This is a genomic window from Marinilactibacillus piezotolerans (assembly GCF_900114235.1).
Lineage (GTDB): Bacteria > Bacillota > Bacilli > Lactobacillales > Carnobacteriaceae_A > Marinilactibacillus > Marinilactibacillus piezotolerans.
Window position 1 is genome coordinate 115,343 of sequence record NZ_FOSJ01000001.1, and the last position, 52,980, is coordinate 168,322.

At 34.6% G+C, this 52,980-nt stretch carries 51 protein-coding genes and 1 pseudogene (1 of these 52 running past the window's edge); 3 read left to right on the top strand and 49 right to left on the bottom strand.

The features are described 5' to 3' along the window. From nusA to rpsB, 11 genes are all read right to left on the bottom strand, one after another. A protein-coding gene (gene nusA, locus BM212_RS00580) for a transcription termination factor NusA (protein WP_083540525.1) crosses the window boundary here: on the bottom strand, nt 1-1,110 show its 5' portion. Its footprint begins 333 nt before the window's first position; the window shows 1,110 of its 1,443 coding nt (coding positions 1-1,110); it begins with the start codon at nt 1,108-1,110; its stop codon lies beyond the left edge, outside the window. A 46-nt stretch (nt 1,111-1,156) separates the two neighbouring features. Then, complete coding sequence (rimP, locus tag BM212_RS00585) at nt 1,157-1,627, bottom strand: ribosome maturation factor RimP (RefSeq protein WP_226910219.1); 471 nt, start codon at nt 1,625-1,627, stop codon at nt 1,157-1,159. 177 nt (nt 1,628-1,804) lie between these two features. Next, nucleotides 1,805-6,136 (bottom strand): PolC-type DNA polymerase III, encoded by a 4,332-nt coding sequence (locus tag BM212_RS00590; RefSeq protein ID WP_091895308.1) that lies wholly within the window; start codon nt 6,134-6,136, stop codon nt 1,805-1,807. A gap of 181 nt (nt 6,137-6,317) precedes the next feature. Beyond that, nucleotides 6,318-8,027 carry a proline--tRNA ligase gene (locus BM212_RS00595; protein ID WP_091895311.1) on the bottom strand — a complete coding sequence of 570 codons (1,710 nt, stop codon included), beginning with the start codon at nt 8,025-8,027 and terminating at the stop codon, nt 6,318-6,320. A gap of 23 nt (nt 8,028-8,050) precedes the next feature. Then, complete coding sequence (gene rseP / locus BM212_RS00600) at nt 8,051-9,322, bottom strand: RIP metalloprotease RseP (protein WP_072694746.1); 1,272 nt, start codon at nt 9,320-9,322, stop codon at nt 8,051-8,053. 26 nt (nt 9,323-9,348) lie between these two features. After that, nucleotides 9,349-10,131 (bottom strand): phosphatidate cytidylyltransferase, encoded by a 783-nt coding sequence (locus BM212_RS00605; RefSeq protein WP_072694745.1) that lies wholly within the window; start codon nt 10,129-10,131, stop codon nt 9,349-9,351. A gap of 25 nt (nt 10,132-10,156) precedes the next feature. Beyond that, nucleotides 10,157-10,897 (bottom strand): undecaprenyl pyrophosphate synthase, encoded by a 741-nt coding sequence (locus BM212_RS00610; protein WP_072694744.1) that lies wholly within the window; start codon nt 10,895-10,897, stop codon nt 10,157-10,159. A 433-nt stretch (nt 10,898-11,330) separates the two neighbouring features. Beyond that, nucleotides 11,331-11,888 carry a ribosome recycling factor gene (gene frr / locus BM212_RS00615; protein ID WP_072694743.1) on the bottom strand — a complete coding sequence of 186 codons (558 nt, stop codon included), beginning with the start codon at nt 11,886-11,888 and terminating at the stop codon, nt 11,331-11,333. Beyond that, entirely contained in the window at nt 11,881-12,612 is a 732-nt protein-coding gene (gene pyrH, locus BM212_RS00620) for a UMP kinase (RefSeq protein WP_091895314.1), read from the bottom strand. The genes frr and pyrH overlap by 8 nt, the downstream gene beginning before the upstream one ends. Before the next feature lie 146 nt (nt 12,613-12,758). After that, a complete protein-coding gene (gene tsf, locus BM212_RS00625) occupies nt 12,759-13,643 on the bottom strand; it encodes a translation elongation factor Ts (RefSeq protein WP_091895317.1) in 885 nt (294 codons plus the stop codon). A 51-nt stretch (nt 13,644-13,694) separates the two neighbouring features. Continuing rightward, nucleotides 13,695-14,453 carry a 30S ribosomal protein S2 gene (gene rpsB / locus BM212_RS00630; RefSeq protein ID WP_091895320.1) on the bottom strand — a complete coding sequence of 253 codons (759 nt, stop codon included), beginning with the start codon at nt 14,451-14,453 and terminating at the stop codon, nt 13,695-13,697. Between the two features lie 238 nt (nt 14,454-14,691). Here rpsB and BM212_RS00635 point away from each other — a divergent pair, with 238 nt between their 5' ends. Beyond that, nucleotides 14,692-15,282 carry a lysophospholipid acyltransferase family protein gene (locus tag BM212_RS00635; protein ID WP_091895323.1) on the top strand — a complete coding sequence of 197 codons (591 nt, stop codon included), beginning with the start codon at nt 14,692-14,694 and terminating at the stop codon, nt 15,280-15,282. 57 nt (nt 15,283-15,339) lie between these two features. Here the strand turns inward: BM212_RS00635 and BM212_RS00640 are convergent, their stop codons facing one another. From BM212_RS00640 to BM212_RS00660, 5 genes are all read right to left on the bottom strand, one after another. Continuing rightward, the gene (locus tag BM212_RS00640; RefSeq protein WP_091895326.1) at nt 15,340-17,130 is read right to left on the bottom strand and encodes an ABC transporter ATP-binding protein; all 1,791 of its coding nucleotides are present in this window, start codon (nt 17,128-17,130) and stop codon (nt 15,340-15,342) included. Further along, nucleotides 17,130-18,881 carry an ABC transporter ATP-binding protein gene (locus BM212_RS00645; protein ID WP_091895328.1) on the bottom strand — a complete coding sequence of 584 codons (1,752 nt, stop codon included), beginning with the start codon at nt 18,879-18,881 and terminating at the stop codon, nt 17,130-17,132. Before BM212_RS00645 ends, BM212_RS00640 begins: the two co-directional genes overlap by 1 nt. 162 nt (nt 18,882-19,043) lie before the next feature. Beyond that, on the bottom strand, nt 19,044-19,283 hold the full coding sequence (locus tag BM212_RS00650) for a YneF family protein (protein WP_072694736.1): 240 nt from the start codon (nt 19,281-19,283) through the stop codon (nt 19,044-19,046). 295 nt (nt 19,284-19,578) lie between these two features. Further along, the gene (tkt, locus tag BM212_RS00655) at nt 19,579-21,576 is read right to left on the bottom strand and encodes a transketolase (RefSeq protein WP_072694735.1); all 1,998 of its coding nucleotides are present in this window, start codon (nt 21,574-21,576) and stop codon (nt 19,579-19,581) included. 123 nt (nt 21,577-21,699) lie between these two features. After that, a complete protein-coding gene (locus BM212_RS00660; protein WP_091895331.1) occupies nt 21,700-21,942 on the bottom strand; it encodes a DUF896 family protein in 243 nt (80 codons plus the stop codon). A gap of 300 nt (nt 21,943-22,242) precedes the next feature. Here BM212_RS00660 and lexA point away from each other — a divergent pair, with 300 nt between their 5' ends. Continuing rightward, on the top strand, nt 22,243-22,878 hold the full coding sequence (gene lexA / locus BM212_RS00665) for a transcriptional repressor LexA (protein ID WP_072694733.1): 636 nt from the start codon (nt 22,243-22,245) through the stop codon (nt 22,876-22,878). A 78-nt stretch (nt 22,879-22,956) separates the two neighbouring features. Here the strand turns inward: lexA and BM212_RS00670 are convergent, their stop codons facing one another. After that, nucleotides 22,957-23,526, bottom strand: a complete 570-nt coding sequence (locus BM212_RS00670; protein WP_072694732.1) for an NADPH-dependent FMN reductase — start codon at nt 23,524-23,526, stop codon at nt 22,957-22,959. A 14-nt stretch (nt 23,527-23,540) separates the two neighbouring features. After that, nucleotides 23,541-24,614 (bottom strand): LLM class flavin-dependent oxidoreductase, encoded by a 1,074-nt coding sequence (locus BM212_RS00675; protein WP_091895335.1) that lies wholly within the window; start codon nt 24,612-24,614, stop codon nt 23,541-23,543. Between the two features lie 114 nt (nt 24,615-24,728). On the opposite strand from BM212_RS00675, the gene BM212_RS00680 reads away from it, so the two are divergent. Further along, complete coding sequence (locus BM212_RS00680; RefSeq protein ID WP_072694730.1) at nt 24,729-25,070, top strand: winged helix-turn-helix transcriptional regulator; 342 nt, start codon at nt 24,729-24,731, stop codon at nt 25,068-25,070. Nucleotides 25,071-25,164: 94 nt separating this feature from the next. Here the strand turns inward: BM212_RS00680 and BM212_RS00685 are convergent, their stop codons facing one another. From BM212_RS00685 to BM212_RS12550, 31 genes and pseudogenes are all read right to left on the bottom strand, one after another. After that, nucleotides 25,165-25,677, bottom strand: a complete 513-nt coding sequence (locus BM212_RS00685; RefSeq protein ID WP_072694729.1) for an adenine phosphoribosyltransferase — start codon at nt 25,675-25,677, stop codon at nt 25,165-25,167. Nucleotides 25,678-25,689: 12 nt separating this feature from the next. Next, nucleotides 25,690-28,023 (bottom strand): single-stranded-DNA-specific exonuclease RecJ, encoded by a 2,334-nt coding sequence (recJ, locus tag BM212_RS00690; protein ID WP_177206260.1) that lies wholly within the window; start codon nt 28,021-28,023, stop codon nt 25,690-25,692. 90 nt (nt 28,024-28,113) lie between these two features. After that, a complete protein-coding gene (locus BM212_RS00695) occupies nt 28,114-28,980 on the bottom strand; it encodes a DegV family protein (protein ID WP_072694727.1) in 867 nt (288 codons plus the stop codon). Continuing rightward, nucleotides 28,973-29,407, bottom strand: a complete 435-nt coding sequence (locus BM212_RS00700; RefSeq protein WP_072694726.1) for a LapA family protein — start codon at nt 29,405-29,407, stop codon at nt 28,973-28,975. The genes BM212_RS00695 and BM212_RS00700 overlap by 8 nt, the downstream gene beginning before the upstream one ends. Before the next feature lie 74 nt (nt 29,408-29,481). Beyond that, complete coding sequence (locus BM212_RS00705; protein ID WP_072694725.1) at nt 29,482-30,273, bottom strand: SDR family NAD(P)-dependent oxidoreductase; 792 nt, start codon at nt 30,271-30,273, stop codon at nt 29,482-29,484. Further along, nucleotides 30,274-31,218, bottom strand: a complete 945-nt coding sequence (gene rnz, locus BM212_RS00710; protein ID WP_072694724.1) for a ribonuclease Z — start codon at nt 31,216-31,218, stop codon at nt 30,274-30,276. 58 nt (nt 31,219-31,276) lie between these two features. Continuing rightward, nucleotides 31,277-32,578 carry a GTPase ObgE gene (obgE, locus tag BM212_RS00715; protein ID WP_072694723.1) on the bottom strand — a complete coding sequence of 434 codons (1,302 nt, stop codon included), beginning with the start codon at nt 32,576-32,578 and terminating at the stop codon, nt 31,277-31,279. 191 nt (nt 32,579-32,769) lie between these two features. Beyond that, complete coding sequence (locus BM212_RS00720) at nt 32,770-33,915, bottom strand: Rossmann-fold NAD(P)-binding domain-containing protein (protein WP_072694722.1); 1,146 nt, start codon at nt 33,913-33,915, stop codon at nt 32,770-32,772. Then, nucleotides 33,912-34,517: a ribosome biogenesis GTP-binding protein YihA/YsxC gene (gene yihA, locus BM212_RS00725; protein WP_072694721.1), complete on the bottom strand. Its 606-nt coding sequence runs from the start codon at nt 34,515-34,517 to the stop codon at nt 33,912-33,914. The genes BM212_RS00720 and yihA overlap by 4 nt, the downstream gene beginning before the upstream one ends. 231 nt (nt 34,518-34,748) lie before the next feature. Then, nucleotides 34,749-36,002, bottom strand: a complete 1,254-nt coding sequence (gene clpX / locus BM212_RS00730) for an ATP-dependent Clp protease ATP-binding subunit ClpX (protein ID WP_072694720.1) — start codon at nt 36,000-36,002, stop codon at nt 34,749-34,751. 163 nt (nt 36,003-36,165) lie between these two features. Further along, nucleotides 36,166-37,479 carry a trigger factor gene (gene tig, locus BM212_RS00735; RefSeq protein WP_091895342.1) on the bottom strand — a complete coding sequence of 438 codons (1,314 nt, stop codon included), beginning with the start codon at nt 37,477-37,479 and terminating at the stop codon, nt 36,166-36,168. 204 nt (nt 37,480-37,683) lie between these two features. Beyond that, nucleotides 37,684-38,631, bottom strand: a complete 948-nt coding sequence (locus tag BM212_RS00740; protein WP_072694718.1) for a hypothetical protein — start codon at nt 38,629-38,631, stop codon at nt 37,684-37,686. A gap of 117 nt (nt 38,632-38,748) precedes the next feature. Beyond that, nucleotides 38,749-39,519, bottom strand: a complete 771-nt coding sequence (locus BM212_RS00745; RefSeq protein ID WP_425434155.1) for an acetyl-CoA carboxylase carboxyltransferase subunit alpha — start codon at nt 39,517-39,519, stop codon at nt 38,749-38,751. A gap of 70 nt (nt 39,520-39,589) precedes the next feature. Further along, the gene (accD, locus tag BM212_RS00750; RefSeq protein WP_091895348.1) at nt 39,590-40,450 is read right to left on the bottom strand and encodes an acetyl-CoA carboxylase, carboxyltransferase subunit beta; all 861 of its coding nucleotides are present in this window, start codon (nt 40,448-40,450) and stop codon (nt 39,590-39,592) included. Nucleotides 40,451-40,453: 3 nt separating this feature from the next. After that, nucleotides 40,454-41,827 carry an acetyl-CoA carboxylase biotin carboxylase subunit gene (locus tag BM212_RS00755; RefSeq protein WP_091895351.1) on the bottom strand — a complete coding sequence of 458 codons (1,374 nt, stop codon included), beginning with the start codon at nt 41,825-41,827 and terminating at the stop codon, nt 40,454-40,456. 77 nt (nt 41,828-41,904) lie between these two features. Beyond that, nucleotides 41,905-42,336 carry a 3-hydroxyacyl-ACP dehydratase FabZ gene (gene fabZ, locus BM212_RS00760; protein ID WP_087057117.1) on the bottom strand — a complete coding sequence of 144 codons (432 nt, stop codon included), beginning with the start codon at nt 42,334-42,336 and terminating at the stop codon, nt 41,905-41,907. Between the two features lie 55 nt (nt 42,337-42,391). Next, entirely contained in the window at nt 42,392-42,883 is a 492-nt protein-coding gene (gene accB / locus BM212_RS00765) for an acetyl-CoA carboxylase biotin carboxyl carrier protein (protein WP_091895354.1), read from the bottom strand. A gap of 3 nt (nt 42,884-42,886) precedes the next feature. Next, nucleotides 42,887-44,128 (bottom strand): beta-ketoacyl-ACP synthase II, encoded by a 1,242-nt coding sequence (gene fabF, locus BM212_RS00770; protein WP_091895357.1) that lies wholly within the window; start codon nt 44,126-44,128, stop codon nt 42,887-42,889. 15 nt (nt 44,129-44,143) lie between these two features. Continuing rightward, nucleotides 44,144-44,881, bottom strand: coding sequence for a 3-oxoacyl-[acyl-carrier-protein] reductase (gene fabG, locus BM212_RS00775; protein ID WP_072694711.1), 738 nt, complete (start codon nt 44,879-44,881; stop codon nt 44,144-44,146). An 18-nt stretch (nt 44,882-44,899) separates the two neighbouring features. Next, a complete protein-coding gene (gene fabD, locus BM212_RS00780) occupies nt 44,900-45,835 on the bottom strand; it encodes an ACP S-malonyltransferase (RefSeq protein ID WP_072694710.1) in 936 nt (311 codons plus the stop codon). A gap of 173 nt (nt 45,836-46,008) precedes the next feature. Further along, nucleotides 46,009-46,959: an enoyl-[acyl-carrier-protein] reductase FabK gene (gene fabK / locus BM212_RS00785; protein ID WP_072694709.1), complete on the bottom strand. Its 951-nt coding sequence runs from the start codon at nt 46,957-46,959 to the stop codon at nt 46,009-46,011. Nucleotides 46,960-46,987: 28 nt separating this feature from the next. After that, complete coding sequence (locus BM212_RS00790; RefSeq protein WP_072694708.1) at nt 46,988-47,215, bottom strand: acyl carrier protein; 228 nt, start codon at nt 47,213-47,215, stop codon at nt 46,988-46,990. A gap of 21 nt (nt 47,216-47,236) precedes the next feature. Then, nucleotides 47,237-48,223, bottom strand: a complete 987-nt coding sequence (locus tag BM212_RS00795) for a beta-ketoacyl-ACP synthase III (RefSeq protein ID WP_072694707.1) — start codon at nt 48,221-48,223, stop codon at nt 47,237-47,239. Beyond that, entirely contained in the window at nt 48,220-48,675 is a 456-nt protein-coding gene (fabT, locus tag BM212_RS00800; protein ID WP_072694706.1) for a fatty acid biosynthesis transcriptional regulator FabT, read from the bottom strand. Before fabT ends, BM212_RS00795 begins: the two co-directional genes overlap by 4 nt. 289 nt (nt 48,676-48,964) lie before the next feature. After that, nucleotides 48,965-49,330 (bottom strand): DUF2187 family protein, encoded by a 366-nt coding sequence (locus BM212_RS00805; RefSeq protein WP_072694705.1) that lies wholly within the window; start codon nt 49,328-49,330, stop codon nt 48,965-48,967. A gap of 125 nt (nt 49,331-49,455) precedes the next feature. Next, nucleotides 49,456-50,073: an alpha/beta hydrolase gene (locus tag BM212_RS00810; RefSeq protein WP_232226869.1), complete on the bottom strand. Its 618-nt coding sequence runs from the start codon at nt 50,071-50,073 to the stop codon at nt 49,456-49,458. Nucleotides 50,074-50,089: 16 nt separating this feature from the next. Beyond that, entirely contained in the window at nt 50,090-50,530 is a 441-nt protein-coding gene (locus tag BM212_RS00815) for a MarR family winged helix-turn-helix transcriptional regulator (RefSeq protein ID WP_072694704.1), read from the bottom strand. A 115-nt stretch (nt 50,531-50,645) separates the two neighbouring features. After that, complete coding sequence (locus BM212_RS00820; RefSeq protein WP_072694703.1) at nt 50,646-51,230, bottom strand: NADPH-dependent FMN reductase; 585 nt, start codon at nt 51,228-51,230, stop codon at nt 50,646-50,648. A gap of 84 nt (nt 51,231-51,314) precedes the next feature. Continuing rightward, nucleotides 51,315-51,887 (bottom strand): CDP-alcohol phosphatidyltransferase family protein, encoded by a 573-nt coding sequence (locus tag BM212_RS00825; RefSeq protein WP_072694702.1) that lies wholly within the window; start codon nt 51,885-51,887, stop codon nt 51,315-51,317. A gap of 173 nt (nt 51,888-52,060) precedes the next feature. Further along, the gene (locus tag BM212_RS00830; RefSeq protein ID WP_072694701.1) at nt 52,061-52,549 is read right to left on the bottom strand and encodes a hypothetical protein; all 489 of its coding nucleotides are present in this window, start codon (nt 52,547-52,549) and stop codon (nt 52,061-52,063) included. Between the two features lie 208 nt (nt 52,550-52,757). Beyond that, nucleotides 52,758-52,980, bottom strand: a pseudogene (locus BM212_RS12550) (ISNCY family transposase); the annotation flags it as partial.

Sequence of the window (52,980 nt, forward strand, 5' to 3'; positions counted from 1 at the left end):
CTCTGCTACTTCTTCTCCATCATTCAACGCTTCAAAAAATGAGTCATTTGTTAGATCTTCAGCTTCTTCTTCCAAGTTACTCATATCGCTTTCTGATTTGATATCAATCTTAAAACCTGTTAATTTAGCAGCCAGACGAACATTTTGTCCTCTTTTACCAATTGCTAAAGAAAGCTGATAGTCTGGAACTACGATTACACAACTTTTATTTTCTTTATCAAACATTACTTCAAGCACTTGAGCAGGATTCAATGCATTTTTGATAAATATTGCTGGATCTTCATCCCATTCTACAATATCCATATTCTCACCATTCAACTCATTAACGATTGCTTGTACTCGAGTTCCTTTTGGTCCAACACAAGTTCCAACTGGGTCTACATTTTCGTCTCGAGACATAACAGCAATTTTAGAGCGATCTCCTGCTTCGCGAGCTATTGATACAACTTCCACTGTACCATCGAAAATTTCGGGTACTTCTTGTTCGAAAAGACGTTTAATCAAATTTGGATGGGTTCTACTGACAAATACTTGTGGTCCCTTAGTAGAGTTTTCAACATTACTTACATATACCTTGATGCGGTCATGTGTATGGTAACGTTCATTTTCTATCTGATCACGTTTTGATAAAACAGCTTCAACCTTACCTAAATTGATATATATAAAACGATTATCTTGTCTTTCAACCGTTCCAGTCATCAAATCATCAGCATACTCAATATACTCATTATATACTATTGAGCGTTCAGCTTCGCGCATTCTTTGCATAATCACTTGTTTAGCTGTTTGGGCAGCAATTCTACCAAAGTTTTTTGGTGTGACTTCGAATCTTATCTTATCACCGACTTCATAAGCTTTGTTGATTTCAAGCGCATCAGTCAAACTAATTTCTAATTGTGAATCATATACTTCTTCCGAAACTTCTCTGACTTGATATACTTTGATTTCTCCGTTGTCATCATCAAATTCAACTTCGACATTCTGAGCTGTTCCATAATTACGTTTATATGCAGAAACTAATGCAGCTTCTAATGCCTCAATAACGACCTCTTTGGAAATACCTTTTTCTTTTTCAAGTGTTTCAAGGGCTGCTACTAACTCTTTACTCATCATTTTACTCCCTTTATTAATTTTTTTCATCTAAGAACAAACAAAATCAGAATTTAATAGCTAATCTTGCTTTAGCAATATTGGATCTGTCAATTACTAACTCTTTCTCTCTAGTCTTGATTCTGATAACTAATGTGAGTGAGTCTTCGTTCAATTCTTTCAAAGTGCCTTCAAATGTATTTTCACTTTCAATCTGCTGGTACAAAGAAACATGTATATATTGACCTAGTGCTTCTTCAAAATCTTTTTCTTTTTTTAAAGGTCTTTCTGCACCAGGTGAGGATACTTCCAGATAATAAGGATGGGGAATTGGATCAACTTTCTGTGAATCCAATGTTTCTCCTATTTTCTCGCTGAAACGAGTACAATCGTCCAGATCAATGCCACCGTCTTTATCTATATATAAACGTAAGAACCAATTTTTACCTTCTTTAACATATTCAACATCAACCAGCTCATATCCTATTTGTTGTGCAATCGGATCCGCAATGGCTGTTACTTTATCTACTGTACTCAAAAAGCATCTCCTCTCAATCATTTTTATGGCTAATTTTCATTTTTTCATTAAAAAGAGTGAGCGGAATGCGCTCACTCTAAAAGAATATTACTTTACTCATAGACTATTTTACCATATATCCCCTATATACGCAACTTGCATGCTATTTCACAGTCTTTAGAAAAATCAAAATATATATTAAATATCAAATAAAGATAATTGGTTTTCGTCTGGGAGATGTTCTAATACACCATTTAAATCCATATACTCAATTACTGTTTTAGATACTTTTCCTCTTTTTGAAAGATCTTCCTTAGAAAGAAATGGACTTTCTTCTCTCGCTTCAACAATTGCATTTGCTACGCTTCCACCTAATGAAGGTACACATCGAAAAGGAGCTAGTAAAGAATCCCCTTCAATAATAAAATCTGAAGCATGTGATTTTTCAATATCTACCATTTTGAAGTTAAATCCTCTTTCAACCATTTCGTTCGCTAATTCAAGCACAGTTAGTAGATTTTTTTCTTTTGTCGAAGCATCTAACCCTTTATCTGTTATTTCTTTCATTTTTGCCTTTATTGAAGCTTTTCCTTGACTCATCGCTTTAAGATCAAAATCACTTGCACGAATAGAAAAGTAAGCAGCGTAATAATATAAAGGATGATGTACTTTAAAATAAGCTACTCGTAATGCCATTAAAACATATGCTGTAGCATGAGCCTTAGGAAACATATATTTAATTTTAAGGCATGAATCAATATACCATTTCGGTACATTATTCTCACGCATGATCTGCTGCCATTCTTCAGGTATTCCTTTCCCTTTACGAACATGTTCCATAATCTGAAAAGCAATACTATCATCGATTCCTTTGTGCTGCAGATAAACCATGATATCATCTCGACAGCCAATAACTTCTGATAGTGGTATATTCTGTTGGCGAATCAACTCTTCAGCATTTCCAAGCCATACATCTGTCCCATGAGATAAACCAGAGATCTGTAGTAACTCTGCAAAAGTTGTTGGATTCGTTTGCTCCAGCATTTGGCGAACAAATCGCGTTCCGAATTCAGGAACGCCAAGTGTGCCTGTTTTCGAATATATCTGACTTTCATCTACCCCTAATACTTCTGTACCGCTGAAAAGCTGCATTACACCCGGATCGTTAACTGGTATTGTTTTAGGGTCTATACCTGACAGATCCTGGAGCATTCGAATCATCGTAGGATCATCGTGTCCTAATATATCTAATTTTAAAACGTTATCATGGATTGAATGAAAGTCAAAGTGAGTTGTCTTCCAATCTGAATTCTGATCATCTGCTGGATATTGAATTGGTGTAAAGTCATATACATCCATATATTCAGGAATTACGATAATTCCTCCTGGATGTTGGCCTGTAGTTCTCTTGACTCCAGTTAATCCTTTAGCTAGTCTATCAATCTCAGCCGAACGAATTGTCATTTGATTATCTCTCTCATATCCTTTAACAAATCCAAAAGCCGTTCGATCTGCTATAGTGCCAATTGTTCCAGCCCGGTAGACATATTCTTCTCCAAATAACTCTTTTGTATAATGATGGGCTTTAGCTTGATATTCTCCTGAAAAATTCAAATCAATATCAGGAACTTTGTCTCCATTAAAGCCTAAGAAAGTTTCAAAAGGAATATCATGTCCGTCAGTTACCATCTGCTGATCACAATTTGGACAGGTCTTCGGTGGTAAGTCAAATCCTGATCCTACTTCGCCCTCAGTGAAGAATTCAGAAAATTTACACCCAGGACAGCGATAATGAGGTGGCATAGGATTTACTTCAGTTATTCCCGTCATAGTTGCTACAAAACTTGATCCAACTGACCCACGTGATCCAACAAGATATCCATCATTTACGCTTTTATGAACTAACTTTTGAGATATCAAGTAAATTACAGAAAATCCATTACCTATAATACTGTCCAGTTCTTTCTCTAATCGTTTTTCAATAATCTCAGGTAGTGGATCTCCGTATAACCGGTGTGCTTCGTTATAACTCATTTCACGGATTTCTTGCTCTGATCCTTCCATTTTGGGAGTAAACAGGTCGTGTTTAACCGGTGAAATGTTTTCATCAACACTAGCAGCAATATTTTGAGAATTCGTAACTACAACTTCTTTAGCTTTTAATTTACCTAAGAAAGATAGGTCTTCTAGCATTTCATCAGTCGTTCTAAAATGAACTTCAGGATTTTTAGACTTATTAAAGCCGCCTTTGTTTAAAGTTTCAAGTAGTATATCACGGTAAATTGCATCTTCAGGGTTTGCGTAATGTACATTACCAGTAGCAACTACAGGTATAGATAATTCTTCCCCAATTTTCACAATGTTTGATATGATATCTTCTAAATCTTTTTCAGAATTTATCATTTCACGATCTAATAGATGTTTGTAAGCACCTTTAGGCATAATTTCAAGATAATCATAATGTCTAGCTAATTTTTTTGCTTCATCAAATCCTTTTTGCATCATCGCTTCAAACACTTCACCTTGAGCACATCCAGAACCTACAATCAGACCTTCTCTATATTTCTCAAGTAGAGATCTTGGTACTCGAGGAACTCTATAGAAATATTCAGTTAAAGAAGTTGAAATTAATTTAAATAGATTTTTCAATCCAATTTGTGATTGTGCAAGTATTGTAATATGACTAGGTCGTGTTCTTTTGTAAGCATCACCTTGGCCCATGTAATCGTTTAGTTGACGATGGATTTCAATTGAGTACTCTTCCGAAGCTTCTTTAAGAAACGCCCAAAGTAAATGTGCGGTCGTTTCAGAATCGAAAATAGCCCTATGATGCTGTTCTAAAGCCACACCATAACGCTTCGCCAATGTATTCAGGCGGTGTGTTTTAAATGTCGGATGTAAAAATCTAGAAAGTTCTAGCGTGTCAATTACCGGAAGCTTGGAAACAGGCATTTCATTTTTCTGATAACCTGTATTCAAAAATCCTATATCAAAGCTGGCGTTATGAGCGACTAATATCGAACCCTCACTAAAAGCCTTGAACTCTTCTAGTACTTGTTTTTCCGTTTTAGAACCTTTAACCATATCATCTGTTATTCCAGTAAGATTGATTGTGGTATCAGATAAAGGATGACCTGGGTCAATAAACTCCTGAAATTCTTCTATAATATTGCCTTTATGCATTTTAACAGCTGCCAACTCTATTATATTATCATAGATAGCAGATAATCCTGTCGTTTCCACATCAAATACTACATATGTAGCTTCCGGAAGGTTATCATCTGAAACGTTATAAGCAATTGGAACTCCATCATCAACAAGGTTTGCTTCTAGCCCATAAATGATTTTAACATTGTGCTTCTTGCCTGTGGTATGAGCATCTGGATAAGATTGTGCGACACCGTGGTCGGTAATTGCAATAGCTTTATGTCCCCATTTAGCAGCTTGTTCAACTAAATTAGTTGCAGTGATCGTTGCATCCATTTGACTCATTGTTGTATGCGCATGTAATTCAACCCTTTTTTCATCAGCTGGTTGTGTATCTTCTCTTTCTACATGGCTGGTTTCCTGAACATCTTGAGCATTAACAACTAAATCTCTCATAAATGTATCTTCTTGAACGCTGCCTCGAACTTTCAACCACATACCTTTTTTGATGTTCTCAAATATTTCTTCATCTGAAGCATTATTGGAAAATTTCTTACAGGTAAAGGAAGAGGTATAGTCGGTAATTTTGAATATCAGTAATTTTCGTTTAGAACGCAGTTCTCTTACCTCGACATCAAAAACATAACCTTCAAGAGTAACGCTTCTTTCTTCTTCAACTATCGTACTCATTTGTCGAACCGGATCATTTTCTTGAATGTTTCTGCCTAGTTTAACTGGTCCTGATGGAGCTGCTTCTTTTCTTTTTTCTTTATTGATATTAGCTTGCTCAATATTTTTAGTTAATCGTTCAGCTAATAATAAATCTTCTTCTTCTTTTTGCTGTTTGAAAGCAGTTAACTTCTCATCACTAATTTTTTCATCAATTATTGCATCAATTTTGAATTGCTTCGGAAATCCCATTTTAATATATTGTTCTGCTATTTTCGGGAAAAAATCTTCTTGAAACTTGTTTTTTGTCAACTCATGTTCGATATAAAATAACACTTTCTGTCCCTTTAATTCAGGATAGCTATTTTCAAATATATCATTACATAATGGGGAATCAACTTGGCTTTTCTTACAGGCTATTCTCCAATAGTTGATTAATTTTTCGTTAGTCACAATCGGCTCACTCGTTAAAATAATTAATTCGATTTGAGCAATTTCTTTAAAGCCTCTTTGAAGTTGATCATGTAACAAAATATATGTCTCAAATGGTAAAATATCAGCAAATTTCAAAGTGATTTGCCAAGTTTTAGAGTGCTTGTGGACTATCACTGATTCCACTGAGCCGCCTTCTAATCCAATCCTCTGATCTGGGGTTGGATTTAAATTGATTTGCTGAAGAAGTGTTTGAAATAATTCTTGCTGATTTAGACTCAAAATAAGTGCCCTCTTTCTCGATCTTTGCTTACAAATAAAAGGAGAATCCATCAATAAGCCAGGCATAATAAATAGTCTATTCTATAGAAGAGAATCGTTTCTTCAAGGTTATGAATGTGACGATTCTTCTCTTCAAAATAGAAAACGATTATGAATTGCTTCGGTTTCTCCTCAACTACAATTATTCACTATGATTTAAAATGCTTAATGTATCAATCAAATCATCTTTTTTAATTTCAACCATTTCGCCGCTTTTTCTAAACGTCACTTCTACAATACCCTCTGAAGCTTTTTTACCAACGGTTATACGCACTGGAATACCGATGAGTTCAGCGTCCTTAAATTTTACCCCTGCACGTTCTTGTCTGTCATCAATCAATACAGAGAGTTCTTTAGCTTCAAGCACTTCATACAATTCATGTGCTAATTCTCTTTGTGCATCGTCTTTCATCTGAATCGGTATGATATGCACATCAAATGGTGCAATTGAATTTGGCCATATCAAACCTTTTTCGTCAGCGTTTTGTTCGGCTACCGCTGATAGCAAACGACTCACACCTATACCATAACTGCCCATGATTACTGGAGTTTGTCTTCCATTATTATCTAGAACAGTTGCATTCATTGACTCTGAGTATCTTGTACCAAGTTTAAATATGTGTCCAATTTCGATTCCTCTTGCAAATTTAAGTTTACCCCTGCCATCAGGAGACGGTTCATTTTCATTTACGACTCTCACATCTGCATATTGATTAGGTATGAAATCTTTGCCTGGGTTTACATTTATATAATGTTTGCCTTCCTGATTCGCTCCTGATACTGCATTTACTATATCTTGAACATATAAATCAGCTATAACAGTAACTGCTTCATTTAAATTAACGGGGCCAACATAACCTGCTACTGTTTGGAACAGTTCTTTTACTTGGTCATCTGTAGCTGGCTCAATATCTTGAGCACCTACGATAGTCCGTAATTTTACCTCATTCACTTCGTGATCCCCACGAACAATTGCGAGTACTGGTTTTTGCTCATCAGTAACATACAAAACAGATTTCAATACTTGATCAAGTTTTACATTTAAATAATCTGCCACTTCTTTAACAGTTTTAGTATCTGGTGTGTCTTTTAGTTCGATATCATTTTGAACTTTTATTTTTGGTTGAGACTTGTAAAGACTCGTCGCCATTTCTAAATTAGCAGCATATTCGCTTGAATCAGAGTAGACGACTACATCTTCTCCAGCTTCTGCCAATGCCATAAATTCAATGGAGTCTTTTCCACCCATTGCACCGGCATCTCCGATAATTGATCGGAAATTCAACCCAACACGGCTAAATGCATTGGTATACGCTTCAGCAATTTGATTGTACGATTCATCTAGACTCTCGTAACTGTCATGGAACGTATAAGCATCTTTCATAATAAATTCTCGACCACGCATTAAACCAAATCTAGGTCTTTTTTCGTCTCTAAATTTTGTCTGAAACTGATAAAGCATTAATGGTAATTTTTTGTATGATTTCACTTCATCTTTAATTAAACTTGTAAATGTTTCTTCATGTGTTGGACCCAAGATAAAATCACGTTCATGTCGATCTTGTAATTTAATCAAATCTTCGCCATAAGTTTCATATCTACCGGATTCTTTCCATAAATCAGCAGGCAATAAAGTTGGCAGAAGCATTTCTGAACCATCAATCTTATCCATTTCTTCTCTAATAATTGCTTTAATCTTTTCAAGTACTCTATGAGCTAATGGAAGATACGTATAAATTCCTGAGGATAATTGTCTTATATATCCTGCCCTTAGTAAGAGCTGATGGCTAATTACATCAGCATCATTTGGCGTGTCCCTTAAAGTTGGAACAAATAGTCTTGATTGTTTCATGAATTAAATCTCCTTTAAAATTACTAATTTAAGAAAAATGTTTGAATATCATTCCATGTTACAGCTAGCATTAAAACGAGTAGAAATCCCACCCCTATCAGTGTAATGATACCCTCTTTTTCTTCACTGATTGGTTTCCTGCGAATGCCTTCAACGATGTTTAAAAGTAATTTACCTCCATCAAGCGCTGGGATAGGTAATAAATTCATAATCCCAAGGTTAACACTTAAGTAACCGATGAAGCTAATAATACCAAACAATCCAGCCTGAGCTACATTCTGACTCGTCGCAAAGATTGCAACTGGACCACCCAGTTTATCAATACTGAATCCTCCAGTTAGAAATGATCCTAATATAACAACAATTTGCGAAATGATTTGCCATGACTGTGTAAAGCCATAGGTGATTTTACTACTTAAAGACCGATCGAGATAAGTTTGAACTCCGATTCTACCAATTTGATTCCCTTGACCATCGTCTACAGATTCTGGAGTAATATTTTTTTCAACAATCATTCCATTCTGCTTCTCAATTGTGAAAAGCATCTCTGTTTCAGGAGATTGTCCTACGACAGTAACCATTTGATTAAAAGAATCAATTTCAGTATTATCAATTGAAAGAATACGATCCCCATTTTCAACATTTGCCTCAGCTGCAGGCGTATCTTCTTGAACCTCTCCAATTAATGCTTCACTTGATGGTACATACCCTTGGATAAAAGCCAATAGACTAAAAGCTATAATCGCCAATATAAAATTGTTCAAGGGTCCTGCAAAATTCGTGAGCATTCGATTGATTAAAGATGCTGATTGAAATTGTCTGTCTTTCGGTGCGATCTGTAAAATCGTTCCATCTTTTTCAACGAGCAATGCGGTTCGAGTAACAGAATAACTGTGCACCTCGTCAGCTTGTCCTTCAATTCTGCCTTCTATAAATAATTTTTCTTCGAGATCGAAGTTTGTTACTTCTATGGGAATACTGTTTACATTCTGCAACTTATTTTGAAGATCAATTTTTTCAACTTTATTTTCTTCATTAAAAAAAAGTGAGACCGGCATTCCCGCTCTAAGATCAGCTTCTTCATAGCCTGCCATTCTTACATATCCACCAACTGGAAGTAATCGAACAGTATAAGTTGTTTCGCCTTTTCTATGATAAAAAAGCTTTGGTCCAAATCCGATTGAAAATTCTCTTACTAGTATACCCGCTCTTTTAGCAAAATAAAAGTGACCAAATTCATGCACAATAACGATAATACCGAAAACGAGTAAAAAGACTAATATAGTTTTAACCATTTATGCTCTCCTTTAATACCTTGTAATTATACTAATCCCATAATAAACATTACTGATAAAACGAACAGTAAACTATCAAAACGATCTAAAATACCCCCATGTCCAGGTAGTATATTACCTGAATCTTTAGTTCCAAAATGTCGCTTAATCGCAGATTCAATTAAGTCCCCAATTTGTCCGGCAATTGAAAGTACTACTACTAATGGCAGCATTAAAAGGATCGGCCAACTGGTAGGGAATAATAAAAGATAAATAACTGATACGATCATTGCAATAACAATACCCCCGATAGAACCTTCAATTGTTTTGTTTGGAGAAATAAGAGGTGCAAGTTTTGTTTTCCCGAATTTCCTACCAACTAGATACGCTCCTGTATCTGTTGACCAAATGATCAGTAAGGACAATATCAATAAGTGAATATTTGTTTCTCTAATCAATATAAAAGAATGAAATCCTGTGCCAATATATAAAATACCCACAAATGATATACCAACATCTTCGATTGTATAATTTTTAACAACTAAGGTCAGTGATATCAGCATTAGTATCAGTAATGCAAATAAAGAACCATTTTCTGGTAAAACTGGAAAAACTTCTAATATTCTATTATATAAAATCACAAATATAAGAGCTATTGAAGAAACTAAGGTAGGGATGGAAATAGGGTTTATCCCCTTCATTTGATGAATTTCCATTAATGCAGTGATAGCTAATAAAACTATAAATCCTTCCAGTACCCATGAACCAATATAAATAATCGGTACAAAAAATAAAAGAGCAATAATTGCTGTCATAGAACGCTGTTTCATCCGTCTCCTCCTGAATCTATTTTAATCAAATCGCCCCATAGCGACGGCTTCTGTATTGATAATCCAGTAGAGCTTTATCTAAAACCTCACCTGTAAATTCAGGCCAGAACAATTTCGAAAAATAAAATTCACTATATGCATTTTGCCATAGTAAAAAGTTGCTTAGTCTTTGTTCACCACTGCTTCTTATTAGTAAATCTACGTCATCGTATGGAGTAATAGAATTTGTAAGTAATTCTGCCTGAAGTACCTCTTCTGATATATCTTTTTTATTTATCTGTCCACTTAAAACTTTATCGAAAAGTGATTTTGTTGCTTCTACTATTTCGGCTCTTCCACCATAATTAAAAGCAAAATTCAAAATCATACCAGTATTATTTTTTGTTTCATCAATAGCTTTTTCGATGGCTTTCTTTGTAGAACCAGGTACTTTATCTTTAAATCCAATCATGTTTACTTTAATATTATTTTCTTGTAATTCTGGAACAAATCGATCAAAAAATTTAACAGGCAATTGCATAAGAAACTTCACTTCTTGGGGAGGTCTTTTCCAATTCTCTGTTGAAAAAGCGTATAAAGTTAACACCTTTATGCCTCTTTCGCTTGCTCGAATTGTAACGCGTCTTATTGCTTCCATACCTTCTTGATGACCTTCCTTGCGCTCTTTACCTGTCTGCTGAGCCCAACGGCCGTTGCCATCCATAATAATTGCCACGTGGTCAGGAATCTGTTCAATTACTGTATCTACCTGTGGATAATCCCCCACATCAAAACCTCCAAGTATTTATTCTACATCTACTCTATTGTAGTAAATAATATTTGAAATTACCATATCAAAATATATAAAATTTTTATAAGGATTTGTTGCTATTAATAAAATGCAATATCCATAGTTTAGTCTAATTCTGAACCATAATCAAAAAATTATTCAAAATAAGGTAATTTTGATATAATAATACTATAAATTGCACTATTATATTTGAGGAGGAAGTTAATTTGAAAACAAAGTTAAAAAATTATATTATTGGTTTAATAATAACTACCGTAGTTACAAAATTAGTAAACAAATTTATTATTGAAAAACTACAAAGCTAAAACTTCATAATCTTCAGTTAATTAAATAGTTAATTTTTGTCCGCACATATGTATTTAAAACAAAGAATGCAAGGAGATAATCAAAATCTCCTTGCATTTTTTAATTATACATCTAAAATTTCTTTTTCTTTTTCAGCTGATAGTTTGTCAATTGCAGCTACACTGTTATCTGTCAGTTTTTGTACTTTTTCCTCAAAATCTCTAAGATCATCTTTTGTTAAATCACCGTTTTTTTCTGCTTTTTTTAGTGAATCTATCGAATCACGTCTAATGTTTCTAATAGAAATCTTAGCATTTTCAGCTTCTTTTCCTACTTGTTTAGCAATTTCTTTTCTACGTTCTTCTGTTAGAGCAGGTACAACTAATCGAATGACAGTGCCGTCATTTGAAGGTGGAATACCAATATCTGACTGGTTAAGAGCTTTTTCAATATCCCCTACTGAATTTTGGTCATACGGTGTAATCAATAGTACTCTTGCTTCAGGTACTGAGATTTGAGCTAATTGATTCAAAGGGGTTTCAGCTCCATAATACTCTACATTCACGCGATTCAACAAACTTGGATTTGCTCGACCAGCTCTGATTGAACCGAGTTCTCTAACATATGCTTGTTCTGCTTTTTTCATTCTTGCTTCTGTGTCTTTTAATATACTATCACTCATTATGAGTCCTCCTGACGGTTGTGCCGATTGTTTCTCCTAAAGCTACACGTTTTATATTTCCTGTTTGGTTCAAATTGAATACGACTAACGGGATATCATTATCCATGCTTAATGAAGAAGCTGTTGTGTCCATAACTTGAAGTGACTGATTGATAATTTCAAGATACGTAAGCTTTTCATATTTTACTGCAGTTTTATCAACATTAGGATCAGCAGAATAGATTCCATCTACGTTGTTTTTGGCCATCATGATTACATCAGCATTGATTTCTGCTGCGCGTAACGCAGCCGTAGTATCCGTTGAAAAATAAGGACTTCCAATTCCGCCGGCAAAAATTACGACTCGACCTTTTTCCAAATGTCTAATCGCTTTTCTACGAATATATGGTTCAGCTACTTGTCTCATTTCTATTGATGTTTGAACTCGTGTAGGGACACCAGTATTTTCCAGACAATCTTGTAAGGCTAGTGCATTCATAACGGTTGCGATCATACCCATATAATCTGCTTGTGATCTTTCCATTCCCATTTCAGAACCTACGTGACCTCTCCAAATGTTTCCGCCACCAACAACAATAGCGATTTCAATACCAAGGTCATGAACATCTTTAATTTCTCTACAAATCTCATCAATAGTTGGAGGTTGAATACCAAACCCACTATCCCCGGCTAAAGCTTCTCCACTTAATTTCAGTATTATTCTCTTATATTTAGGCTCTGTCATTTTGATTTCCCTCCATTAGTCATACAAATTTAGTTTACCATATTCCTTCATATAGTTCATTATAAAAAAGCGGTTTAGTATGTATTAGACTGTAAAAAAGGCAGGAACGTTAAAGATCACGTTCCCACCCAATTTAAAGACTAACTTTAATTCTTGCCTAATTGGCTTTGTACTTCAGCCGCAAAATCTTCAGAACGTTTTTCGATTCCTTCTCCAACCTCATAGCGGATAAATGACTTGACTGTTGCGCCATTTTCTTTTAGATATTGGCCAACAGTTTTATCTGAATCTTTAACATATGGTTGATCTACAAGACTAATTTCAGCTAACCATTTATTCAAGCGACCCTGAACCATTTTTTCTACAATATTGGCTGGTTTACCTTCATTTTTAGCTTGCTCAGATAATACACTTAATTCGTGATCACGTGTTTCTTGAGGAACTTCATCACGAGTAATGTATTTAGGATTGATTGCAGCAATATGCATAGCAATATTACGTGCAACTTCTTCATTATCTGTTCCTTCAACTAATGCTAGTACAGTAATACGGCCACCCATATGTTCATAGTCACCAAATACTTCACCGTCATTTTTTTCTAAAACTGCGAAACGACGTAAAGTAATTTTTTCTCCAATAGTTTGAGTAGCTTCAGTAATTACTGAACCAATCGTACCATCTTCCATTTTTACTTCAAGTGCTTCCTCAACTGAGGCAGGTTTGTTTTCAACGATTGTTTTAGAAATGTTTTTAACTAAGTTTTGGAATTTTTCATTTTTAGAAACGAAATCTGTTTCAGAGTTGATTTCTGCAATTGCTGCAGAATTCCCTTTAGAATAAACGTTAGCTAAACCTTCAGCCGCAATACGGTCTGCTTTTTTAGCTGCTTTAGATACACCTTTTTCGCGTAGGTAATCAACTGCTGCATCTAAATCTCCATCTGTTTCTACAAGTGCTTTCTTAGCGTCCATCATTCCAACGCCTGTTTTATCGCGCAACTCTTTTACTTGTGCTGCTTTAATGTTTGCCAATGTAATTCCTCCTAATCGAAATGTAAAGAACTTTAAACATAGTTCTTAAAATTATTCATTGTCGCCTTCTACAACTTCAACAATTTTATCAAGTGAATCAGATTTAACTTCTTCTTCAAATCCTTCTTCACCTTGGTTTCCTTCAATTACAGCATCTGCAATAGTTTTAGTTAATAGTTTAACTGCACGAATTGCATCATCATTTGAAGGGATGATTACATCGATTTCATCTGGATCACAGTTTGTATCCACCATAGCAACGATTGGGATATTCAATTTTTGAGCTTCTTTAACTGCAATATGCTCTTTACGAGGGTCGACGACGAACAATACATCTGGACGTTTAGGCATATCTTTGATTCCGCCTAAGAATTTTTCTAAGCGGTCACGTTCTTTAATTAAGATTCCTACTTCTTTTTTAGGAAGAACTTCAAAAGTTCCATCTTCTTCCATTTTTTCAAGTTCTTTTAATCGAGTAATACGTTTTTGAATTGTATCCCAGTTAGTAAGTGTTCCACCTAACCAACGGTGATTGATGAAGTAAGCGCCCGCTCTGATTGCTTCTTCTTTAATAGCATCTTGAGCTTGTTTTTTAGTTCCTACAAAAAGAACTGTTCCACCATCTTCAGCGATTTCACGAACGTAATTGTAAGCTTGATCGATCATACGAACTGTTTTTTGCAAGTCGATGATATAAATTCCGTTTCTTTCTGTAAAGATATAACGCTTCATTTTTGGATTCCAACGACGTGTCTGATGTCCAAAATGAACTCCTGATTCTAATAGTTGTTTCATTGATACTACTGCCATTTGTACATTCCTCCATTATGGTTTTTTTCCGCCCTTACTTTCACTTGTATGAAGACTCCATGGCTACAGAGCACCTTTCACTACATCCAGTAAAGTGTGAAATTAGTGTATTTTTACACCGCCTTTAATTATACATAATCAAGTCCTAAATAGCAAATTTTTTTTAAAAACTTGCTTCTTTCTTTTGATTATCGCATAATTATAAAGATTGAAAATTTAATTAAGGAAGTGTCAATACGTGTTTTTTTCTTTTGTTAGAGGATTCATTCGAATTCTTATCTATATTTTTAATGGAAAACCAAAATATATTAATCAAGAAAAATTACCCAAAGATGAGACCTATGTCCTAATTGCACCACACAGATCATTGATTGATCCAGTTTTTATCGTTTTAGCTGCTAGTCCTCGACAGTTTTGTTTTATGGCTAAAAAGGAATTATTTAACAATAAAATATTCGGATGGTTCATCACTAAAATGAATGCATTTCCAGTAGATCGTGATAATCCAAAACCTAGCGCCATAAAAAAACCAATCAAAATCTTAAAAGAAAACAAACTTAGTTTAGTAATTTTCCCTTCCGGTACAAGACATTCTCAAGAATTAAAGGGCGGAGCAGTTACAATCGCTAGAGTAAGCAATCGTCAGATTGTTCCTGTTGTTTATGAGGGAGCTTATACGATCAAGGATATTTTCAAACGTAAAAAAGCAACTGTAAAAATCGGAGACCCTTTTTATGTTGAAAGAAAAATCGAGGGTATCGAAGACGTGAATCAGTACTACTCAGATAAAATCCAAACTGCTTTTGAAGAGTTGGAACAATTGAAGTAATTCAACACTATTTTATAGATAGAAAAGTGGACGGTCTATTATGACCGCCCACTTTTTTTATTTGGTCTGTAATCCTATATTCTGCAATTCATACATATCTTTGTATTTACCACCATTAGAAATCAATTCGTCATGTGTTCCACGCTCGATAATTCTTCCATTATCTAATACTAAGATCTGGTCAGCATCACGAATCGTTGAAAGTCTATGAGCAATCGCTACTGTAGTGCGGCCTTTTCTCATTCTATTCAGACCCTCTTGGATAAGCGTTTCTGTTTCAGTATCAATATTGGCAGTTGCTTCATCCAAAATCAGTATCTTAGGATCTCTAACTATTGTACTTGCAAAAGAAATCAGCTGTTTTTGTCCGCTAGAGAAACTTGCTCCGCGTTCAACTACCCTTGCATCATATTCTCCTGGCAAGTCTTCAATAAACTGATCGGCTTGAACAAATTTTGCAGCTTGAATAATCTCACGATCGTTTATTTCGTCATTTTTAATTCTAATGTTATCTTTTATAGTGCCATAGAATAAGAAAGAATCCTGTAGAACTAGTCCTGTTTTTCTTCTTAACTCTCTCATAGGGTAATCTTTTATAGATCTACCGTCGATTATAACTTCACCTTTTTGGAAATCATAGAATCGCATAAGAACATTTATTATTGAAGATTTCCCACTACCTGTATGCCCTACTAGGGCAACAGTTTCTCCAGGATTTACAGTAAAATTAATATTCTTCAATACGTCAGATTTTCCATCATAAGAGAAAGTTACATTTTTAAATTCAATTTTCCCGATCTCAATTTGTGCCCCCGGTATATCATTTTGTTCAGGAGCATACTCTTCATTATCCATTACTTTTAGAATACGACTACTTGAAACTATACCGTCTTGGAACAAGCTCAAACTATCCATTAATCTTGTCAAAGGCCTGAAAAAATCATTTGCATAAGAAGTAAAAGCATAGATAATTCCTACTTCAACAGGACTACTTAAAGCATTTACTCCAAAAATTGCCAATATCAGAACAACTGCAACTGTATATAAGAAGTTAATGATCGGGCTTAGTAAAATTGCATTGATTCTTACCATTGAATATCTTGAATCAAAATAAGAACGATTTGTTTCTTCAAATTCTTTCTGTAAGCGTCTTTCTTGTCTAAATTGTTGTATGATAGACATCCCATTAATTGTTTCAGCCAGCTTTGTATTCAGCGAACTCAACTTCGACTTCATATCAACGTATGTCTTAGAACTATATACTTGATAAAACCTTATTACTATCAGCAAAATTGGTGCAAAGAGTAGAATCCATACTGCAACTGAAGCATCCAGATAAAACATGGCACTTAATGAAATAACTACACCAAATACTCCTTGCATAATCGTTAGAAAAACATTCCAGAAGTCTTTCATAGCTTCTGTATCATTTGTTGCTCTAGTAATAATCCACCCTGTTGAAGTCTGATCAAAAAATCTCATGCCTAAACTGTGAAGTTTTGTATAGAGATTCTCACGAATGTTTTTAACTGTTTTCTCCGATGCCATATTAAAGATATACAGTTCACAGTACCAGACAATCATTCGAATCAATGTTACTCCAAAATGAAGTGATGCAAAAAATAGAATAGTTCTAAAAGTAACACCTCCAGGAGTTAAATGATCATCAATAAATATCTGAATAATCCTTGGCAAGATTGCATTTATGATTGCAAGTAATATACTGAAAATAATAGCTGCAGTAAACTCCTTCCTATACGGATGAGCAAATTTCATAATTCTTTTCAGTATATGCATCTGCTGTTTGAAAGGAATGGATCGATCTTTTATGATTTCAGGTTGTTCCATTATTCATCCTCTCCTTCCAGTTTCTGCTCTAATTGTTGCTGACGATACATATCTTTATACCATCCACCAAGTTTTAATAATTGTTCATGCGTTCCACGTTCTACAATTGTACCATCTTCAACTACAATAATTTCTTCTGCATGCATTACAGAACTAATTCGGTGAGCTGCGATAATTGTTGTCTGTTTTTGTCTTTTTTCTTTCAATCCGGATAGAATGCTTTCTTCCGTTTTAGCATCTACTGCTGACAATGAGTCATCCAGTATCATTAACTCAGGATTAGTAATGATTGATCTGGCAATTGAGATTCTTTGTTTCTGTCCTCCAGATAAAGATACGCCTCGTTCACCAACTTGTGTATCGTAACCATTTGGCAGATTCAAAATATCGTCATGAATATCAGCTAAGCGAGCTGCTGCTTCTACTTCTTCTTGTGGTAAACTCGGATCGGCAAAACGAATATTATCTCTAATTGTTGTTGAGAATAAGTAGTTGTCCTGAGGAACATATCCAATATGTTTTAGCAGTGCATCTAACGTATAGTCTCTTATATCATGACCTCCATATTGAACATCTCCTTTATAATGATCATATTCTCTAAGCAGCAACTTAAGAATGGTCGTTTTTCCAGCACCAGTCTTACCAACGATTCCCAGAGTGTGTCCTGCTTTCAGGCTGAAACGAACATCATGTAAAGTCGTAACTTCATCCTCTGGATAAGAGAATTTTTTGATAAAAAACTCTAGATCGCCATTTACAGGAGTCTCAATTGAACCTTTTCTTTCAACAATTGAAGATTCTTCTCGTAATAGATTTTCGATTCTATCATAACTAGCCGAACCTCTTTCAATAATATTGAAGAGTCGTCCAATCGCAAACATTGGCCATACCAGCATACCGATATAGTTAATAAAAGTAACAAAGTCTCCTATACTAATCTCGTTTTCTGTTATCAATAACCCACCAACAAGAATGGTCAAAAAGTACGATACCCCCATAATTAAAGTAATAGCAGGATCAAATAATGAATCTATTTTATATACTAGTCTATTTTTTGCCACCACATTTGCTGTCTGTTCTTTAAATTCTTCAACATCTTCTTTCTCTTGTCCAAACGTTTTTAAAACTTTAATTCCTTGAATACTTTCTTGAACTTTATCATTCAATTGAGAAAATGATGCTTGAGCATCTCTAAATCTCATATGAAGTTTTCGACCTAATACTCTAGATGTAATAGCTAAGAGTGGTAAAGGAAAAACTGCAATTAAAGTCAGTCTCCAGTCAACAACAAACATCATCGCCAAGAGTGTAGTCAATCCTACACTAATAGCATCAGCCATTGTAAGAATGCCGCCTCCAGCAACCATTCTTAAGCCTCTTAAGTCATTTGTAGCATGAGCCATTAAATCTCCGGCACGATATTTTTGAAAAAACTGATTATCCATATTTGTAAAATGATTATATAATTGCTTTCTTACTGTTTGTTCTAATTTCGCAGCATTTCCCCAGATTCTCATTCGCCATATATATCTAAAGATATATTGAAGCAAAGCTGATACGAGTAAAATACTTAGCCAGAAAGTCAAAGACTTAGAAGTGATACTATCTGTTTCGATTTCATCTACTACTATTCCGATTATTCTAGGGGGAATAAGTTGAAGAAGTGCAACAACTACCAACGAGAATATTCCTAACATATATGACTTTTTTTCTTTGAGGAAAAACCAACTCAACCGTTTAAATATGTCCATGTATTTTTCTCCTATTTTTATTTTTTATAACTTTATTAAAAATATAACTGATTATGACACAGTGTCATAATGTTGTAAAAGAAAACGGGCAAAAATTTGCCCGTTTTTTTTGTTAATTATTAAATTATCAACTACATATACTTGCTAGTCAACTGATACCTACTACTTCTTCGCATTATTTTTTTTCTTTTGCTGAGATTTCATCTGACTCATCATTTGATTAATTTTTCTTTCAGATGGTTTTTGTCCCATTTGCAGCATCATCATACGAAGCATATTCTCATCGATCGGTGGATTTTTCTCGAAATAATCCATCATGTATTTTCTCGAAATGAAGAATCCTCCAACTAATCCTCCGATAAGTGCTACAATAACTAAAATAATCCAGCCCCATGTTGGCATATTTTCACTCCTCTCCAATTTTCTAGTTAATATAGAATCAATATATATAAACATCGTTTTTAATTGAAACGAAAGCACATATCCCCAATTCTAATTACTCACTCGATTATTTTACACAACTTTTATATAAAAATAAACCTAAAGTGTGGTTTTTGCTTATTTTATTTAAAACAATAGAGAAAAGCAGTGAATTTTACAGTTATTAAAGTGAATGAGGGCAAATAACCCACGAGTGCTCCATTCAGAATAATAGACTATAATATTCACTGCTAGAATCCTCAGTTATTCTGCGACCTTAATTTAAAGATAAATAAGTTTTTACTACATTATCTGTTGTAAAACCATATTCTTCTACTACAGATGATCCATTTCCACTTGCTCCAAACTTATCGATAGACAAGCTTGCACCTTTAATACCAGTGTAACGGTCCCATCCGAAGGATGATCCCATTTCGATTGATACACGTTTCGTAACGCTTGATGGTAAAACAGTTTCTTTATATTCAGCTGATTGCAAGTCAAATAGATCTTGGCTTGGCATAGATACTACTGAAACATCTTTTCCTTGAGCCTTCAGTTCTTTTTGAGCTGAAATAGCAAGAGAAACTTCTGAACCAGTAGCAATCAAAATACCTTCTGGCGTTTTCCCTTCAGATGGTGAAATTACATAAGCACCATTCTTCACGTTATCTCTAGCCAAAGTAGCTGAGTTGCTCAATACTGGTAAGTTCTGACGAGTCAATACTAACATTGTTGGTTTATCCGTTGATTTAAGAGCGATTTCCCATGCTGCAGCAACTTCATTTCCATCGGCAGGTCTAATTAAAGAAAGGTTATGCATGCCTCTGAAACTTGAGATTTGCTCTACAGGTTCGTGAGTTGGTCCATCTTCTCCAACTGCAATTGAATCATGAGTCAGTACATAAATAGCTGGAATTTTAGATAAAGCAGCTAAACGAACAGCTGGACGCAGATAATCACTAAATACAAAGAACGTTCCTACATAAGATTTCGTTCCACCATGCAACAAGATGCCGTTAAGAGCAGCAGCCATAGCAAATTCGCGAACCCCATACCAGATATTTCTTCCTTCATAATGACCTGGCTGGAAATCAGACTGGTCTTTCATCATTGTATTATTAGACCCTGAAAGATCTGCTGAACCACCCCACAGATTAGGAATCGATTGTGATAAAGCATTTAATACTTCTCCACTTGTTGCACGAGTAGCAGCGCCTTTATCTTCTTCTGAATAAACAGGTAAATGTTCATCCCAATTTTCAGGAAGTTCTCCACTTAAAGCTAAACTGAACTTTTCTGCCAATTCGGAGTGTGATTCTTTATATTCCACAAGCAGTTTATTCCATTCTTCTTCAGCCTTTATTCCTTTATCAACAATCTGTTCTTTAAATCTTGCAGCAACTTCTTCAGGAACGAAGAAATCTTCGCCTTCCCATCCATATGCTTTTTTAGCAGCAGTAACACCCTCAGGTCCCAAAGGAGCTCCGTGAACTGTATGAGTTCCTGCATTAGGAGCTCCAAAACCGATAACTGTCTTAACTTCAATTAATGTTGGTTTATCTTTCGTTTCTTTAGCAGCGGTAATTGCTTTATCTATTGCATCGAGATCATTTCCGTCTTCTACTAGAATGTGTTCCCATCCGTATGCTTCAAAACGTTTTCCTACATCTTCAGTAAATGCTTTAGAGGTCGGACCATCTAGTGATATATCGTTAGAATCATACAGCATAATCATTTTACCCAATTTCAAATGACCCGCTAGAGAAGCTGCTTCTTGTGATACCCCTTCCATCAAATCACCATCACCGCACAAAGCGTAAGTATAATGATCGACAACATTAAAGTTTTCTTTATTATAAGTTGCTGCAAGATGTGCTTCAGCCATTGCCATTCCTACAGCATTTGCAACACCTTGTCCCAGAGGGCCAGTAGTAGCTTCTACACCATCAGTTACATGAACTTCAGGGTGTCCTGGTGTGCGACTTTCTAATTGACGGAAATTTTTCAGATCCTCAATACTTACATCATAACCTGATAAGTGCAAGAGGCTGTACAGTAACATAGACCCATGTCCTGCTGACAAAATAAAACGGTCGCGGTCAAACCATTTTGTATTTTTAGGATTGACGTTTAAATGACGAGTCCAGAGGGTATAGGCCATTGGTGCAGCCCCCATCGGTAATCCTGGATGACCTGAGTTTGCCTTTTGAACTCCATCAATACTTAGAGTTCGAATTGTATCTACTGCCATTTGATCAGTTTTATCAAACAAGTATATTCATTCCTTCCTATTGCTAAAATGTTAACGCTCTTAGTCATTGTACTATCTAAATCAGTTTTTTTCAACGCTTTCATAAGCTGTGACTCACTTAAATCATATAAAATCAGTACTTTTTTATGATCTATTGTGAATACCTTTTTCACGCTGGATTTTTTTTAATTTATGTGGTGTAACATCTTTTCCTTCTGGGTCTACTACTTTCATTCCTTCAATATGGTTTTTCATACCAGATCGAAACGCTTTGATATACTTTTCTCTAAGCTCTTTTTGTTCGTTTTTTTCTTCATGAGTCAATCCTTCGACACGATCTTTGCGTACTAATTCGTTTATACGATCTAATTGTTTTTTAGGTAACATGTTTATCCTCCTTTAGAATTTCAAAAAGACTGATGTATATAGTCTTTACAAACAAAGTATAACATTGTTTTAAAATGAATCATAACTTTTTGCAAACATAAAGTATATTATAAATACTCTATGTTCTCAATTCATAATTTTAAAAGGGGCTATTTCGAACATTCGTTTGATTCAATGTTCGGTTTATGATATAATTTTTTTATAGTTTATATTCTTATAAGCTGAGAAATAATCTTGATATATATATTACTTATACATGGCTCTATCTATATAAACTTTGAAAGGACGAGGTGTCACTTTATGACAACTAGAGGCCGTAAAGGTGAAAAGCAAATTGAAATATTGCGTTATATACACGAACAAGTAAATAAACGAGGATATCCACCTACCGTTCGTGAGATTGGTTCGGCTACTGACTTATCTTCCACTTCGACAGTTCATGGTCACTTAGCGAGACTGGAAAAAAATGGCTTTATTTTAAGAGATCCTTCTAAACCAAGAGCAATTGAATTTACAAAAGAAGGGCTGATTAAAATTGGAATCGATGAATTTGAAAATCACATTCCCCTTCTAGGCGTTGTTACAGCTGGAGAACCGATTCTTGCAGTTGAAGAAGCAATTGACTATTTTCCTATTCCAAATGATCTTGAAATTGAAAAAGGAAATTTATTCATGCTGACTATTCGTGGAAATAGTATGATCAACGCAGGTATATTAGATGGAGACCAGGTCATTGTCAAAAAACAAGAAACTGCTCAAAATGGAGATGTAGTAATTGCTATGACAGACGAGGACGAAGCTACCTGTAAAAGATTTTACAAAGAAAATGGGCATATTCGTTTACAACCAGAAAATGATACAATGAATCCAATCATTTTACCTAATGTTTCTATTTTAGGGAAAGTTATTTCTTTATATAGAAGTCACATATATTAAAAATAAAGCCATGTAGTACGTAGATGGTTTCAGATCATCGGGATCCGAACATCTATTGTACTGCATGGTTTTTTAATTTTAAAATCCGTAAGAATCTTCTTGCTGTGACCAGATATCTTTATACGCCTTAGCTAAAATAATCGTATCCTCAACTAGTTTATCTATCCGAAAATGGATATCATCATTTATTATAGTCCCTTTGTCATAATCAGTATCTAATATATAAACATAATTAGGTACGATATTAGCTTTCATGTATCCCAGTATCGGTTTTAATTGCTGTTCTGGAATTAGATAATGTTTATTTGATCCGGCTGTTGTGATAATACTGCAAGTTTTATATTCAAATGCATTTTGAGGTAAAAGATCAAAAAGGTTTTTAAGGGACGCTGGAATTGAAGCCTGGAAAATTGGTGTACCAAAAAAAATAACATCCGCATTCATTAAGGACTGAGTAACATATTTTGTATCTGCAGTATAATCCAGATAATTTCTTCCATCACTGAATTCCAAGGAAAGTTTTTTTAAATCGAGAATGCTGATAGTATTCTCTTCTGAATATTTTTCTTTTAATACATTCATCACCTTATTAGCGGCAATACTCGTTTTTTCTCCAACATTTGATCCTGATACTACGACTATATTCACTAAGATACTCTCCTTTATTTTTTAGTATATTTTTTTATAGCGGGAAGAATTTTTTCTCCGATAATATCTATATTTCTCTTGATGCTCTCCATCGGAACCCCACCAAAGTCTAATTGAGCAATATAGCGCTGATTTCCAAATAATTCATGCTGATATAATATTTTTTCAATAATTGACTCAGGATCTCCGACATTGATAACACTTCTATAGTCTTGACCATGGGCAAAAGCTTGCTTAGGAAACCCTTGACCATTTGTAATCTTCATTCCTTCATTTACATGAGGATAATATTCCTTAAAAGCGTCCATTTTATTATTACTTACATAAAAGAAACCAGCTGTCGCTACTGGCAAAGTATTTATATTAAATCCTGATTCTGCTGCTGTTTCTCTATATAAATCAATTGGCTTTTTAAATTCTGATGCTGGTCCTCCAAGGTGTGCTTGATACATTGGAACTCCAATGCGGCCAGCTTTTTGTGCAGATGCGTAAGATCCGCCAACTGCCCGCCAGATTGGCAAACCTTTTTCTTTATTGTCTGGTCTAGGGATAACTTGAGCATTCTTTAACGGAGAACGAAATTCTCCGTTCCAATTAAGAGTTTCGTTTTCATTAATTCTCAGAAACAAGTCAAATTTTTCTTCAAATAATGCTTCATAGTCTTGTAGATCATAACCTAACAAATCAAAGAGCCCCACTCTTGAAGCTCTACCAGCTACAACTTCCATTCTGCCATCAGATAATAGATCAATCGTAGCAGCATCTTCAAATACTCTTACTGGATCTGAAGTACTGATGATTGTTGCTCCTGAAGATAATTTAATTTTGTTTGTAGCTTGCGCAATTGCTGATAGAAGGATCATATGTGCTTGTGAAATAAAGGAATCTTGATGTGATTCTCCTATTTGAAAGACATCTAACCCTGCATCTTCAGCTAAAATAGCTGTCTCTATAATTTCATTAATTCTTTGTTTAGGTGATATTCTTTTCCCCGTATGCGGATTCGGTAAATGATCTCCAAGTGTATATAATCCAAACTCCAATCCTTTTGACTGATCGATTTTTGGTAAGATTCTAGGATTGTTCATGTTAGCACTCTCCTTATTTTATGTAAGTGTAGTATACTAAAACTATTACTTGATTTGAAGTAGGTACTTTTTAGTGCTATAGTATATTAAATATACTATAGGATGTATAAATACATGACTAACTTAAATCCGGAGTTTTGCGAAGTAAATGAATCTCTTGAAATTTTAGTAGGAAAATGGAAACCTATCATTCTTTTAAATCTTTTAGCAGAGAGTCCCATGCGATTCAGTGAACTAAAAAGAGCTATACCTAAAATTACTCAAAAAATGTTGACTAAACAATTACGAGAATTAGAATCTCAAGAAATCATTATGCGGAAAGTATATGCCCAAGTTCCTCCGCGTGTAGAATATTCGATAACTGAATACGGACAAACTCTTCGGCCAATCTTAAACGCCATGCATCAATGGGGACTAAAACATAAAGAACGGAGTATAACGAAGCTACCTGTTTAATTGGTTAAATTTTCTTTTAAAAAAGTGTTGAATCAACTTTTCTAAACGTTTTTAAACGATTTAGGTTGATTCAACACTTTTTATTCTACGACGCTTAATATTCCATTAAAGTAAAAATATCATAACCTTTAATTTTATCTCTACCATGCAGGTCTTTTAACTCTATAAAGAATGCTGTTCCAACTACTTCTCCACCTAACTTTTCAACCAGCTCGATAGTAGCTGCGATTGTACCTCCAGTAGCAAGCAGGTCATCACAAACTAGAACCTTTTGTCCCGGTTTGATAGAATCTTTGTGAAGCTGCAAGGCATCATTGCCATATTCAAGTCCATAACTTACTTCAATCGTTTCTCTAGGTAATTTCCCTTTTTTTCGACAAGGCGCAAATCCAATACCTAATTCAAAAGCTACTGGGCATCCAACAATAAACCCTCTTGCTTCAGGTCCAACAATCATGTCGACTTCTTTGTCTTTTGCATAGTTAACAATTTGTTGAGTTGCTTCTCCATATGCTTTACCATCTGCCATTAATGGTGAAATATCTCGGAAAATAATACCGGGTTGTGGAAAATCAGGCACATCAGCAACAAAATCTTTTAAATTCATGTTTACTCTCCTTTATTGTTCAACCTTAATTTGATTTAAACTTTTAAGCAGTTTAGTCAATTCATTGAATGAACTGTAGACCAACATCTCTTCAACTTCAATTTTTTCTTTTCTCTGTTTATAGACTTGAGTTTCAGCTACATCCATTTTTTTGACTTCTACATTTATATTAAGCAGTCCACCTTCTATTGTAACAAATCCTGCCTCTAAAAACACCCTGATTATGAATTTCAAAATAGATTTATCGAAATTCAAATATTTTGCCAGTAAGGAGCCTTTTTCCTTTAGATCAATATTTTTGTGCTTAGCAAGAAATTTATATAATTTGGTAAAATGTTCTCTTGAAGGCATTCCTAATAAATAGTTATTCTCATCAGCATAGAATATGCAATAAAGCTCATATTCTTCATTACCTTGCAGAGTATTTTTTAAAAGATCAAACGAATCTGGACAATCTACAAGTACAGAAGGGGTATTAACTTTAAAATTTTCTGCATCTTTTATATTATCTATCAATGTTGCTTGTGATTCTTTCGTTACATACTTACTATACTTACTATAATTCTTTTGATTAAAGAAAATATAAGTTGCATGCTTGATTGAAAAATCAGATTTTTTTAATTCTGATGTTCTTTTGTCAATAATAACAGCATCTTGAAATTGTAAATCCATTAATTGTAATTGAGGCTTTTTATTTCCATTCCATTCATTAATTTCTAATGTTCCAACAACAGATATACTTGAATCTGATTTTAAAGCTTCTGCTTTCTCTCCATAATTAAATGCAATAATATCAAGTTGTGCATTCGGTTGACTCACTTTCAACTTCAAGTGCGCATGATCTACTCCTATTGCACGTGACTCAACAGGGTGAACATTTTCGAATAAAAATGCAGGCCTTGGATTATCTGTACCGAAAGGCTTCAAAAAATCTATTTCTTTGATAGCTTCCAAACTAATATCTGCTATCTCACACTCTTCTTCAATTTCAATTTCTTCAAAAAAGTCTGTGGTTTCTTGAATGGTTTTTGCTGCTTCATTCAGTGCTTCATGTAAGACACTGATATTTTCAACTGGCAAGGTCATCCCTGCTGCCATATGGTGTCCTCCAAAATGTTTGAACAAACCTCTTACATCGTTACAGTGTTCAAATAAATTGAAAGCCTTTATACTTCTGCCAGAACCTTTAGCTTCACCAGTTTCGGAATCTATATTCAAAATTATGGTAGGCTTTCCTGTCTCATTAATGATTTTGCTTGCTACTATACCAAGAACACCAGGATGCCAATTTTCTTTAGATAAAATATTAACATATGCATTCTCTTGTTCGGCTAACTGCGCCATAGCCTCAGTAAAAATATCAGAAACAAGTATTTTGCGTTCTTTGTTTTTACTTTCGAGTAAAACTGCAATTTCTGAAGCTCTTTCTTCATCAAATGTTGTAAGCAGTTCAACTACAGGACTTGCATTTTCAATACGTCCTATTGCATTGATGGGTGGCGCAATTTTAAATCCGATTGTCGTTTCATCAATTTCCTTTAACGATACGGATAATGCATCAAATAAGCTCAGAATACCTATTCTTTGTGTTTGTCTGATCACCTTAAGTCCAAAGTTGACAATTGCTCGATTCTCATCCTTTAACGATACAAGATCAGCAATCGTTCCAATTGCTGCTAAGTCTAGAAGTTCTGCCGGAAAGGCTCCTAATAAAGCAGTCGCTACTTTTAATGCAACACCGGCACCCGATAAATCTTTAAAAGGATAATTCCCATTCGGATGATTTGGATGGATAATAGCATAAGCGTCTGGTAATGTTCCAGGAAGCTCATGATGATCTGTAACAATAACATCTACACCTTTATCTTGTATGTAATGAATAGCATCATGTCCAGCTACCCCGTTATCAACAGTAATAATCAAACTTGTATCATTAGTAAGAAATTTATCAAACGCTTCTATATTAGGACCGTATCCTTCAACAAAACGATTAGGAATAAAATATTCTACATTACCACCCATTGCTTCAATTGTTTCATATAAAATCGCAGTACTTGTGACTCCATCTGCGTCATAATCTCCATAGATCGTGATTTTTTCCCCTGTTTCAATCGCACTAGTTATTCTCTCGATTGCTTTTTCCATATCATAAAATAGAAAAGGATCGTGAAACCATGATTCGTCTGGATTTATAAAATGTTCGATCGCTTCCTTGGTATCCAATCCTCTATTCAAGCAGAGTTTAACAAACAAAGGAGAAACATTTAGTTCTTTAGATAACAAATCGATTTTATCTTGATCAAATTCTGAAGTAATGATCCACTTTTTCTTTTGCTTGAAACTCAATGACTTCACTCCTTGAACATAATTTACTTACAATAAAAAAAGCACGAGCTATGGTTAATACAAATCCATTGCTCTTGCTTTTAACTTTTACTAGTCGTCTAAAAGTTGAACGCCTATCCCAATTAGTCCCGGACCTGTATGGACACCCAGCGCAGGACTCAATTGATCAAAAAAGAAATGTTCAAATTTCGGTAATTTCTTTTTCAACACTTCTCGAACAGATTTTGCTTCTTCTATAGCTTTTTCTCCGCCATAAGCGATCGCTAAATTATATTTATTAGATTTAGCAGCATATTTTTCAACTAGTTCAATCGTCTTATTAACAGATTTTGCTTTGCCCCGAACTTTTGCAACAGTATGATAGATTCCTTCATCATTACAAGTAATGATTGGTTTAAGATTCATAACGCTACCTAATACAGATTGAACTAACCCAATTCTACCACCTTTTTGAAGGTATTCCAACGTAGGAACATGAAAATAAACTTTTGCTTTTTCTATTCCTCTTTGTAAGTTAGCTTTGATTTCATTAAATGGAATTCCTCGATCTACTTGATAAGCAGCTTCAACAGCAGATAATCCAGCACCAATACCAATATTTTTAGTATCAAGCACGAAAACTTCTAGATCTTTATAATCCTCTGCCACGATTCGAACCATATTATTAGTTCCACTTAATCCGCTTGAAATAGTCACTGCAATAACTTTCTCATATCCTTCAGATTTGATTTCATCAAAAATACTTTTAATCATTTCACCATCTGGCAAAGAAGTTTTTGGAATCTCTTTATCCATGCGTTTATAGACTTCTTCTGCGGTAATATTCAATTTATCAATATATTCTCCATCTTTAAAAATAATCTTCAATGGAATCACTTTTATATTGAATTGTTCTTTTATAGTTTCAGGAACATCTGCACCAGAATCTGTTAGTATAGCAACCTTCTCTTTATTCATAGGTCCTCCCATCCTTCTTTACTAGTATTTTACTCTTCTCTTGTACAGAATTTATTGTATTATTGTTCGCACTAGTACTTTCTTTTATTTCAGCATCTTTTGACCGTATTTCTTCTTTTAACTGACTTATTTGAGTTTCATATTTTGCTTCTAATTCTTTCGCTCTTTCGTTCTCATTTTCTTTAGCTTGATTAGCAGATTTTTCTAAATCTTTACGCATTTTAGTTTCTTGATAGATTTTTACTGTTGATAAAAGCGAAGCTATCAAAGCTCCTAACAATATGGATCCTAAAATAACGATGATTAATGGCCATTCATATGTGGCAAAATAAAAGTTGACCGGAACTGGATCTACATTTAATACAGATAATACGGCTCCAATAAATAATAATATAAATGCCCCTACAAAACTCCACTGTTTTTTCATGAAACTATATCCCCTTTTATACACTTATTATTAGAAGAATAACATTTAAATTAAAATATTTCTCTGATTGTGTTTTATTTCTTATCAAATTGGTTAAGAATCAAATAATCTCCTAAAGCCGGAAATAATGAATACAATTTAGCAGCTACGCTTAAACTAAATGGCAGATTGACTTCTCTTTTATTTGTACCAATAATTTTAATCGTCTTTTCAGCAACTTCATCACTTGTTAAAACAAATCTACCAATTCTTTCCAGATAACTGCCAGAAGGATCGAATTCATCAAAGAAAGCTGTATCAACTGGACCTGGGTTAATAGTTGTCACTTTGATATTAAGAGGTTTTAATTCTAATCTTAAAGCATTACTGAAACCGATAACAGCAAACTTCGAAGCTGAATATACTGCTGATTTAGGAGTAGCAATCTTACCGGCAATAGATCCAACATTGATAATATGTCCACTCCTACTATCAGCCATTTGAATTGCAGCTAACTGAGATAAGTACATAACTCCTAAAACATTCACTCTAAACATATTTTCTGCTTTATTTAAATCATATGTCATGAATTCTTCAGTACGTCCAAAACCCGCATTATTAATTAGCACATCGATCTTACCAATACTGTTTTCAATTTTCACCATTGTTTCTTCGATTGCATCAGGATCAGACATATCTAAAGGATAAACATAGACTTCTGATGCACTTATTTTATTACATTGTTCCTTAACCTCTTTGAGCTTATTTTCTCTTCTAGCAGATAAAATAAGGGTTGCACCGTTTTTTGCAGCTTCGTAGGCTAACGATTCTCCAATCCCTGACGAAGCTCCAGTTATCATTATAACTTTCCCTTTTAAATCATTCATTTAATTTTCAACTCCTTTTCTCTCAAGCGGAATATTAACCTCTTTTAAATCATGCATCACACATGTATTCTTAAAAACCTCACGAGCTTCATTTTGCAGTGCTTGTACATCTTTAGCTAAATACCTAGCACTAATATGAGTTAATAATAACATTCTCACTTTTGCTTCTTTAGCTACCTCAGCAGCCTGTACATTTGTGGAATGATTATAACTTGTGGCAAGCTTGACATCATTATGATTAAATGTACTTTCATGTACTAATACATCTGCATCCTTGGCCAATTCAACGCTATTTACCGTTTTAAGTGTATCGCCCAAAATTGTTACTATTCTACCCTTTTGGGTTGGTCCAATAAAATCTTTGCCATTAATCACTGTCCCGTCTTCAAGGGTTATCGTTCCACCCTGCTTCAACTTTCCAAAAAGAGGACCAAAAGGAACACCTAGTGCTCTTAAATCTTCAGCCAAAAGAGTTCCTTCGTGATTAGATTCTTCAATTCTAAAACCATAAGAAGGGATACCGTGCTTTAATTTTTTTACTGAAACTTTAAACTGATCATCTTCAAATATTACTCCATCTTCATTAAATTCAATAAAATGAATAGGATATTTAATGTGTGATGCCGAAAATCGTAAACTAGATAATACATATTGTTTGATTCCTTTAGGACCATAAATCGTTAAAGGTGTCTCTCCACCTTGGAAAGCTCTACTGCTTAATAAACCAGGTAGTCCGAAGATATGGTCTCCATGCATATGTGTTATAAATATTTTTTCGATTTTACGAGGTTTCAATGTCGTGTTCAGTATCTGATGCTGTGTAGCTTCTCCGCAATCAAACATCCAGATACTGTTGCGTTCTTCCAATAATTTTAAAGCAATGCTTGATACATTTCTATGTTTAGCAGGAACACCCGATCCGGTTCCTAAAAATAATAAATCCATAACTATCCTCGAATTCTAATTGTGTCTCATTATTTTTTATATAATCAATCTCAATTTATTATTCTACAAATTCAAATTCAAATGAATCGATTCGTACAATATCTCCGTTTTTAGCACCTTTATTTCTTAACGCTTCATCGATACCCATACCTCGAATCTGACGAGCAAAACGCATTACCGATTCATCGTGTGCAAAATTTGTCATTTTGTATAATTTCTCTAATTTTTGTCCAGTTAGTACCCAAGTACCGTCTGGCTCTCTAAGAATATTAAAATGATCTGTTGAAGGAGTATGTTTATACAGTACTCTTTCTTCCTCATGTGTTTCTTCATCGTATAACGGAAATTCTGGTGTAGATTCAAGTAAATCTGCTGTTCTTGTTAGTACAGCTGTTAAACCTTTTTGAGAAATAGCAGAAACTTCAAATATCTCAATTTTTTCACCAGATTCTTCAATTTTTTTCTTGAATTCTATTAAATTCTTTTGAGAATCAGGCATATCCATTTTATTTGCTATAACAAGTTGAGGTCTTTCTCTTAATTTTAAATCGTATTCCTTTAATTCATTATTAATCGTATAGTAATCATCTATTGGAACACGACCTTCTATTCCACTCATATCTATAACATGCAGTAATACTCTTGTACGTTCTATGTGGCGTAGAAATTCAATCCCTAATCCTACTCCTTGTGAAGCCCCTTCGATTAATCCAGGCATATCCGCCAATACAAAACTTCTTCCATCTTCCGTTTCAACCATTCCTAAATTTGGCACAATTGTCGTAAAATGATAGGCTCCAATTTTAGGTCGAGCAGCAGAAACAACTGATAATAAGGTCGATTTCCCTACTGATGGAAATCCTATCAACCCGACATCAGCTAAGACTTTTAGTTCTAATTCAATTTCTTTTTCTTCTCCCGGTTCGCCATTCTCAGCAATTTCTGGTGCAGGGTTGCGAGGAGTTGCAAAGCGTATATTTCCTCTTCCGCCTCTTCCCCCCTTAGCGATTACTGCTTCTTGACCATGATTAATTAAATCAGCATATAGTTGACCGGTTTCTGCATTTTTAACTATCGTGCCTGGAGGAACTTTGACAAACAAATCTTTTGCTCCTCGCCCATGCATTCCTTTAGACATACCATTCTCACCATTTTTAGCTTTGAAATGTCTGTTATATCTAAAATCCATTAGGGTTCTTAGTCCTTCATCAACAATAAAAATGATATTTCCACCAGTTCCACCATCTCCACCGGCTGGTCCACCATCAGGTACATATTTTTCCCGCCTGAAAGCAACCATACCATCTCCACCGTTGCCTGCCTTGACATTGACAGTAACTTGATCTAAAAACATCGACATCTGTTAACCCTTCTCTCCTGTACATTTCTCTTAATTTTATTTTACACTATTGCGCATTGTTTTACTAATGTTCTTAAAAGACTGCATAATAAAAGCGGGTCATGCCCGCATTTTGAATCTGTTATTTTTAAAATATAAAAAATATAATCTGAAAAAGCTCGAAAAATCCGAGCTTTTTCATGCTACCAAAATCACGTCATGGACTTATGAATCGAATCAGAGCCGACCGCTTTGTGCAAAGAAGACCATTCTTTTACATTTTCTTGTGCATATTTCTCATTAAGCAGCTGATAATTCCCCATAAATTTTTCTGTTTCGTGGATCAGGTTTTCATCAAAATAAATGTCAGCTTGATTCAGTTCATTCTCAGTGAAATCTTTCATGCTTCGATCATCAAAAGACATATAATTAACTAAATGACCAAGTGCGTAAAAAACTTCTCGATTGCTCTGATTGAAGTCAACAATCATTTGCTTTTTCTTCGTCTGTCTAATTGTTTCGACCTTTTCAATCAATTCTCGACTCAAGCATTCACTATTAAAAGACTGAGAAAGAATAATCCCATCGGCATTCGAAAATCTATAACCTACTGATAACAGATCTGCTGCGTGTAACCTTGTTAAAATCGGGCCGTCCACTGTTAATTCAATCCATTCCTTCAATGAGTTAATCATTTTTGTACTGAAAAAAATATCTTCATTTGCAATTGTTAACGACTGTACATTAAGAGATAATAATAATTTCGCTATATGAAGCACATCATAACCATTACCAAATAAAACACATTTTTTATCTTCTAATTTCCCTAAAGAATCTTGAAGCATTTCGATTGCTCTAGATGGTTGAGCACAATAAAGAGGTCTCATTACTTCAGACAATCTCATTTTTCTAGAAAACTTGATTGCACTTTTAAAGAGATCCTTTATCATAATCCCTATTGTTTCCTCTTTAGTTCCAAAATTCAAGGCATTCTCTACTGGTCTGAGTGTAGTATGTGATCCTTTTGGCTTTGTTTCCATTCCACTAACAATAGTAAATAGGTGATTTACAACATCTTTATTAAATTTACTATATGTTTCTAAAATGGTTTCTTTTAGCGGCTTACCAGTGAAATTAGATAAATACCGTAAAAGATCTCCATGTTTGAAGACCGTTTCATCAACATTCAAATAGTATTCACTACGAACTTCAGAGGATAATATACAGACTTCTTTTACACCATCAAAGTTTTTAATGTCATGTAAATGTCTGATTTTCTGTCTTTCGTTCAATGTATATTTATCAATGTCTTCAATTGAAACAGTATCTTTATTTACTCCATACATTAAGATTTTCAAATAGAATCATTCCTTGTGCTCGCAAGTATTTCATTCCAGACTTCGTCTCTTCCTTCTCTAGTTTCAGCAGAAAAAACAACAACTTTATCTCCTGTTGCTAGTTCAAGTGTCTGAATGACTTGGTTGATGTGTTTATTACGCTTAGATTTCTTTATTTTATCAGCTTTTGTTGCCACAACTAATACTGGAAGATTATAATACTTTAAAAAATCATACATCTGAACATCAAGATCAGTCGGATGATGTCTTAGATCTACCAATAGAATACTTAAAGAAAGTTCTTCCCGACTGGAAAAATAGATGTTCATCATCTTTCCCCATTTTTCTTGTTCAGCGTTTGATACTTTAGCATATCCGTATCCTGGTACATCGACAAAAAATAACTCATTTTCGATATTAAAATAATTCAATGTCCTAGTTTTGCCTGGTTTTCCAGAAGTTCTTGCAAGTTTCTTTCTATTTACCATTGTATTGATAAAGGAAGATTTACCGACATTAGAACGTCCAGCTAAGGCAACCTCTGGTAGTCCATCATTAGGGTACTGTTTTGGAGAAACTGCACTGATCGTAATTTCTGCATAATGAATTTTATTGATATCCATATTATTTTCTCCTAACGTTAAATTTACATACTATAAATATAATCCTGTATAAGTATATCATAATTTGGATGATTTAAAAGAATTTCTTTATTTTTTATGACGTACAGCTTCCAAACTTTACAATTATATGACAAAAGATAGAGTTCAGAAAACACATAAAACTTTTTATTTATACAAAAACAGTATCTCTCATGATAGAGAGATACTGTTTTTCCAGTCTATATTATTAAATCAGCTGATCAATTCCCCATCATTATTATAATAAATTGGACCGCCTGATCCTTCAACAGCATCTTCAGTAATGATGACTTTCTTAATATCTTCACGACTAGGAACTTCAAACATGATTTCCATCATTATACTTTCAATAATAGATCGAAGTCCACGTGCACCAGTGTCACGTTCGATTGCTTTTTTGCCAATCCCTCTTAATGCTTCTTCTTCAAATTCAAGTTCTACGTTATCAATCTGTAGAAGTTTTTTATATTGTTTGACGAGAGCACTCTTAGGTTTTGTAAGAATTTGAACTAAATCATCTTCAGTTAATTTTTCTAAAACAGCAGTTATTGGTAAGCGACCAATAAATTCTGGAATTAATCCATATTTTAATAGATCTTCAGGAATAATCTGCTGCATCATACTTGCACTTTCAGCAAAACCTTTACGTGTATTAGAAGCTCCAAAACCAATGACCTTATCACCAAGGCGATTTTTAACCATTGTTTCGATACCATCAAAAGCTCCACCAACAATAAACAATATATTAGTTGTATCAATTTGAATCAATTCCTGATGAGGATGCTTGCGCCCGCCTTGTGGGGGAACACTAGCAGTAGTTCCTTCAAGGATCTTGAGTAATGCTTGCTGGACTCCTTCACCACTAACGTCTCTAGTGATAGATACATTTTCTGATTTTCTAGCAATTTTATCAATCTCATCAACATAAATAATACCATGCTGAGCACGTTCAACATCATAATCAGCAGATTGAAGAAGTTTAAGTAGAATATTTTCAACATCTTCTCCTACATAGCCTGCTTCAGTTAAATTAGTTGCATCAGCAATTGCAAATGGCACATTCAATATTCTAGCTAAAGTCTGAGCTAGATACGTCTTACCAGAACCAGTCGGCCCAATTAAACAGATATTACTTTTCTGCAATTCAACATCATCTTCCTGATTAGACAGATTATTCACACGTTTATAGTGATTATATACCGCTACAGATAATGCTTTTTTTGCTGCATCTTGTCCAATAATATATTCATTCAATATGGAACGAATTTCTTGAGGTTTTGGAACTTCAGTATCCTCTGCGTAAACTTGCTTATTAAATTCTTCATCCATAATTTCTTTACATAAATCTATACATTCATTACAAATATAAACTCCTGGACCTGCGACAATTTTTTTTACTTGATCTTGTGATTTACCACAAAATGAACAAGAGATATTGCCTGATTGTTCTTCATCATTGTCAAACATAGGCAGGTTCACCTCAATTCCTAAAATCTTTTAACATTTCATATAGTAACATAGAACATTTGTGCTTGCCAATAGGTTGACTCTAGCAGCTAAACATTTACAAAAAACGGGAATGCTATTACAGCATCCCCCCTTTTCATTTATAACATTTCAATCGTTAAATTTATTCTACTGCGTCTTCTGAATCAACTGGTTCTAAAGTTTCTTTAGCAGTTGATGTAATTACGTCAATCGCTTTTTTAAGTGAAATATCTTTCACTAATAAATCTGGAGAAAGTACGCTGCGTACTTGTTCTTCAGGCATGTTGTATTGAGCTGCTAAATCTTTAATTTCTTTCTCAATATCTTCATCATCAGCTGCTAAGTTTTCTGCTTCAACGATAGCTTCTAATACAAGATTAGTACGAACGTTGAATTCTGCTTCACCTTCAAATTGTTTATGAAGATCTGATTCAGAAGAATTTGTCATTTGATAATACATTTCTGGTGAAATACCTTGTTGTTGAAGGTTATTCAAGAACATATCCATTTGACGGTGAACTTCGTCATGTGCCATTTCATGAGGAATCTCTTCAATCTTAGCATTCATTACTGCTTTACGGATTGCTTCGTCATCACGAGCATCATTAGCAGAGTTTTCGCGACCTTCTTCAAGATTTTTACGGATTTTTGCTTTTAATTCATCCAACGTTTCAACGTCTTCATCTGCATCTTTAGCAAATTCATCATCAAGTTCTGGGAGTTCTTTTGATTTAACTTCGTGAACTTTAACATTAAACACTGCTTCTTTTCCAGCAAGATCTTCAGCTTGATACTCTTCTGGGAAAGTAACTGTTACTTCTTTTTCTTCTCCAGCTTTAACACCGATTAATTGCTCTTCAAATCCAGGAATGAAAGAATTAGAGCCTAGCTCAAGAGAATGATTTTCACCTTTTCCACCTTCGAATGCTACACCATCATTGAATCCTTCGAAATCGATAACAACTGTATCGCCTTCTTCTGCTGCATCTTCTTTAACTGTTAATTCAGCTAAATTTTCACGACGTGTTTCAAGATTTTTTTCTACAGCTTCATCAGTAACTTCACGGTCTTGCTTTGTTACTTCAAGTCCTTTATATTCTCCAAGCTCAACTTCTGGTTTTAAAGTAACTTCTGCTATTAATTTCCAGTCTTGTCCTTTTTCAACAGACTCAATGTCAATATTTGGTTGAGCTACAGGTTCAATTCCAGCTTCTTCCACTGCTTTAGAATAAGCTTCAGGAAGTAAGTCATTTAACGTATCTTCATATAATGCTGCTTCACCATACATTTGGTTAAACATTTTACGAGGTACTCTACCTTTACGGAAACCTGGCACATTAAGTGTTTTTTGAACTTTTTTAAATGTTGTATCTAGTCCCTGTTTAACTGTTTCTTGATCGATCGAAAAAGTCAAACGACCAGAAGTAGCTCCTGTTTTTTCAAAATTAGTTGTCATAATTATTTACCCTCCGAATTTCTTTTTTATCTGTAATAAGTGAAGAACGACTGCTAAACAAATACAATCAGTTCCAGTTGAATCTCGTAATACATTTATCTTATTAAATAAGAGTGCATACGGGCATTAAAATCACTTAGCACGTTGCGCATACTAGCTTATCATACAATAGTTATATGAAAAAGTAAACAATAACTATATAAGTTAGCCCTCCATTTTACTTATTTTTTTTATCCATTCCATCATCTTTTTTTCCCTAGCAGAAAACCTTGAATCAAATTCAAGATTTTCTGTCTCAAACGAATAAAGATGTATATATAGTTTTACCCATTCAACGGGATTTTCTATAATCTGTTTAGCAAAAGGATAAATTTTCAATAAATGGAAATTAAGTTCCGGTTTAATTGACATCAACATACTAGGATTTTTTTCTAATTGCATATTCAGTTGTTCATTTACTTGGACTACAATAGATTCTTCATTAAAAGAATCCAATTTAGAAGGGTTTATAATTTTTGTAATTCCTAAAGTTTCAAATTCGAATTCAACATCTGCATTAATGTCAACCAAATTTTGTAAATAAAAAGATTTAGCTAGTGGATCAACAAAAGGGTTGCTCATAAGAAAAGGAATTACGTTAATTAATTCATCTGGAGTTAACAGACTTACTTCATCAACAATTTTTAATTGTTCTTCTCTACTTAAATCAGCTAGAGCAAATAATTTCTTTTTCAGCTCATTTTTTGCTTGATGACGTTCCTTCTCATCTATTAATATCTCTTCTTCTAAAAGTTTTTTCATCTGTGATAATTCATCGATTGATAACTGATCGCCACCAGTTAATCGAGTCAAATAAGTTTCAGCTTGGACAAATCGTTTATTTTTGATGAGCAAAAACAAATATAGTGATACATATTCCGTTTTCATTATATTTTTACCTTTGATATTTTCAACAATTTCTAAAGCTTCGCTGTATCTCTCTAATTGTACTAAAACAGATACATAAAGCGTACTGATATTGGGTTCTTGTTTAATATCATAAGCTAATTCTATATAGTGCAATGCTTTAATCGGCTCATTAAGATTTAAATATTGTTCTGCCTTTTTAAGATACATTGAATAATTATTTGGAAATTCTATTTTTTCTCCCATTATCCCCCTTCTTTCTTATACTATTATAAGTACAAAGAATAAATCGTCAAATTCTGATTGGAATAGTATGGGAAAAAATTAAAAACCGATATGAGAAAAACTCAAATCGGTTTATCGTTAAAACTTCCTGAATCTTTCATACCTTTGTTGAATTAAATGATCTTTTGACTGGGACATTAACTGCTCAATCTCATTTATCATATCTTCCTTTAATGAATTGAGTAATTGAGAGTAATTAATTTTTTTCCCCTCTTTTTCTTCGTAGATAATGCGATCAATAACGCCTAATTTCAACAAATCATATGACGTCAGTTTCATAATTTCTGCTGCTTCTGCAGCTCGTTTGGAATCTTTCCAGAGTATCGAAGCAAATCCTTCTGGCGAAAGAATAGAATAAATAGCAAATTCCATCATCCATACTTTATTGCCTGCAGCAAGAGCGAGGGCTCCACCGCTCCCTCCTTCGCCAATTATAATGGAAAGAATCGGGACCGAGAGATTACTCATTTCAAGCAGATTTTTAGCTAATGCTTCTCCTTGACCACGTTCTTCAGCCTCTACACCACAGTATGCGCCCGAAGTGTTTACAAAAGTAATGATCGGTCGATTGAATTTTTCAGCTTGCTTCATCAATCGTAAAGATTTCCGATATCCTTCTGGATGTGGTGATCCAAAGTTTCTTTTTAAATTTTCTTCTAAATCATGCCCTTTTTGGTTACCGATAATCGTTACAGGTTGACCATTTAGCATACCGATACCGCCAACGACTGCAGCATCATCTTTATATGAACGATCTCCATGAAGCTCAATAAAGTCATCAAAGATTACTTCAATTAATTCCGTTGTTGTGATGCGGTCTGTTTGTCTAGCAATTGAAACGATGTCCATTGCTTCCGCCATTTGACCACCTCTTTTTCTATTATTATTTATTATCTCCATACTAGATTTCTGATTATCTTTAAAAATTAGAATTAGAGACTACATGCATCAGCAAAAGCTTGTTAATGACTTGCTTTAATTCTGTACGCGGTACAATTTTATCAATAAACCCATGTTCCATAACTTTTTCAGCAGATTGAAAATCATCCGGTACTGATTCTTTAATGGTTTGTTCAATTACTCTCCTACCAGCAAATCCAATCAACGCACCTGGTTCAGCAAGAATAACATCTCCTTGCATAGCAAAGCTGGCAGTAACACCACCAGTTGTTGGATCTGTCAAAATGGTTAGATAAAATAAACCTTTGTCAGAGTGTTTTTTAACTGCTGCACTTGTTTTTGCCATCTGCATTAAGGACAAAATCCCCTCCTGCATTCGAGCTCCTCCCGAGGCAGTAAATAAAACAACAGGCAAATTTTTTTCAGCAGCTTTTTCGAATAAACGTGTAACTTTTTCACCAACAGCTTGTCCCATGCTACCCATTATAAAGTTAGAATCCATAATTCCAATCGCTAGATCAACTCCATTTAGTTTAGCTCTCCCAGTTAATACAGCTTCTCTTAACCCAGAATTTATTTGAGCTTTTTTTAGCTTTTCATCGTAACCCGGAAAGTTTAAAGGATCTAATGAAACAATATCCTCATCCCACTCTTGAAATGTCCCTTCATCAATTGTTAAATGCAGCCTTTCTTGGGCGCTGATTCTAAAAGCATATTGACAATTTGGACAAATTCTTTCATTCCCTAAATCTTTAGAATAAATTGATTGTTTACAGTTTGGGCATTTGACAAACATACCGTCTGGTACAAAAGGAGCTCGTTCTGAATCATTTGTGACCTTCTGTAAAGAAATATAAGGACGCTTTTTAAATAGTCGCAACGATTACTCCTCCTCTAAACGATTTTGCCATTTTGGTATGAATGTATTCTCCAAATACTCAGTATCATATTTTCCATTAATAAATTCTTCATCATCTAGCAAGTCTAATTGGAAAGCTAGATTTGTCTGAATACCCTCCACAACCATCTCTTTAAGTGCACGTTTCATTTTCGCTATTGCAATCTCTCTAGTATTTCCATGAGTTATTACTTTAGCAATCATTGCATCATAATATGGAGGAATCTCTCCACCAGCAAACAGTGCTGTATCTACTCTTAAACCATTTCCTCCAGAAGGAAGATTCAAATATTTTATAACTCCTGGTGAAGGAGCAAAATTGAAAGCAGGGTTTTCTGCATTAATACGACATTCGATCGAATGGCCTTTTAATTGCAAAGAATCTTGATCAATCGAAAGAGGTTCATTGTTTGCAATTTTGATTTGCTCTTGAACAATATCAAAATCTGAAATCATTTCAGTGATTGGATGCTCTACCTGGATTCTAGTATTCATTTCCATGAAATAAAATTCCCCGCTTGCATCAAGTAAAAACTCAACAGTTCCAGCATTCTTGTATCCAACATACTCTGCTGCTCTTACAGCAGCAGCTCCAATATGTTTTCTTTGATCTTCTGATAATATGTGAGAAGGGGCTTCTTCAAGAATTTTTTGATGGTTTCGCTGCATAGAGCAGTCTCGTTCACCTAAATGAATAACATTGCCGAAATGGTCCCCTAATAATTGAATTTCAATATGCTTAGCAGGTGAAATGATTTTCTCCATATACATACGGTCATCTCCAAATGCTGCTTTTGCTTCGGATTTTGCAGAATTAAAGGCCTGCAATAATTGATCAGATGAGTTTACCACCCGCATTCCTTTACCGCCACCACCAGCTACCGCTTTAACGATAACTGGAAAACCGATTGCTTCAGCTGTTTCAAGCACTTCTTCATCACTTTCTAAAAAACTGTCGCTACCAGGCACAATAGGAACATTAGCTTTACGCATCATTTCTCTAGCGTTCGCTTTATTTCCCATCTGGTCAATAGTCTCTTTGTCGGGTCCGATGAATACAATATTCACTTCTTCACACATTGCGGCAAACGTACTATTTTCAGAAAGGAATCCAAATCCTGGATGAATCGCTTGTGCTCCAGTGATGACTGCTGCGCTTAATATGTTCTGCATATTCAAATAAGAATCGCTAGCTTTTGATGGTCCAATGCAGACCGCTTCATCAGCTAGTTGCATGTGCAAAGCATCTTCATCCGCTTCAGAATAAACAGCAACCGTTTGAATACCCATCTCTTGGCAAGCACGAATGATCCGTACTGCTATCTCTCCTCGATTGGCTACTAATATTTTTTGAAACATGTTATTACCTTCCTTAAATCAGATTGTATGACTATTTTGAATAGATCATAACGTATACTTTTAAAAGTTAAAGTACATTAACGGCCGATAATAAATGTCATTTCAACTTCACAAACTTTTTTACCATCAACATATGCAACGCCTTTACCAATTCCAGCGTACTCTTTTAATTTAACGATATCTACTTTAAGTTCTAAAACATCACCAGGGACAACTTTTTTTCTGAATTTAACTTTATTCAGTCCGCCTAAGTAAGCTGTCTGACCTTTAAATTGATCCATTTTCAGCAATGGAATTGATCCAGCTTGTGCTAAACTTTCTACAATTAATACACCTGGCATTACCGGTTCTCCTGGAAAATGTCCTTGGAAGAATTCTTCATTGATTGTTACATTTTTAATAGCTGTAACATGTTCTCCTGGAATCATTTCAGTTACTTTATCAATAAAGTAGATTGGGTAACGATTGGGAATCAATTCTTGGATTTCTTGAATATTCATAGTAGTCATTTTAATTGCTCCTTAAATTAAAAATATTTTTTATTTATAGTTGTTTAACACAACTTTATTCTGTATCAGTGATTTGAACCAGCGGTTGTCCGAATTCTATTGGCTGACCATCTTCAACCAGCACTTTATGGACAGTTCCACTTACATCACTTTTTATTTCGTTCATAACTTTCATTGCTTCAATGATCACTAAAGGTTGACCTTTTTCGATTTTATCTCCAGCTTTTACAAAAGGAGGCTTGTCTGGTGAAGAAGCAAGATATGAAGTTCCAACGATTGGAGCAGTAATCTCATGAACATTCTCCAATGTTTCTGTTTCCTCGGCTTGCTTACCATTTTCTGAAACAACGACACTACGTTCAATCGAAGATGTACTTTCGACTCTCTGAGGTTCAATTGCTTGTCTGGCTGCTTCAGGTTGTGTTGGTACTGGAGCTGAATCATTCTTGCTCATTTTTATAGAAACTAGATCGTTGTTCAGTTCAAATACTTTTAAGCTTGAAGCATCAATTTTTTCTATTAATTCTTTTATCTGGTCAAAATTCATTACTTATGCATCCTCCCATTTTTTGAACAGGGTGACTGCATTGTGCCCTCCGAAACCTAATGAGTTATTCATAGCATACTGAATAGCTTTTTCTCTTGCTTCATTAGGAATGTAATCTAAATCACATTTTTCATCTGGAGTTTCTAACCCAATTGTTGGAGGCAAAATACCTTCTTGTAAAGCTTTGATACACGCTACTGCTTCAATTGCACCTGCTCCACCAAGTAAGTGTCCAGTACTACCTTTTGTACTTGAGATAGCAACTGAGTGAGCAACTTCTTCTCCAAGCGCTCTCTTGATCGCAGCTGTCTCAGATGAATCATTTGCTGGTGTTGCAGTACCATGAGCATTGATATAGCCAACTTGGTTCGGTTCAATACTTGCTTCAGCCATTGCTTGAATCATCGCGTTAGCAGCGCCTTCACCATCTGGAGTAGGTGCTGTCATGTGGTAGCTGTCTCCAGTCGCCCCATATCCAACGATTTCTGCATAGATTTTAGCACCACGTTCTTGAGCACTTTCAAGACTTTCAAGTAAAATTACCGCTCCACCTTCACCCATTACAAATCCTTGACGGTTTTTGTCAAATGGAGTTGAAGCTTTATCTGGATCTTCACTGTTTGATAATGCTGTTAATGCAGCAAATCCTGACATTCCAATCTCATTAATACTCGCTTCTGATCCACCCGCTAGCATATAGTCAGCATATCCATGTTTGATGTTTCTGTATGCTTCACCTATTGAATTATTACCTGAAGCACAAGCAGTAACGATAGACAAGTTCGGTCCTTTAGCACCTGTAGCGATAGAGATATTTCCCGCTACCATGTTTCCAATTGCCATTGGTACAAAGAAAGGTGCTACACGATCTAATCCTTTTTCATGCATTTTTATGATTTGACTTTGCATAGCGTTTAATCCGCCAATACCTGATCCTACCATTACACCTAAACGAGTTGCGTCGATTTCATCCGCATCAAGTTTAGCATCTTCCATTGCTTCAAGAGCAGCAGCGACGCCATACTGAGAGAAAACGTCCATTCTTTTTGCTAGTTTACGGTCCATACGTTCTTTAGCTACGAAATCTTTAACTTCTCCAGCTACATGAACATTAATAGGTGTTCCATCAAATTTCGTCAATTGTCCAATGCCATTTTTCCCTGTTTTTAGTCCATTCCAAAAATCTTCTACGTTATTTCCAAGAGGAGTGACTGCTCCTAATCCTGTTATTACGACTCTACGCATTTTTATTCCTCCTAATTATCCATTCATGACCATACCACCGTCGACATTAATAACCTGTCCAGTGATATACTTTTGATTGCTTAAAAATAATGCTGCTTCTGCTACTTCTTCTGGTTGACCTAAACGTTTTAATGGAATCTGAGTTAAAATGGTCTCTTTAACTTTATCACTCAAAACATCTGTCATATCAGAGTCAACGAATCCAGGTGCAATTGCATTGACTGTGATCCCTCTAGGGGCCAATTCTCTAGCAACTGATTTAGTAAATCCGATTATTCCTGCTTTACTAGCAGCATAGTTTGCTTGACCAGCGTTACCCACTTGACCGACAACACTAGCAAGATTAATGATACAACCGCTCTTTTGCTTCAACATATATTTTGAAGCAACTTTCGTTGTATAGAATGTACCTTTCAAGTTAATATCGATCGTTTGGTCAAATTCTTCTTCAGTCATTCTAAGCAAAAGATTATCTCTTGTAATTCCTGCATTATTAATTAATACATCCACACTACCAAATTTATCTTTAGTCTCTTTAATTAAACGACTAGCAAAATCTGGATCGCTTATGTCTCCTATACAAGTGAAAATTTCTCCGCCAAAATGGCTCAATTCTGATAACTGTTCTTCTGAAATTTCTTTACGTCCATTTAATACAACATTATGGCCCGCATTTGCAAATGCATAGGCAATTGCTCTACCAATCCCTCTAGAGCTGCCTGTAACAATAACAGTTTTTATACTTTCTACCACATTTTCACCTCTAATATTTTAGTTGTTAAACGCAACCTTATCGATTGCCTTATGCAACTGCTTAATATTCTCAACATTCATGACAGTTACACTACGATCAATTTTTTTAACGAATGTCTTTAATGTCTTACCCGGTCCAAGTTCTATAAAAGTATCTGCTCCATCTGTTATCATTTGCTGAATCATCTGCTCAAATCTAACAGGAGACATAACTTGCTTAACTAATGTTGGTGCAACTTGTTCTTTAGTCTCATAAACAGCTGCTGTAGTATTACTATAAACTGGATAAGTAAAATCATTTATATTAACTGATTTTAGCTCTTCTCCCAGTTTATCAGCTGCTGGTTCAAGTAACTTAGTATGGAAAGGTCCACTTACATTTAGTGGAATAACCTTTTTAGCTTCTGCTTTTTCTAATTCAGTGATTGCGGCTGATACGCCTTCTTGTACACCTGCAATAACGATTTGGCCAGGCATATTATAATTAGCAATCTGTACAAAATGTTTTTCACTGATCTCGTCACATATTTTTTCAACGACTTCAGATTTCAACCCCATGACTGCAGCCATAGCGCCTACACCCTTGGGAACAGCTTGATCCATATACGTTCCACGTTTATGAACAAGCTTTACTGCATCTTCAAATGTAAAAACCTCTGAGGAAACCAGTGCGGTATATTCTCCTAAACTAAGCCCCGCTACCATATCCGGTTTAATTCCAGCATCTTTCATTAAATGTTCTATAGCATGACTGAGCGTTAATATTGCCGGCTGAGTTAATGGTGTCCAGTTCAGCTTTTCATCATCATTGAATGTTAAAGCAGCTAAATCAATATCCAAGGCTCTGCTCGCTTGATCAAAAATTTTCCTGACACTTTCATGCTCTTCATACAATTCTTTTCCCATTCCATTATATTGAGCGCCTTGCCCGCTAAACAAGAATGCTGTAGACATATTAAATATCCTTTCTTTACTTAACTCTTTTAAAAGATCAATCAAGGGAATGAAACAAGTTTATTAGGTGATTAAGAATCATATATATTGCTTACTAGCTTGCTTCAATCCCCAATTTCAATCTTATTATAATAATCTGCATACTTTGAATATCAAAGTATCACTGAAAAAAATTAGAATACAACAGGATTTGAAGTTAGTTCTTTGTATTCACTCATTAATTCTTCAACAATTTCCTTACAGCTTTGTTCTTTTTTCACTAGTCCTGCACTCTGTCCGGACATAAATGAGCCAGTATCTTTGTCTCCATCGACAACTGCTCGTTTCAGAGCCCCTTTTCCCAATGCTTCTAAGCGAGAGAAATCCGGGTTTTCATCACTTGTGATTTCTTTTTCTACTTTTAAGTACTCATTTGTTAATTTATTTCTTAAGACACGAACTGGATGACCGGTAATCATCCCCGTTACTACAGTATCAATATCTCGGGCTTTAATGACTCTCTTTTTAAAGTTATCATGAGCAATACTTTCTATAGCTACAACGAATCTGGTCCCAAGTTGAACTGCTGAAGCTCCCAGCATGATCGCAGCTGCCATTCCTCTTCCGTCAGCAATACCACCTGCTGCAATAACAGGAATATTCACTGCGTCAACCACTTGAGGAACTAGTGTCATCGTTGTTGATTTACCTATATGTCCACCAGCTTCCATTCCTTCACAGATAATTGCATCTGCCCCGTCTTTTTCCATACGTTTGGCTAAAGCAACTGAAGCGACAACAGGAATCACTACGATACCAGCTTCTTTAAATTTTTTCATGTATCTTCCTGGACTACCGGCACCAGTTGAAATTACACTAACCTTTTCTTCACAGACTACGTTAACAACTTCATCAACATATGGTGATAGTAAAAGGACATTTACCCCAAAAGGCTTATCAGTCATTTCTTTTGTTTCGCGGATCAATTTGCGTACATATTCTCCCGGCTCATGCCCAGCTCCAATCATACCCAATCCGCCAGCATTTGAAACTCCAGCAGCTAAGCTAGGAGTTCCAACCCATGACATTGCTCCTTGAATAATAGGATATTGAATCCCAATTTTCTCCATAAGTGCTTGATCCATATAGGAGCTCCCTTCCAATAAAATTTAATTAAGCTAGTTGTTCATTGACATACTTAACGATGTCTCCAACAGTGTTTAAACCTTCTTCAGTTTCAATTTTAATATCAAATTCATCTTCAATATCGTTGATGATTTGGAATAAGTCTAAGCTGTCTGCTTCTAATTCTTCACGGAAGTTAGTTTCCATTTGTACTTCTTCTGTTTCTTTATCTAATTGGTCCACAATAATTTCTTGAATTTTTTCGAAAGTTGACATTTTTGGTTCCTCCAAATTTTTTTATAGTTTTATTAATAATGATCCCCATGTTAAGCCGCCGCCAAAGCCAGTCAAAACTATGGTTTGATTACTGTTGAGCTGAATATCACCATGTTCAATTAATTCATCCAATAGTATTGGAATGCTAGCCGCTGATGTGTTTCCATATTGATCAATATTTTGAGGAAACTTCTCAATAGGCTGCTTCAACTTTTTAGATACTGCTTTGATTAATCTTGCATTAGCTTGATGTAATAAAAAGTAATCGATTTCTTCAAGTTGCAGCTGATTAGCTTCGACAACTTCAATGATACTTTTAGGAACAGACCTAATAACAAAATCAAATATATCTCTACCGTTCATTTGTAAGTGTGGATTTGCCTTATTGCCTGAAGTAAGCAAATTGTTGACCGCAACTTCTCCAGAAGTTAATGAACTACCCCTTGAACCGTCTGCATGTAAATTTTCACCTATAAAACTGTGTGTGTTTTCATTTTTTTCAAGTAAAACACATCCAGCTCCATCTCCGAATAATACAGCAGTTGAACGGTCTTTCCAGTCCACTACTTTAGACATAACTTCTCCACCGATAACAAGTGCATATTGATAAGGACTGACAGATAGCATTTTTTCTGCAACAGAGCAAGCATAGACAAATCCTGAACAAGCAGCATTAATATCAAATGCCATTGCATTTTTTGCATGGATATTTGACTGAACGGTGCAAGCAACAGACGGTGAATGAGCATCTGGTGACATTGTTGCTACAATAAGCAAACCAATCTCTTCAGCTTTTACCTTAACCTTACCCAATGCTTTCAATGCAGCTTCAGTACATAGATCAGAAGTATTTTCTGTCGTACTGATATGTCTTTGTTTAATTCCCGTACGTGACGTAATCCATTCATCGGAAGTATCTAACCATTCTGTTAAATCATCATTCGTAAGAATTTTTTCAGGAATATATTTTCCCACTGAATGGATCCTAACTTTTACTCGATTACTCACTCTGGTAACTGCTCCTTTGTACGCTCTAAAAAGTCATGAAGATTTCTTAGACCTATCATTAGTATTTCTGACTGTTCTTTATCCATTTCTGCAATTGTTTCTTTAACCATATCTCTATGAAACTTATCATGTAAACGATATAGCAACCGACCATTCGGAGTTAAAGCAAGTTTAACCACACGCCTATCTGAATCTGTACGTATTCTTTCTACATAACCTTTACGTACAAGATTATTTACTGAAACAGTTAGCGTTCCTACGGTAACACCTAACTTTTTAGCCACTTCGCTAGTCGTATGCTGATGATACATTCCTACCGCTTCGATCGTATGCATTTCTTTTATTGAAACATCTTTAAAACGACTAGACTGCAGAGTTTTTTCTTCGATCATCAATACGTCGTTAAAGATCGTAACCAAGTAACTATTGATTTCGTTAACTAATGGATCCACATCAACTCCCCCATTTCTATTACTTCGTCAATATAGTTTGATTATCAAAGTATTTGACTATCAAAATATTATCTTACATTTCTTTTCCTGTCAAGAATAAATTTCAATGCATAGTATTATTCCAATTAAATAGTATTTAAAAGCTTTGACAACAATCATATTGCTTATTTTTATTGGCACATATTTTCAATTATTATAAAAATAAAAGACTGCCTTTAAGTAATTACCCTAAAGAGAAATTTTATTCTCTCATTTCGAGGTATCTACTTAAGACAGTCTATTTTAATACTTATTCAACTTCTTCTGTTTCGTCATTAACTTGTTTTTTAAATCCTTCAATATCCTTAAAATTAACGACCGTTTTTTCTTCCATCAAGTCATGCATTCTTTCTGCTGACTGATCCCAGTTAATCTTAACAATCGCACTATTTGTAAGCAATTTTTCGATAATACCTTCCATCGGCTCATCTCTAAAAAAGAAAATGATTTCATCTCCGATATCCGGTCTTAAATCTTCCTTGATCGTCTCTATAATTTCGACAGCTTCTTTATAAGGCAAATCCAGTAAATTAGCAATTCGGGAGTTGCTGGCACCTTTTCGAAGTTCTGTTTCCACTAAAACTTGAACTTCCTCGGTAATTTTTTCTTTAGCCATAAAAATCTCCTTAGTCTTAAATTTCAGATCTTTATTAAATGTTTCTAATCTATTATATCACAAATTAGCTATAAAATCGATAAGTCAATGTGACTATCTATAGAAATTTAAGATTAATATACTATTTATAGATTTTCGTACCACATAGAGGCTGCATTCAATTCATTTTGAGACAAGCTATGTCCATTATTTCCCCAATACGTTGTTATACTCGCTCCAGCTTCAATAAAAATTTGCTCCAATTCTTTTGTTTCTTCCGGCAAACAAAGTGGATCGTTTTCTCCTGCTCCAATAAACAAACGCTGATTTGATAAATCAGGAAGCTCTGTATTTCTGGTAGGAACCATCGGATGTAAAAGCATTCCTTGGTATAAAACATCATTGTAGTGGAAAAGCAAACTAGATGCTATGTTTGCACCATTCGAGTATCCTAAAACGACAAGCTGTTTCGTTTTAAACCCATAATGTGCTGCTGCTGCATTTAAAAATTCAAATAATTTATCTGTTTCTTTTTTCAAGCTTACTTCGTCTAAAATGCCCATCGCTTTTCTTTCAAAAAAGCGATTCATCCCATTTTCATTAATGTTTCCTCTCAGACTTAAAATACCCGCTTGTGGATCAATCATTTTTGCTAACTGGATCATGTCATGCTCATCTCCTCCAGTTCCGTGCAATAATAAAAAGACAGTGGTGTTTCCCATTAAAGGTTCATTATAAACATGGATAAATGATTCAAGTGACAATATAAGCGTCCTCTCTTTATTTAATTAGTTTAGCTGATTCATATCCAACTTCTTTCAATAATGTTCGTAATTTATTTAAATCATCATCAGAAAGATTCTTAAATATTTTTTCAATTGTTTGGGCATGCTTAGGAAAAATATCTTCCATTTTAAGATAACCTTCTGCAGTCAGTTCTGCAAAAGTAACTCTTCTATCTTTAACATCTGCAATTCTTTGAACCAGTCCTTTTTCTTCTAAACGATCAATTACATAAGTTATACTGCTTGAAGCTAGTAATATTTTTTTCCCAATCATTTGAATCGGTTGCTTTCCTTTATTATATAGATATTCCATCACTGTAAATTCGGTAGCATTCAACCCATAAGAAATCATATCTTCTTTTACAACTCTTTCTACACTAGAGGCCGCTCTCAAAATTGTTGTTAATGCTTTTAATGAGTCTTCATTTCTTGTCATAATTTCACCTACTTATTTATCTTTAATAATATACGAATTCGTACTAAAAAACAATAGGTAACAAAGCTAATATAGACTATTAGCTTTGTTACAGTTCCTATTTATAGTTAACTTTCTAACTGTTCGCGGATTTCTTATTGCGTACTTCTATCATTGCTTCAGTCCAAGGTATCAATTGATCAATCATTATCTCAACAGCCTCTTTTTGAGCACTAGAAGGATTAAGATTCGGGTAATCAAAATCATAAAAAATGGATAGTGCTGGGTTTGTTCTAACATGTGCAACTTGAAACTCTGACAACACTGATCTTAGCTGTTCAGCTGAACGAACCCCACCAGAAGAACCATAGCTTACGATTCCTGCTGCCTTATCATTTAATTCATGATATAAAAAGTCTAAAGCATTTTTCAAAGCACTTGGTATACCATGATTATATTCTGGTGCAATAAAGATATAGCCATCTTGATCCGTCATTTTTTGAGACCATGGAAGTTGTTTCTCTTTTTCAATTAATTCATCTGTATATGCAGGAGAAGTTGGTTCAGCAAAAACAGGTAAATTAAACTGTTTGATATCTATAATTTCATATTCTACATCATCATTATCTTGTCTGTTTATCGCTAGTTTTTTAACCCATTCTGCAACATCTAGATTGACACGATTCTCTCTAATTGAACCAGTAATAATCCCAATTTTCATTCTGTTTCCTCCTTCTTTAAGTTATTTTAATTATAACACTCAAAAAAACAGAATTAAAAAAAGTTAGCCCTTCTTTATTCGACTTTAGTTTAGAACATTCGAATCATTGTACATTTCTATAAATACTTTCATATACCTGATGAAAGCAAATATTTGAAAAAGAGCAGTAATAATTATAAGAGACCAAAGGAATCCCCGACTAATCTCCGGTAATAAAACCAGTATAAACATACATAGATAAAAGACAATTGTACCAATTTTCCCGAACCATTTAGCTCCATCTACCATTTTTCCTTTTTTTAGCAATATATAACTAAAAATAAACATACTAGTCTCTTTTACGATAAATATACCTAGTAAGTACCCCATAACAGGCCATTTAACAAGCAGTACCGATGCAACTGCCAACTGTGTTAATTTATCGGCAATAGGATCAAATATTTTCCCTAAATTTGTAATTTGATTAAATTTCCGCGCGATAATACCATCCATCGCATCAGTAAGCCCCGAAACAAATAATATACCTGCAGCAATCAAGTAACCATTTATGTCTGTCGCTATAAGATATGAATAGATAAACAGAGGAATTAATAGTATTCTGAAATATGATAATATATTTGGTACTTTAAACCATTCATTACGATATATATTTTTCATTATCGCCTCACCTTTACTTTACAAATAAAAAAGAGGAGCCTAGAATGTTTCCTCCTTTTCTGCGATACTTCTTTCATTTTTTAAAAAAAGCACATGCTAATTGTCTATTTTTATACTTATTAAAAGTTTGTTTCTTTTAACTAACTTTAGTATATTCCATTAAAGTACTAGATTCAATTTGTTTCTGGATTTTCACTATGGTTATCAGGATTAAAATTATCTTCATGTGTCTGATCATCTGTACCAGGGTCTTTAAAATCGACGCCAAATCCCGGCGCTGACAGATGATCATCTAATGAACTTTCAAAATCCCCTTTTTCTTTTTCGTCTTCTCTAGAAGGAGTTTTTTGATCATTTAATTTTTGCTTAGTGATATGCTTTGGCATCTCTTGAAGCATAACATATCCCCCTCTTTTTAACTTATCCATAAATAGTTCTGTATCTTTTTCAGATAATTTATACTTTTCAGCAATATCATTATCTCTAAGTTCTAATTTACTCACACCATCGACCTGCAAATTGATTAGCGCAGCTATCGAATCTCTTTGTTCTTCTTTGGTAACTATAGTAAGTTTATTTTCAGGAATATGCTTTTCTTTTGTCGCTTGTTCAATATTAGATGTTACCTCTTCTTCTAATTGAAACATTGACAGCAACTTCATACTATTGTCCTCCTTGTATCATTTTCAATAAGCTTATGATATCAAAGTAAATCATTCCCACCAAACAAGAAGCCTTGTTTTGATTTATATTTTTAATAGAAGTATGTCAAGCGAAAGTTAAAATGTCCTAAAACCAAGGCTCACATTAATGCAAGCTTTTACTTCGCAAAAGCTTGCATTAATGTGACCGAATTTGTTAAAATTAGTCCTAAGCTGTTTGTTCAGCTTCGTACTCTTCGAGTGTTTTTCCGACACTGCGAAGATATCTTTTGAAAGATTCTAGTTTCCACGGGTGAGATTGTGGGGGAATATACTGGCGTCTTTCTTTTTTTTGCTCTGGAATCGGATCAAACTCTTGTGAGTAGTAGTCATGTTCTTTCAGTCTCCTTGTTGTGTATATTTTTTCAGCTATATTTACATAGATATCTCCG

Coding starts and splice junctions, on each gene's coding strand:
- BM212_RS00595 (WP_091895311.1), bottom strand. CDS start 8,027: ATGAAACAATCAAGACTATTTGTTCCAACTTTAAGGGACACGCCAAAT.
- rseP (WP_072694746.1), bottom strand. CDS start 9,322: ATGGTTAAAACTATATTAGTCTTTTTACTCGTTTTCGGTATTATCGTT.
- BM212_RS00605 (WP_072694745.1), bottom strand. CDS start 10,131: ATGAAACAGCGTTCTATGACAGCAATTATTGCTCTTTTATTTTTTGTA.
- frr (WP_072694743.1), bottom strand. CDS start 11,888: ATGAGTGATAGTATATTAAAAGACACAGAAGCAAGAATGAAAAAAGCA.
- pyrH (WP_091895314.1), bottom strand. CDS start 12,612: ATGACAGAGCCTAAATATAAGAGAATAATACTGAAATTAAGTGGAGAA.
- rpsB (WP_091895320.1), bottom strand. CDS start 14,453: ATGGCAGTAGTATCAATGAAACAACTATTAGAATCAGGAGTTCATTTT.
- BM212_RS00640 (WP_091895326.1), bottom strand. CDS start 17,130: ATGGAACAACCTGAAATCATAAAAGATCGATCCATTCCTTTCAAACAG.
- BM212_RS00645 (WP_091895328.1), bottom strand. CDS start 18,881: ATGGACATATTTAAACGGTTGAGTTGGTTTTTCCTCAAAGAAAAAAAG.
- BM212_RS00650 (WP_072694736.1), bottom strand. CDS start 19,283: ATGCCAACATGGGGCTGGATTATTTTAGTTATTGTAGCACTTATCGGA.
- BM212_RS00660 (WP_091895331.1), bottom strand. CDS start 21,942: ATGTTACCTAAAAAACAATTAGATCGTATAAACGAATTAGTACGCAAA.
- lexA (WP_072694733.1), top strand. CDS start 22,243: ATGACAACTAGAGGCCGTAAAGGTGAAAAGCAAATTGAAATATTGCGT.
- BM212_RS00675 (WP_091895335.1), bottom strand. CDS start 24,614: ATGAACAATCCTAGAATCTTACCAAAAATCGATCAGTCAAAAGGATTG.
- BM212_RS00680 (WP_072694730.1), top strand. CDS start 24,729: ATGACTAACTTAAATCCGGAGTTTTGCGAAGTAAATGAATCTCTTGAA.
- BM212_RS00685 (WP_072694729.1), bottom strand. CDS start 25,677: ATGAATTTAAAAGATTTTGTTGCTGATGTGCCTGATTTTCCACAACCC.
- BM212_RS00695 (WP_072694727.1), bottom strand. CDS start 28,980: ATGAATAAAGAGAAGGTTGCTATACTAACAGATTCTGGTGCAGATGTT.
- BM212_RS00700 (WP_072694726.1), bottom strand. CDS start 29,407: ATGAAAAAACAGTGGAGTTTTGTAGGGGCATTTATATTATTATTTATT.
- BM212_RS00705 (WP_072694725.1), bottom strand. CDS start 30,273: ATGAATGATTTAAAAGGGAAAGTTATAATGATAACTGGAGCTTCGTCA.
- rnz (WP_072694724.1), bottom strand. CDS start 31,218: ATGGATTTATTATTTTTAGGAACCGGATCGGGTGTTCCTGCTAAACAT.
- obgE (WP_072694723.1), bottom strand. CDS start 32,578: ATGTCGATGTTTTTAGATCAAGTTACTGTCAATGTCAAGGCAGGCAAC.
- yihA (WP_072694721.1), bottom strand. CDS start 34,517: ATGGATATCAATAAAATTCATTATGCAGAAATTACGATCAGTGCAGTT.
- clpX (WP_072694720.1), bottom strand. CDS start 36,002: ATGTTTGACAATGATGAAGAACAATCAGGCAATATCTCTTGTTCATTT.
- tig (WP_091895342.1), bottom strand. CDS start 37,479: ATGACAACTAATTTTGAAAAAACAGGAGCTACTTCTGGTCGTTTGACT.
- BM212_RS00740 (WP_072694718.1), bottom strand. CDS start 38,631: ATGGGAGAAAAAATAGAATTTCCAAATAATTATTCAATGTATCTTAAA.
- BM212_RS00745 (WP_425434155.1), bottom strand. CDS start 39,519: ATGGACATCGTTTCAATTGCTAGACAAACAGACCGCATCACAACAACG.
- BM212_RS00755 (WP_091895351.1), bottom strand. CDS start 41,827: ATGTTTCAAAAAATATTAGTAGCCAATCGAGGAGAGATAGCAGTACGG.
- fabZ (WP_087057117.1), bottom strand. CDS start 42,336: ATGACTACTATGAATATTCAAGAAATCCAAGAATTGATTCCCAATCGT.
- accB (WP_091895354.1), bottom strand. CDS start 42,883: ATGAATTTTGACCAGATAAAAGAATTAATAGAAAAAATTGATGCTTCA.
- fabF (WP_091895357.1), bottom strand. CDS start 44,128: ATGCGTAGAGTCGTAATAACAGGATTAGGAGCAGTCACTCCTCTTGGA.
- fabD (WP_072694710.1), bottom strand. CDS start 45,835: ATGTCTACAGCATTCTTGTTTAGCGGGCAAGGCGCTCAATATAATGGA.
- fabK (WP_072694709.1), bottom strand. CDS start 46,959: ATGGATCAAGCACTTATGGAGAAAATTGGGATTCAATATCCTATTATT.
- BM212_RS00790 (WP_072694708.1), bottom strand. CDS start 47,215: ATGTCAACTTTCGAAAAAATTCAAGAAATTATTGTGGACCAATTAGAT.
- BM212_RS00805 (WP_072694705.1), bottom strand. CDS start 49,330: ATGGCTAAAGAAAAAATTACCGAGGAAGTTCAAGTTTTAGTGGAAACA.
- BM212_RS00815 (WP_072694704.1), bottom strand. CDS start 50,530: ATGACAAGAAATGAAGACTCATTAAAAGCATTAACAACAATTTTGAGA.
- BM212_RS00820 (WP_072694703.1), bottom strand. CDS start 51,230: ATGAAAATTGGGATTATTACTGGTTCAATTAGAGAGAATCGTGTCAAT.
- BM212_RS00825 (WP_072694702.1), bottom strand. CDS start 51,887: ATGAAAAATATATATCGTAATGAATGGTTTAAAGTACCAAATATATTA.
- BM212_RS00830 (WP_072694701.1), bottom strand. CDS start 52,549: ATGAAGTTGCTGTCAATGTTTCAATTAGAAGAAGAGGTAACATCTAAT.